This window comes from Cupriavidus basilensis OR16 (assembly GCF_000243095.1).
GTDB lineage: Bacteria > Pseudomonadota > Gammaproteobacteria > Burkholderiales > Burkholderiaceae > Cupriavidus > Cupriavidus basilensis_D.
The window spans coordinates 1-56,499 of the sequence record NZ_AHJE01000032.1 but is presented as its reverse complement, the minus strand read 5'-3'; the positions used below and the strand labels follow the sequence as shown (position 1 = coordinate 56,499).

Below are 56,499 nucleotides of genomic sequence, written 5' to 3'. Positions count from 1 at the left end.
CTGAAGGAAGGCGCCATCGTCAACGGTATCGTCAAGAACATCACGGACTACGGCGCATTCGTGGACCTGGGTGGCATCGACGGCCTGCTGCACATCACCGACCTGGCATGGCGTCGTGTGCGTCACCCGAGCGAAGTGCTGTCGGTTGGCCAGGAAATCACCGCCAAGATCCTCAAGTTCGACCAAGAGAAGAACCGCGTCTCGCTGGGCGTGAAGCAGCTGGGCGAAGATCCGTGGGTCGGCATCTCGCGTCGTTACCCGCAAAGCACCCGCCTGTTCGGCAAGGTGACCAACCTGACCGACTACGGCGCGTTCGTTGAAATCGAAGCCGGTATCGAAGGCCTGGTCCACGTTTCCGAAATGGACTGGACCAACAAGAACGTGGCCCCGTCGAAGGTTGTCCAGCTGGGCGACGAAGTCGAAGTCATGGTTCTGGATATCGACGAAGACAAGCGTCGTATCAGCCTGGGCATGAAGCAGTGCAAGGCCAATCCGTGGGACGATTTCAGCCGTAACCACAAGAAGGGCGACAAGCTGGGCGGCCAGATCAAGTCGATCACCGACTTCGGCGTGTTCATCGGCCTGCCCGGTGGCATCGACGGCCTGGTGCACCTGTCCGACCTGTCCTGGCAAGAAACCGGCGAAGAAGCCGTGCGCAAGTACAAGAAGGGCGACGAAGTGGAAGCCGTGGTTCTGGGCATCGACGTCGACAAGGAACGCATCTCGCTGGGTATCAAGCAGCTGTCGGGCGACCCGTTCAACAACTTCATCTCGGCTAACGACAAGGGTTCCCTGGTCAACGGCACGATCAAGACTGTTGATGCCAAGGGCGCTGTCGTGCAACTGGCTGATGACGTCGAAGGCTACCTGCGCGCTTCCGAAATCTCGGCTGACCGTGTGGAAGATGCTCGCAACGTGCTGAAGGAAGGCGAACAAATCACCGCCCTGGTGGTGAACGTCGACCGCAAGTCGCGCAACATCAACCTGTCGATCAAGGCCAAGGACAACGTCGAGCAGCAAGAAGCCATGCAAAAGTTCGCTGCCGACACCGGCACGGCTGGCACGACCAACCTGGGCGCGCTGCTGAAGGCCAAGCTCGGCCAGGACAACCAGTAAGCATTGGTTCTTACGCCTGCTAGCGGATGCCCATGACCAAGTCCGAGCTTGTCGAAAAACTGGCTGCCCGGTTCCCGCAGCTGTTGCTGCGGGATGCGGACATCTCGGTGAAGACGATCCTCGATGCCATGTCCGAAGCGTTGGCCGATGGCCACCGCATCGAGATTCGCGGATTCGGCAGTTTTGGTCTGAACCGGCGTCCGCCGCGCGTGGGGCGCAACCCCAAGTCCGGCGAACGTGTGTTGGTGCCCGAGAAACGGGTGCCGCACTTCAAGGCGGGCAAGGAGTTGCGTGAACGAGTCGATCGCAGCCCGGCGCTGCCGCAGGCAGGTAGCGGCGGCGGTGCTGGCGCCAATGCCAACGCAAGTCACGTTGGCAACGGCAATGCGAATGGCAGCGTCAGTGGCAATGGCAGTAGCAATGGCCATGGCGCTGCGGCTGGTGCGGGCCATGTGCCCGCGCATGGCCCGGCGAAGCCGGCGGCGGTTGCCGGCAACACCCTGCATGATGATGGCGGGCTGAAACTGGCCCAGTCCTGAACCTGCTGTGTTTGGCTTGTAATGTGCCTGGATAGTCAAAAAAGCGCCCCTTATCGGGGCGCTTTTTCATTGTGCGGGCATACAAGACGTTACCGTTGGCACGAGGCGATTCCGCTACAATGCCGGGAATCCACCGAGGGGCGTCGCCCGCCGGCGCCCGCATCACCGGAGTCCGATCCATCCCATCTGCCGCATGAAGCCCGCATGAAACTTGTCGCCTGGATCATCCGCATCGTCCTGTTCGCGCTGCTGTTCGTGCTGGCGCTGCGCAACACCGCCGACGTCTCGCTGCAGCTCTTCTTCGACGCGGTCTGGCGCGCGCCGCTAATCCTGATCTTGCTGGCGGCTTTTGGGCTGGGCATCCTCGCCGCCCTGGCGGCGCTGGCGCCAGCGCTGATGCGCCAACGCCTGGAGGCGGGCCGGCTGCGGCGCGCCCTGGGCGAAGCGCGCAGCCAATCCGCGGAAAGTGCGCGCGACCCACAGGCCGCGGCAGGATCCGGCATTCCCTACAACGTAGTTGGCCCGAAAGTCTGACTCATGATTTTTGAAACCTGGTGGCTGCTGGCGCTGCCGCTCATTTTCGGCCTCGGCTGGATGGCTGCCCGCTTCGATGCGCGCCAGCTCATGAGCGAGCAGGGTGCGCTGCCACGCTCCTATTTCAAGGGGCTGAATTTCCTGCTCAACGAGCAGCCCGACCAAGCCATCGATGCGTTCATCGAGGTGGTGCGCCTGGATCCCGAGACCACCGAGCTGCACTTTGCGCTTGGCGCCTTGTTCCGCAGGCGGGGTGAAACCGAGCGCGCCATCCGTGTGCACCAGAACCTGGCCAGCCGTCAGGATCTTCCCGATGCCGAGCGCGAGCACGCACTTTATGAGCTGGGCCAGGACTTCCTGCGCGCCGGCCTGCTGGATCGCGCCGAGGAATCGCTGCGCCGCCTGATGTCGGGGCCGTACGCGGCCCCGGCCAAGCACGTGCTTCTGGAGCTCTACGAAGTCGAGAAAGAGTGGAAGAAAGCGATCGATGCGGCGCGCGAGCTGCAGCCGCTGGAGCAGAAGGACTACAGTGTGCAGATCGCGCAGTTCTGCTGCGAACTGGCGCAGGACGCGCTGCAGCGCAAGCAGCCCGACGATGCGATCGGCTGGCTGCGGCAGGCGGTCAAGGAAAACCCCGCCAATGTGCGCGCGCCGATGCTGCTGGGCGACGTCGCCATGGCCGCGGGCGATGCGCAAGGCGCGCTTGGCCACTGGCTCGGCATCGAGAAGCAGGACGCGTCTTACCTGCCGCTGGTGGCGGATCGCGTGGTCAAGGCATACCGCCAGCTTGGCGACGATGGCCGGGCGCTGGAGTGGCTGCGCGGCTTGCTGAAGACGAACCTGGCGGCCGAGTTGCTCGACAGCGCCTATCGTGCCGAGCTCGAACTGCACGGCGCGCACGCCGCGGCCGTGCTGATGCGCGAGCAATTGCGCCGACAGCCGTCGTTGCAGGCCCTGACCAAGTATTTCGAGGCGCAGGCCGCGGAGGTCGCGCAAGCCAGCGTGGCTGTCACGGCCGATGCTGAGCCGGCGAGCGACGCCAACGATGTCGAACATGAGCAGGAGGTCTCGGCGATTCGCGACCTGCTGCAGCACCGTACGCGTAACCTGGCGCGCTATACCTGCCGCGAATGCGGCTTTCGCGCTCGACTGTTCTATTGGCAGTGCCCCGGCTGCAACCGCTGGGAAACCTATGCGCCGCGCCGTTCCGAGGCGCTCGGCTGACGCTGGCGCCGACGCTGATGTTGATGTTGACGCTTTAGCGTCGCGCGCCAACCCCTATCTGGAGTACAAGTTATGAAAGTCACCATTATCGGCAGCGGCTACGTCGGTCTAGTGACCGGGGCCTGCCTGGCCGAACTGGGCAACGATGTGTTTTGCCTGGACGTCGACGAACGCAAGATCGCGCTGCTCAATGCCGGCGGCGTGCCGATCTACGAGCCGGGCTTGAAGGAACTGATCCTGCGCAATCGCGAAGCTGGTCGGCTGACGTTTTCCACCGACGTGGCGGCCAGTGTGGAGCATGCCGACGTGCAGTTCATCGCCGTTGGCACGCCGCCGGACGAAGACGGCTCCGCTGACCTGCAATATGTGCTGGCGGCGGCCCGCAATATCGGCAAGTACATGACGGGCTTCAAGGTGGTGGTGGACAAGTCCACCGTGCCCGTTGGCACCGGCGACCGCGTCGCCGAGGCCATTCGTGAAGAGCTGGCCGCGCGCGGCCTCGAAGACCTGCAGTTCTCGGTGGTCTCGAATCCGGAGTTCCTGAAGGAAGGCGCCGCGGTAGAGGACTTCATGCGTCCCGACCGCATCGTGCTGGGCTGCAATGCCGACGTGGCTGGCCGCCATGCCAAGGCGATCATGCGCCAGCTCTACGCGCCATTCAACCGCAATCACGAGCGCACGTTCTATATGGACGTGCGCTCGGCCGAGTTCACCAAGTACGCCGCCAACTCGATGCTGGCCACGCGCATCTCGTTCATGAACGAGCTTGCGAACCTGGCCGACGAAGTTGGCGCCGACATCGAACTGGTTCGCATGGGCATCGGTTCCGATCCACGCATCGGCTATAGTTTCCTGTACGCAGGTGCAGGCTATGGCGGCTCGTGCTTCCCCAAGGATGTGCAAGCGCTGATGCGTACCGCGAGCGCGCATGGCAAGCCCATGCGCGTGCTGGAAGCCGTGGAAGCGGTCAACGACGCGCAAAAGCAGGTGCTGGCCGACAAGGTCGTGCGCCGCTTTGGCGAGGATCTCACCGGCCGCACCTTTGCGATCTGGGGCCTGGCGTTCAAGCCCAATACCGACGACATGCGCGAAGCGCCGTCGCGGGTGCTGGCGCAAGCGCTGGTGTCGCGCGGTGCCTCGCTGCGCGTGCATGATCCGATCTCGATGCCTGAGGCCAAGCATGCGCTGGCCATCGATCTCGCGGCTATCGACGGCGGCTTTGCGCGCGTGCATTTCAGTGACGCGCAGATGGATACGCTCGACGGCGCCGATGCCTTGGTCATCGTCACCGAATGGAAGGTGTTCCGCAGCCCGGATTTCAACCAGATCAAGCGCCGCCTGAAGGCACCCGTTATCTTCGACGGGCGCAATCTGTACGAGCCCGAGGCCATGCAGGACGCGGGCACCGACATGATGCTCGACCGCTATTGGTTCGGCGATGTCGAGCGCATCTCTCCCGAGGCGCCGGTGCCGGTGGTGCAGATCAAGCGCAGCGACGAACGCCTCGGCGGCGCCGCCAACGTGGCGCGCAATGCCGCCGCGCTGGGCGCCCAGGTGGGCATGCTGGGCGTGGTCGGCGACGACGAGCCCGGCCGCACGCTGGAGACCCTGCTCAGCGCCAGCCACGTGCAGCCCTACCTGCATCGCGACCCCAGCGTCAACACCACCATCAAGCTGCGCGTGGTGGCGCACCAGCAGCAGCTGCTGCGGGTGGATTTCGAGAATGCGCCCGGGCATGAAGTGCTGGCTGCGGTGCAGGATCGTTTCCTGGCCCTGGTCAAGGAATACAAGGTCCTGGTGCTCTCCGACTACGGCAAGGGCGGCCTGGCCCATGTGGGCCGCATGGTCGAGGCGGGCCGCGCCGCGGGTTGCCTGGTGCTGGTCGACCCCAAGGGCGACGATTACTCACGCTACCGCGGTGCCACGCTGATCACCCCCAACCGTGCCGAAATGCGGCACGTGGTGGGCGCCTGGAAGACCGAGTCCGATCTCACCATCCGGGCCCAGAACCTGCGGCGCGAGCTGCATCTCGAAGCGCTGCTGCTGACGCGCTCGGAAGAGGGCATGACGCTCTATACCGAAGCCGAGGTGCTGCATGTGTCGGCGCAGGCGCGCGAAGTCTACGACGTGTCTGGCGCGGGCGACACCGTGATCGCCACGCTGGCGACCATGCTGGGCGCAGGCGTGCCGCTCAAGGAAGCCGTGCAGCACGCCAATCGCGCTGGCAGCATCGTGGTGGGCAAGCTTGGCACCGCGGTGGTCACCTATCCTGAATTGTTCGGCACGCCGGCGTAATGGCCGCGCTGCCTCCTGGCTCGTCTGAGCCCACACGACCATGACCATCATCGTTACCGGCGCTGCCGGCTTTATCGGCAGCAACCTCGTCAAGGGCCTGAACGAACGCGGCGAGGACAATGTCGTCGCCGTCGACAACCTGACGCGCGCCGACAAGTTCCACAACCTCGTCGACTGCGAGATCCGCGACTACCTCGACAAGGGCGAGTTTCTCGAGCGCTTCAAGCGCGGCGAGTTCGGCAAGGTACGCGCGGTGTTCCATGAGGGCGCCTGCTCCGACACCATGGAGACCGACGGCCGCTACATGATGGAGAACAACTTCCGCTACACCCAGGCGCTGATGGATGCCTGCCTGGAGCAGGGCACGCAGTTCCTCTACGCCTCGTCGGCGGCCACCTATGGCGCCTCGCAGGTGTTCAAGGAAGAGCGCGAGTACGAGAAGCCGCTGAACGTCTATGGCTACTCCAAGTTCCTGTTCGACCAGGTGGTGCGGCGCACGCTGCCGTCCGCGCTGTCGCAGATCGTGGGCTTTCGCTACTTCAACGTCTATGGCCCGCGCGAAGCGCACAAGGGCCGCATGGCCTCGGTGGCGTTCCACAATTTCAACCAGTTCCGCGCCGACGGCACGGTAAAGCTGTTTGGCGAGTATGGCGGTTATGCGCCGGGTGGCCACACCCGCGACTTCGTTTCGGTGGAAGACGTGGTGAAGGTCAACCTGTTCTTCCTGGAGCATCCGGACAAGTCTGGCATCTTCAACCTCGGCACCGGCCGCGCGCAACCATTCAACGACATCGCCGCGACAGTGGTCAACACGCTGCGCGAGGCCGAGGGCCGGCCCCATCTGACGCTTGACGAGATGGTGCAGGAGGGGCTGGTGGAGTACATCAAGTTCCCCGACGCGCTGCGCGGCAAGTACCAGTGCTACACCCAGTCCGATGTCTCGCGCTTGCGGGGCGCCGGGTACAAGGAAGCGTTCTACACGGTGGAAGAAGGCGTGTCGCGCTACTGCCGCTGGCTGCTGCAGAACAAGGGCTGAAGTCGCAAAAAACACGCGCGTGAAACCGCTTTTCGCCTGCTTTGCGCGTGACAAGGAAACACCTCGGTAGCGTTGAGGTGAACTTTTGTTGCGAGGCGCGGCAAGCCGGTCGCGCGCTCCTATCCTGCGTGTTGCTTCGTCCAGCCAGGGCGAAGCCACCTTCATCAACGGATAGGAGAATTTCCCATGTTCAAGCCAACTTTGACGCGTGCGTCCAGGCAGGTCCTGCTGGCGGCTGCTGTCTGGTTCTCGCTGTCGGGCGCCGCGTTCGCGGCGGTCGACGTGAATACCGCCGATGAGGCCGCGCTGGTTTCGCTCAAGGGCATCGGGCCTGCCACGGCCAACACCATCGTGACCGAGCGCAGCCGGGGCGGTCCTTTCAGGGACGCCGCGGATCTCGCCGATCGGGTCAAGGGCCTGGGGCAGAAATCGGTCGTGCGTTTGCAGGAGGCCGGCATGACCATCGGCGCTGGCGGCGCTGCCGCACCCAAGGCCGCGGTCACCGCCCCCAAGGCTGCAGTGGCCGCCGCGGCCCCGGCCAGGAAGGACGGCAAGGCGGAGACGCCACCCGCCAAGGCTGTTCGTTAAGGCCGCCGCGGGCGTGCTGCGCGACGCCCGCATCATCGCTATCTGATCGTCCAAGCCCCGGCTGAGCCCGGGGCTTTTTGCAACCCGTGCACCAGCACGATGATCCCGCGCTGGTATGGCTCGTGCTTGGTCCTGTGCGGCTTCGCACGAATGCGGCCGCGCGGTATCATGCGGACGCCGTTGCGGCCCGAGCCGGCTGCGTGGCCAACAAAATCCAAAATCGAGCCGGACCTGCCCGCATACGGGATGGCCAGGCCAAAGAAAGGGAGCTGGACAATGGGAAATAACGAGGACGCGGGATTCCTGCCCAAGTGGCGGCTAAAGACGCACGGCGTGATTGCGCCGGATGAACGCCTGCCCGCCGGCCAGACCCTGCTGGCAGGGATCCAGCACGTGGTAGCGATGTTCGGCTCGACCGCGATCGCGCCGATCCTGATGGGCTTCAATCCCAATATCGCCATCCTGTTTTCCGGCATCGGCACGCTGATCTTCTTCCTGTGCGTGCGTGGCAGGGTGCCGAGCTACCTGGGCTCCAGCTTTGCCTTCATCGCGGTGGTGATCGCGGCGACTGGTTACGCCGGCAGCGGCCCCAACCCGAATATCCCGGTGGCGCTCGGCGGCATCATCGCCGCGGGCGTGCTGTACCTGCTCATCGGCCTCGTGGTGCAGTCGGTCGGCTATCGCTGGGTGGAGCGCCTGATGCCGCCCGTGGTGACGGGCGCCATCGTGGCGGCCATCGGCCTGAACCTTGCGCCGGTGGCGGTCAAGGCCGTGAGCGGCGCCGCGCTGGACACCTGGGTGGGACTGGCCACGGTGCTGGCCGTGGGCGTGGTGGCTGTCCATGCGCCGGGCATGCTGCGCCGGCTGCCAGTGCTGGTGGGCGGGCTGTTCGGCTACGTGCTGTACTACGTCTGCACCAACGGGCTGGGCCTGGGCAAAGGCATCGACTTCTCCGGCGTGGCGGCGGCCGCGTGGTTCGGCCTGCCGGTCTTCTCCACGCCGGTGTTCCAGGCCAGCGCCATGCTGCTGATCGCGCCGGTGGCCATCGTTCTGGTGGCGGAAAACCTTGGGCATATCAAGGCCATCAGCGTGATGACCGGCCGCAATCTCGATCCGTATATCGGCCGCGCCTTCATCGGCGACGGTATTGCCACCATTATCTCCGCCGGCGGCGGCGGCACGGGCGTGACCACTTACGCCGAGAACATGGGCGTGATGGCGGTGACCAAGATCTACTCCACGCTGATCTTCGTGGTGGCGGCGGTGGTGGCGCTGGTGCTGGGTTTCTCGCCCAAGTTCGGTGCGCTGATCCTGACCATCCCGGGCCCGGTGATCGGCGGCTTGACCATTGTCGTGTTCGGTTTGATCGCGGCTACCGCCGGGCGTATCTGGGTGCAGAACAAGGTCGATTTCTCCAGTTCGCGCAACCTGATCACGGTTGGCGCTACGTTGACCGTGGCGGCTGGCGACCTGACCCTCAAGCTCGGCGGCATGACGCTTGGCGGCATCGGTACCGCGACGTTTGGCGCGATCCTGCTGTACCACCTGCTGGGAAGCCGCAAGGCCGAGGTCGAAGCGGACGCCTGACACGCTGTGGCGCTGGCGGGCATTCGAGCGCGGGAGCGCTCGCCATGTCGGCAGCGCGGGCTTTGCGGCTGGATTACAATGACCGCCGACATTGGAATCCCGCTCACCATGGCCTACAAGACGATTGAAGACACCATCGGCAATACGCCGCTGGTGCAACTGCAGCGCATCCCCGGCGGCGCCGGCACGCCGCGCGGCAACGTAATCCTCGGCAAGCTCGAGGGCAACAACCCGGCGGGCTCGGTCAAGGACCGGCCGGCGGTTTCGATGATTGCCCGCGCCGAGTCGCGCGGGCGCATCAAGCCGGGCGACACGCTGATCGAGGCTACCTCTGGCAATACCGGCATCGCGCTGGCCATGGCCGCCGCCATCCGCGGCTACAAGATGGTGCTGATCATGCCGGAAGACTTGAGCATGGAGCGCCGCCAGAGCATGGCCGCCTACGGCGCGGAGATCATCCTGACGCCGGTCAAGGGCGGCATGGAGTACGCGCGGGACCTCGCCGACTCCATGGAGCGCGATGGCCGCGGCGTGATCCTGGACCAGTTCGCCAACCCGGACAATCCGCTGGCTCACTACGAGACCACCGGTCCGGAGATCTGGCGCGATACCGAAGGGCGCATTACGCATTTCATCTCCGCCATGGGCACCACGGGCACCATCACCGGTGTCTCGCGCTACCTCAAGGAGCAGAACGCGGGGATTCAGGTCGTGGGGGCGCAGCCGGCCGAAGGCTCCCGCATTCCCGGCATCCGCAAGTGGCCCGAGGCGTACATGCCGAAGATCTACGACCCGAAATTCATCGACCGCACCGAGCCGGTCAGCCAGGGGGATGCCGAGCACATGGCACGCCGCATGGCGCGCGAGGAAGGGATTTTCTGCGGCATCTCGGCTGCCGGCGCGCTGTGCGTGGCGCTGCGTATCGCCGAGGAAGTGGAGAACGCCACCATCGTGTTCGTGGTGTGCGATCGCGGTGATCGCTATCTTTCGACCGGGGTGTTCCCGGCCTGATGCCGCGTTGCGCCCCGCATTGAAAAAGCCCCGCGAACTTTTTGCGGGGCTTTTTGCATTTGGCCGCGGGTACCGGCTCAGCCCATCGCTGCCTTGACCGCTTCGCCCAGCTGGTACACGGCCAGCGCGTAGAAGAAGCTGCGGTTGTAGCGTGTCAGCACATAGAAGTTGCGCAGGCCGAGCATGTAGTCGGTGGTCTCGCCCGGCGTGGGCAGGTCCACCACCAGCACGCCGGTTTCGCCCTCGCTCGCCAGGTTGATTGGCTCGTCCACGCGCAGGCCGGCCTTGAGCAGCTGGTTGAGCGTGCGGGTGGGCCATGGCTCGCCATCGGCCGCGGCGGCGGCGATACCGCGGCTGCCCTCGTCAGTGGCAATGCGCCAGGCCACCGGGCGGCCCGGTTCCCAGCCGTGCAACTGCAAGAAGCGCGCGACGCTGCCGATTGCGTCGGTGGCGCTGCCGCGCAGGTCGATGTGGCCATCGCCGTCATAGTCGATGGCGTATTCGCGCAGGCTGGTGGGCATGAACTGCGGGATGCCCACGGCGCCCGCGAAGGAGCCCAGCACCGAGAACACATCGGTGTTGGTGTCGCGGCACCACAGCAGGTAGTCGGCCAACTGGTTGCGGAACAGCGCGGTGCGCGCTTCGCGGTTGGGCACGTCGGGATAATCGAAGGCCAGCGTGGAGAGCGAGTCGATCACGCGGAAGGTGCCCATGTCGCGGCCATAGATGGTCTCGACGCCGATGATGCCGACAATCACCGAGGCCGGCACGCCGAACTCGGCTTCCGCGCGGCGCAGCGTTTCGCGATTCTGCTGCCAGAAGCGCACCCCCGCGTTGATGCGGATCGGCTCGATAAAGCGCGAGCGGTAAGTGCGCCAGCTTTTGCGTCCGGGCGTGGCGGGCGGCATGATCAGGCGCACCACCGTGGACGAATACACGGCCTGGCCGAACCAGCCTTCCAGCGTCTGACGGGCAAAGCCGTGGCGCGCCACCATCTCGTCGATAAAGGCGCGGCTCTTGGGGTTGTCACGGTAGCGGCCCGGCTCGATTTCTTCTTCGCGCACGCTCACGCGGCGCTTGCCGGCGGCAAGCAGGGCGGGGGAGACGCCGCACAAGCTCAATGCGGCAGCGGAAAGTGCGGCGCCCAGAAGCGGGCGGCGCAGGGAGCGCTGGGAGTCGGTCATGGTGTCCTTTGCAAGTCGCTGCGAGTATAGCGGATGGTGCCTGCGCGGCACCTCGCTGGGTGGCTGGCGCGGCATGTGCTAACGTAACGAATGGAGACCACGATTAAAGCAATAAGACATGCCCACAGGCTATTACACGCATCCCGAGTTCCTGCTGCATGAAATGGGGCATTTCCATCCGGAGTGCCCCGAGCGCCTGCAGGCCATTGAGGATCACCTGATCTCGCACGGCATGGACGGCCTGCTTGACCGGCGCCAGGCGAGCGCCGCCACCGCCGAGCAGATCGGGCGCGTGCATCTCGCGCAGTACATCGACTCGCTGGCCGCTGCCAGCCCTGCCAGCGGCTACCACCCGATCGATCCCGATACCCTGATGAACCCGCACACGCTCGCCGCCGCCGTCCATGCGGCTGGCGCCGCGGTGGCCGCCACCGATGCGGTGATGGCGGGCGAGATGGAGAACGCGTTTTGCTGCGTACGCCCGCCGGGCCACCATGCGGAGCCAGACCGGGCCATGGGTTTCTGCTTCTACAACAATGTGGCCATTGCCGCGCGCCATGCGCTGGCCGTGCTCGCCCATGCGAAAGGACGCATCGTCAGTTGCCTGGAAGGCGGCTATAACCTGAGCGCGCTGAGCCGCAGCGTGTATGCGCACCTCAAGGTGCTGCTCGAACGATAGGAGGCCCTGGCATGGCTGAGACCGATAACCGCGCCGTGACCCCGCTGGTGAGCGAAAGCCTCGACGCCCCGGGCGTGCTGCGCTTGACGATGAACCGCCCGGAAGCGTTCAACGCGCTGTCAGAGGACCTGCTGGATGCGCTGTCCGCGGCGTTTGCCCGCGCCGGCGCCGATGCCTCGGTCCGCGTGGTGGTGCTGGCCGCGGCTGGCCGTGCGTTCTGCGCGGGACATGACCTGCGCGAGATGCGCGCCAGCCCGTCGCACGACTACTACCGCCGCCTGTTCGAGCGCTGCACCCGCATGATGATGGCAATGCAGAAGATGCCGCAGCCGGTGATCGCGCGCGTGCAGGGCATTGCCACGGCGGCCGGCTGCCAACTGGTGGCGATGTGCGACCTGGCGGTGGCCGCCGATGTGGCCCGCTTTGCGGTATCTGGCGTCAACCTTGGCCTGTTCTGCGCCACGCCGGGCGTGGCGCTGTCGCGCAACCTGTCGCGCAAGCACGCCATGGAGATGCTGCTGACCGGCGACATGATCGACGCGCTGCAAGCCCGCGACCGCGGGCTGGTCAACCGCGTGGTGCCCGCCGATGCCCTCGATGCCGAGGTCGCGCGGCTGGCGGCCAGCATTTGCGCCAAGCCGGCTGCCGCCGTGGCCGCCGGCAAGGGCCTGTTCTACCGCCAGTTGGAGATGGGCATCGAGGCGGCCTACCAACTCGCCGGGCAGACCATGGCCTGCAACATGATGGATCCGGCGGCGCTGGAGGGCGTCCAGGCCTTTATCGACAAGCGTCCGCCGTCCTGGCGTGATGCATAAGATGCTTTTTTGTGGTCTTTATGCCGTGAGCATATAAAGACATCGGCAAAAAGTCGTTTCTGGTATGAAGCGGATCGCTTAAAATGCGCGCTTCGCCCAAAAAAATAAAATGCGGCAACAGCGCTAGAGAGACGTTCTCGCCTGTTGCCGTTTTCTTTTCACATGATCGAACTGCAAGGTCTTTCGCAACGCTTTCCCGGAGGGTCGGGGGAAGTGCATGCGCTGCGGGACGTCAACCTGTCGATTGCGTCAGGTGAGGTCTTCGGCATCATCGGCCGCAGCGGCGCCGGCAAGAGCACGCTGGTACGCGCCATCAACCTGCTTAACCGCCCCAGCGCCGGACGCGTGATCGTGGCCGGCCAGGAGCTGACCGCGCTCGACAGCGGCGCGCTGCGCCGGGCACGCCGCGACATCGGCATGATCTTCCAGCATTTCAACCTGCTCTCGTCGCGCACCGTCTATGACAATGTGGCGCTGCCGCTGGAGCTGGCCGGCAAATCCCGCAGCGAGATCTCCGATACGGTGCTGCCGCTGCTGGAGCTGGTCGGCCTGACGGCGCTCAAGGATCGCTATCCCGCCCAGATCAGCGGCGGGCAGAAGCAGCGTGTGGGGCGGGCAGAAGCAGCGTGTGGGGATTGCACGTGCGCTGGCCAGCAAGCCCAAGGTGCTGCTATCGGACGAGGCCACCTCCGCCCTCGATCCGGAGACCACCCGCTCCATCCTGGAACTGCTCAAGCAGATCAATCGCGAGCTGGGCCTGACCATCGTCATGATCACGCACCAGATGGAAGTGATCAAACAGGTCTGCGACCGCGTGGCCGTGCTGGAAGCTGGCCAGGTGGTGGAAACCGGCCGGGTGATCGACGTGTTCCTGCGCCCCAAGCATGAAGTCACGCGCGCCATGATCGGCGACGTGATCGCGCAGGAACTGCCGCCCAGCGTGCTCAAGCGCGTGGAAAGCCGCCTTGGCAATGGGCGCGACCATGTCTACCGCTTGGCCTTCACCGGCGCGGGTGTGGACCAGCGGGTGTGGACCAGCCGGTGCTGGCCCAGGCGATTCGCCGCTACGGGCTGGACTTCAACATCCTGCACGGGCATATCGACGAGATCCAGGGCCAGGCCTTTGGTTCGCTGGCCATCATGGCCACGGGCGCGCTGGCCGATGTGAAGGCGGCCATGGAGTATCTGCAACAAGAAGGCGTGGTGGTGGAGGAGATCGAGCATGTGGTCTGAAATGTTTGACCTGTTCCTGACCTCGTTCAACGAGACGCTGCTGATGGTGAGCATCTCGGGCGTGGTCGGCGCGGCGTTCGGCGTGCCGCTGGGCGTGCTGCTGCACCTGACCAACCGCGGCGGCGTGCTGTCGCATCCGCTGTTCAACCGCACCATCGGGGTGGTGGTCAACGCCGTGCGCTCGATCCCCTTCATCATCCTGCTGGTGGTGGTGATCCCGTTCACGCGCTTTATCGTCGGTTCATCGATCGGCACGACCGCGGCGGTGGTGCCGCTGACCATCGCCGCGATTCCGTTTATCGCGCGCCTGGTGGAAAGCGCGCTGCGCGAGGTCGACAAGGGCCTGGTCGAGGCCGCCCAGTCGATGGGCGCAAGCACCGGCCAGATCGTGATGAAGGTGCTGCTGCCCGAGGCCATGCCCGGCATCGTGGCCGGCCTGACCATCACTTTTGTTAGCCTGGTGGGCTACTCGGCGATGGCCGGCGCCATCGGCGGCGGCGGCCTGGGCGACCTGGGCATCCGCTACGGCTACCAGCGCTACATCACCGAGGTGATGGTGGCGGTGGTGCTGATCCTGATCGTTTTCGTGCAAGCGGTGCAAAGCTTCGGCGACTGGCTGGTGCGGCGCATCAGCCACAAGTAACAGGTCGGCCCGGCGACCCGCCCGGCTATCCGCAAGACATAGAGCCATCGAGAAAAAGGAAGTCAACATGCAACGTCGTAACTTGCTGCAATGGATTGTCGGCGCCGCCCTGGGCGCCACCCTGGCCACTGGCGCCATGGCGCAGGAAAAGCCGATCAAGATCGGCGTCACCGGCGGCCCGCACGCCCAGATCATGGAGCAGGTGAAGAAGGTCGCGGCCAAGGACGGCCTGAATATCCAGCTGGTGGAGTTCAGCGACTACGTCCAGCCGAACGCCGCGCTGGCCGCTGGCGACCTGGACGCCAACAGCTACCAGCACCTGCCGTACCTGGAAGCGCAGATCAAGGACCGTGGCTACAAGTTCACCCACATCGCCTTCACCGTGACGTTCCCGATGGGCGTGTACTCCAAGAAGATCAAGTCGCTCGACCAGATCAAGGACGGCGCGCGCGTTGGCGTGCCGAACGACCCCACCAACGGTGGCCGCGGCCTGCTGCTGCTGCAAAGCAAGGGCCTGATCAAGCTGCGCCCGGACGCCGGCCTGAAGGCAACGCCGCTGGACATCGTGTCCAACCCGAAAAAGATCCGCATCGTCGAACTGGACGCCGCGCAATTGCCGCGTTCGCTGGATGACCTCGACGCCGCTGCCATCAATGGCAACTACGCTGAGTCCGCCGGCCTGTCGCCCAGCAAGGACGCGATTGCCACGGAAGGCCCCAAGGGTCCCTATGCCAACCTGATCGCCATCCGCGAAGCCGACAAGAACAAGCCCTGGGTGGCCAAGCTGATCAAGGCCTATCATTCGCCGGAGATCAAGCAGTACGTCCAGAGCACCTTCAAGGATTCGGTGATTACCGCCTGGTAAGTTTGAAAAATCCCTCAAAAAGCCGTGTATCGCAGGGCATCCTGCGGCACAATGCGGCGAGGGTTTCACATTGCCGGGCTATGCCCGGCAATTCTTTACCGATAAAATAGTACGACCGTTCGAAAAATAAGAGTGCCACCCACGCGGTGGTTATAATGGCGGGCGAACCAAATTTCTGACTATCGACTATCAGTGGAGTGAGCGCATGAAAGTACTCGTCGCAGTCAAGCGCGTGGTGGATTACAACGTCAAGGTCCGGGTGAAGTCGGACGGCACGGGCGTGGATCTGGCTAACGTCAAGATGAGCATGAACCCGTTTGACGAAATCGCCGTGGAAGAAGCGGTGCGCCTGCGGGAAGCCGGGGTGGTCACCGAGGTGATCGCCGTGTCCTGCGGCGTGACCCAGTGCCAGGAAACCCTGCGTACGGCGATGGCCATCGGTGCCGACCGCGGCATCCTGGTGGAATCGAACGAAGACCTGCAGCCGCTGGCCGTGGCCAAGCTGCTCAAGGCCCTGGTCGACAAGGAACAGCCGCAACTGGTGATCCTGGGCAAGCAAGCCATCGACGACGACTCCAACCAGACCGGCCAGATGCTGGCTGCGCTGGCGGGCCTGCCGCAAGCTACCTTCGCCTCGAAGGTGGTGGTGGCCGATGGCCGCGCATCGGTGACGCGTGAAGTGGATGGTGGTCTGGAGACCCTGTCGCTCAAGCTGCCGGCGGTGGTGACCACCGACCTGCGCCTGAACGAGCCGCGTTATGTCACGCTGCCGAACATCATGAAGGCCAAGAAGAAGCCGCTCGACATCGTCAAGCCGGAAGATCTCGGCGTGGATGTGGCGCCGCGTCTGAAGACCGTCAAGGTCGTTGAGCCGCCCAAGCGTAGCGCGGGTGTGATGGTGCCGGACGTTGCGACGCTGGTGCAGAAGCTGAAGAACGAAGCCAAGGTCATCTGAGCGCGCCAGGAGATAAAACATGACTGCACTCGTCATTGCTGAACACGACAACCAATCCATCAAGGCCGCCACGCTGAACACCGTGACGGCAGCCGCCCAGTGCGGCGGTGATGTCCACGTGCTGGTGGCCGGCGCCAATGCCGCCGCTGCCGCTGCCGCCGCTGCGAAGATCGCCGGCGTGTCCAAGGTGCTGCTGGCCGATGCGCCGCAGTTCGCCGACGGCCTGGCCGAAAACGTGGCGGAGCAAGTGCTGGCCATCGCCAGCGACTACAGCCACATCCTGGCGCCCGCATCGGCCTACGGCAAGAACATCCTGCCGCGCGTCGCGGCCAAGCTGGACGTAGCCCAGCTGTCGGACATCACCAAGGTCGACAGCCCGGACACGTTCGAGCGCCCGATCTACGCCGGCAACGCGATCTCGATCGTGCAATCGTCGGACAAGGTCAAGGTCATCACCGTGCGCGGCACCGGCTTTGATGCCGCTGCAAACGAAGGTGGCTCGGCGTCCGTGGAAAACCTGCCGGCCGTGGCCGACGCTGGCATCTCGCAATTCGTTTCGCGCGAAGTGACCAAGAGCGACCGCCCCGAGCTGACCGCCGCCAAGATCATCGTGTCCGGTGGCCGTGGCGTGGGTTCGGGCGAGAACTACACCAAGGTGCTGACGCCGCTGGCCGACAAGCTGAACGCTGCGATGGGCGCGTCCCGCGCTGCCGTGGATGCCGGCTTCGTGCCCAACGACTATCAGGTCGGCCAGACCGGCAAGATCGTCGCGCCGCAGCTGTACATCGCCGTCGGCATTTCCGGCGCGATCCAGCATCTGGCCGGCATGAAGGACTCCAAGGTGATCGTGGCGATCAACAAGGACGCTGAAGCGCCGATCTTCTCGGTGGCCGACTACGGCCTGGTTGGTGATCTGAACACCGTCGTGCCCGAACTGGTGGCGGCGCTGGGCTGATCCCCGCGGCCCGGCACGGCGTTTGACGCGCCGGGCTCGATCAGGAAGTACTAGCCGTTCCGGGCCCGCCCGAGAACGGCTTTTTTATACATATCCGGAGACTTCGATGACCTACCGTGCCCCGCTCAAGGACATGTTGTTCGTGATGAACGAGCTGGCTGATCTTGACGCAGTCAGCAAGCTGCCCGGGTTCGAGGACGCCACGCCGGAGACGGCGCAGGCGGTGCTCGACGAGGCGGCCAAATTCAACGAACAAGTGGTGGCGCCGCTCAACCGCATCGGCGACACCGACCCCAGCAGCTGGAAGGACGGCGTGGTCACCACCACGCCTGGTTTCAAGGACGCGTTCCGCCAGTTTGGTGAAGGTGGCTGGCAGGGCGTGCTGCATCCGCAGGAGTTCGGCGGCCAGGGCTTGCCCAAGCTGATCGCCACGGCCTGCAACGAGATGCTGAACACGGCAAACCTGTCGTTCGCGCTGTGCCCGCTGCTGACCGACGGCGCCATCGAAGCCCTGCTGACCGCGGGCAGCGACGCGCAGAAGGCCGCCTTCCTGCCCAAGCTGATCTCTGGCGAATGGACCGGCACCATGAACCTGACCGAGCCGCAGGCCGGCTAGGGTATCTCGCTGTTCATCGTGCCCAAGTTCCTGGTCAATGAAGATGGCTCGCTGGGCGCGCGCAACGACGCGCACTGCGTGTCGATCGAGCACAAGCTGGGCATCAAGGCCAGCCCCACCGCCGTGCTGCAGTTCGGCGATCATGGCGGCGCCATCGGCACGCTGGTCGGCGAGGAAAACCGCGGCCTGGAATACATGTTCATCATGATGAACTCGGCACGCTTCTCGGTCGGCATGCAAGGCATCGCCGTATCGGAGCGGGCCTACCAGCAGGCCGTGAATTTTGCCCGCGAGCGTGTGCAGAGCCGTCCGGTCGATGGCTCCGCCCGCGAGGCGGTGACCATCATTCATCACCCGGACGTCAAGCGCATGCTGATGACCATGCGCTCGCTGATCGAAGTCGCGCGCGCGGTAGCGTATGTGGCCGCGGCTGCGTGCGACACGGCGCACCAGCATGCCGACGACGCGGTGCGCAAGCAAAGCGAGGCGTTCTACGAGTTCATGGTGCCTGTCGTCAAGGGCTGGAGCACCGAGCTGTCGATCGATGTGACCAGCCTGGGCGTGCAGGTGCACGGCGGCATGGGCTTCATCGAGGAGACCGGTGCGGCCCAGCATTATCGCGATGCCCGCATCTTGCCGATCTACGAGGGCACGACCGCGATCCAGGCGAACGATCTCGTTGGCCGCAAGACGGTGCGTGACGGCGGCGCGGTGGCCCGTGGAATCTGCGCGCAGATCGCGGGGACCGAGGCGGCGCTGGGCCAGCATGGTGGTGCGGCATTCACCGCGGTGCAGGCACAACTGGCCAAGGGGCGCGCGGCACTGGAGGCGGCGGTGGCGTTCGTCGTGGCCAATGCCAAGTCGGACCCGAATGCCGTGTTTGCCGGCAGCGTGCCTTACCTGAAGCTCTGCGGCATCGTGTTCTCGGGATGGCAGCTGGGCCGTGCGATGCTGGCGGCGGATGCGAAGCGTGGCGAGGATCCGTCCTTCCATGACGCCAAGATCTCGACGGCGCATTTCTTCGCGGAGCACATCCTGTCGCAGGCATCGGGTTTGCGCGATGCCATCGTGGCGGGCGCGGCCCCGGTCAATGCGTTGAGCGAAGCGCAGTTCTGAGACTTTCCGGTCACAGGCAGTAAAAAAGGCGACCCGCGGGTCGCCTTTTTTACTGCCTCGAAACCGATGCGCGGATCAGGCCGCGGCGTGGCGCGGCGCGGCGTGCGTCCTCGCGGGCTTGAGATAGCGGGCCACCGAAAGGTCGTCGGCGCGGATCGCCGGCGAGGTGCCGGACACCAGGTCCGACAGCAGCTTGCCCGAGCCGCAGGCCATGGTCCAGCCCAGCGTGCCGTGACCGGTATTGAGCCATAGGCCCTTGAGCGGCGTAGGGCCAACGATGGGCGTGCCGTCCGGCGTCATCGGGCGCAGGCCGGTCCAGAAGCTGGCGCGGCTGACATCGCCGGCGCCCGGGAACAGGTCCGTGACCACGTGTTCCAGCGTGCGGCGCTTGGCCGGGTCGAGCGAGCGGTCGTAGCCGACGATCTGCGCCATGCCGCCCACACGGATGCGATCGTCGAAGCGCGTGATCGCCACCTTGAAGGTTTCGTCGAGCACGGTGGAGACGGGGCTGCGGTCCGCGTCGGTCAGCGGCACGGTGAGCGAGAAACCCTTGAGCGGGTAGACCGGCAGGTTCGACAGGCCCGGCAGGACGTTCTTCACGAACGGCGTCGACCAGCTGCCCAGCGCCACCACGACCAGGTCAGCCATGACGGGCTCGCCGCCAACCATGGCGCCGGTAACGGCGTCGCCCTTGGTCAGCAATCCATCGATGGAGCGGTTGTATCGGAACTGCACGCCAAGGCCTTCGGCCATGGCGGCGAGTTGTCGGGTGAACAGCTGGCAGTCGCCGGTTTCATCGTTGGGCAGCCGCAGGCCGCCGGTCAGCTTATGGCTGACGGCGGCCAGGGCCGGTTCGCTGGCGGCGAGTTCCTCGCGCGATAGCAACTGGTAGGGCACGCCGGCTTGTTCCAGCACGGCAATGTCCTTGGCGGCGCCGTCGAGCTGCTCGGCGGTGCGGAAGAGTTGCAGCGTGCCTTGCTGGCGGCCTTCGTAGGCGATGCCGGTATCGGCGCGCAGGGCGACGATGCAGTCGCGGCTGTACTCGGCCAGCCGCACCATGCGTTCCTTGTTGACGGCATAGCGCTCGGCGCTGCAGTTCATCAGCATCTGCCACATCCATTGCAGCTGGAACAGCGTGCCGTCCGGCTTGATGGATAGCGGGGCGTGTTCCTGGAACATCCACTTGATGGCTTTGAGCGGCACACCGGGCGCGGCCCATGGCGACGCATAGCCCGGGGAAATCTGGCCGGCATTGGCGAAACTGGTCCCAAGCGCGGGCGCGGCCTCGCGGTCGACCACGGTGACCTCATGGCCGGCACGGGCCAGGTACCAGGCGCTGGTAACGCCAATTACGCCACTGCCAAGAACGAGAACGCGCATAGTCGGGGGGGCCGCAACCAGGAAATAGAGTGGATAAAGTATTTACATCTATACTATTTAAATATGTGCAGTCATAGTTATCGTAATTTTTATGGAAACAGGAATAACTAATGAGAACAAGCCGTCAGCCCGTGCGTAGCCTGGACCGGCTGGATAGAAAGATCCTGGCCTTGCTCCAGGCGGACGGCCGCATGTCGATGAAGGAGCTGGCGGAAGCGGTTGGCCTGACCATCACGCCCTGTATCGAGCGGGTCAAGCGCATGGAGCGCGACGGCGTCATCATGGGCTACTACGCGCGGCTGAATCCCGCGCTGCTCGGTAGCGGCCTGCTGGTGTTTGTCGAGATCTCGCTGGGCAACAAATCCGGCAATATGTTCGAGCAGTTCCGGCGCGAGGTGTCGCGCATCCCCGAGGTGCTGGAGTGCCATCTGGTCTCGGGCGATTTCGACTACCTGATCAAGGCGCGCATCCGCGAGATCGGCGAGTATCGCCGCCTGCTGGGCGACATCCTGCTGCAGTTGCCGGGCGCCGCGCAGTCCAAGAGCTACGTCGTGATGGAGGAGATCAAGGAAACGCTGGCGATCGCGGTCGACGAGAAAGCCCCGCACGCCTGAAGCCGCTCTGTCCCGCGCATCCGGCCTAGAACAGCGACATCTGCGGCGCGGCGCTCGCCCGGGAGAAATGCTCGGTGGTGAGGGGGTGGCGCTCGGCGTTGAGCCCAAAGCGCTGGCAGGCCAGCTTGAAGCGCTTGCGCAGCAGTTCGGCAAAGATGCCGGTGCCGGTCATGCGCGTGCCGAACCGCGAGTCGTAGGCCTGGCCCCCGCGCATTTGCGCGACCAGGCTTTCGACGTGCCGGGCGCGCAGCGGATGGTAGGTGGCCAGCCACTCCGAGAACAGTTGCTCCACCTCGCGCGGCAGGCGCAGCAGGATATACGCCGCGGTTTTCGCGCCGGCCCTGGCACCGGCTTCAAGGATGGATTCCATCTCCGGATCGGTCAGGCTCGGAATGACCGGCGCCACCATCACCCCCACCGGAATGCCGGCCTCGCTCAGGGAAGCGATGGCGGCCAGGCGGCGCGCCGGCGCGCTCGCGCGGGGCTCCAGCGTGCGGGCGATCTCATTCTTGAGCGACGTCACCGACATATGCACCCGGACCAGGTTCTTGGCCGCCATGCGCTGCAGGATGTCGATGTCGCGCGTGACCACGCCCGATTTGGTCGTGATGGCCACCGGGTGGTTGAAACGCTCCAGCACTTCCAGTATGCCGCGCGTGATCTTGAGGTCGCGCTCGATGGGCTGGTAAGGATCCGTATTGGCTCCCAGCGCGATTACCGTCGGTACGTAGTTGCGGTGAGCCAGTTCGGCCTCGAGCAGGGCGGCGGCGTTGTCTTTTGCGTACAGGCGGGTTTCGAAGTCGAGGCCTGGCGAAAGCCCCAGATAGGCATGGCTGGGGCGGGCATAGCAATAGATGCAGCCATGCTCGCATCCGCGGTACGGGTTGATGGACGCGTCGAACGGCAGGTCTGGCGACTGGTTGCGCGAGACGATGCGTTTGGCCTTTTCCGTGAAGACAATGGTCTGGATCTGGGGTGTCTCTGGCTCATCGAAGGCTTGGGACTCGTCGGCGACCCGCTCGCGGGTCCAGGCGTCGAACCGGCTGACGTCGTTCGAGCGCGCCGCCCGGCCTTTCAGCGGGCTGGAAGAGGGTGGTCGGGTCGGCACGTTGGCGGTCCTGCGGCTACGGTTGATACTGTATATTTATACAGTACTTCGCGCGGGCAGCCAAGCGGAGTTTTTTACGGGGCGAGGGGCGTGGCCTCGGGGTTATCCCAATAGGGCGGGGAACCGAAGCGCGCGGCAAAGAAATCGATAAACGCGTGCGTTTTCGCGGGCACCTGGCGACGGCTGGGGTAGACCGCCCAGATCGACACGGCCGGCAGCACCGGGTAATCGGGGAGCACGCGGACCAGCGCGCCGCTGCGCAGGTAAGGGCCAACATCCCAGGTCGACTTGAGCGCCAGCCCCATGCCGGCCAGGATCGCATCCCGGATGACTTCGCCGTTGTCCGTGCGCAGGTTGCCGGCGACCACGACCGCTGTCTTGCCCAGCGCCGTCTCGAACTGCCTAGGAGGACTGGTCGCCCAGCAACGATGCAATTGTGGTTGCGACAACCTCTTCCGGGTGCCGGGGCGTGCCGTGCGCGGCGAGATAGCCGGGCGAAGCGCAAACGGCGCGATGGCTCGGGGCCAGCGGGCGCGCCACCAGGGATGAGTCCGGCAACGCCCCCATGCGTAATGCCACGTCGACGCCAGCCTCGACCAGGCTGATCACCTGGTCCGTCAGGCGCAGGTCCAGCGTCAGGCAGGGATAGGCGGCGAGGAAGGCAGGGACCGCAGGCGAAACGTGCTGGCGGCCAAAGGATGCGGGCACCGTGACCCGCAATTGCCCCTGGGGCGCCTGCGCGCCGCGGCCCACCGATTGCGCGGCCTGGCCGGCCGTGTCGAGCAATTGCGCGGCATGCTCGAGGAAGCGCTCACCCTCTCCGGTCAGGGAGATGCGGCGGGTGGTCCGGTGCAGCAGCCGCGTGCCTAGCTGCTGCTCGAGTTGCGCCAGGCGGCTGCTAGCCGAGGAGGTGGACAGCCCGAGATCGCGCGCCGCGGCCGAGAGGTTGCCCAGCGACGCTGCGCGCACGAACACGGCGATGTCCAGCAGGTCGAAATGCATCGGCGCTGGGCGGTGGGTCCGGTGCTTACTGTGACAAGGCGCGCGCGGCTTCGACCTGGGATTCGAAGAAGGTCTGGAAGCTGATTGCCAGGCCCGCCATCAACAGGCCGGTGCCGATCAGCAGTGACAGGATGACCAGGATCACGACCGGCCAGCCCGAGCGGGTTGGCGTGCCATGCGGGTTGAAACGGGCATCCCATTTGTCATCCGGGCGCAGGCCATACACGATGGCCGCCAGGAACGCGCTGATCACCGACGTGCCGCCGGCAATGGCGAAGGTCCAGTTCAGGGCCGGCGAGCCGGCGCCCGTTTGCATCGACATGACGCCGATGACGCCGGCAAAGGCTGCCAGCAGGTGCGCCCACGCAAATTTGTCGCGCAAGCCGCCCAGGTAGAAACGATGCAGGCCCACTGTGCCCAGCAGGAAGGCCAGTGCTACCGTGACCAGTTTGGATTTGCCCTGAAGCGGTTTTGGGGATGCGGTGGCTGAAACTTGGGTGGCGGCAGGCATGGGGCGGCAACTAGGTGGATGGCCGGCAACGGCGGCCGACGCAGAATCATGTGAGTGCCAGCCAGGCTGGCGCCGGCGCTCATTGTACGCCGGCGGAGGATGGCAGGAAGCGATGCCGGTCGGACGATAAGAGTCCGCGAGCGTTCCGCTCGCGGCACATCGTCGAGGTTGGGGGGCAGTGCGGATGGGGGGGGCGCCGTGGGCACGGCAGCCCGCTGGAAAGAAGGGGGGAGACGTGCCTAGCGGCCGCCGTCTCGTCCGCGCGCCTGCCAGCCGGGACCCATGCCGGAGCTGCGCTGCTCACCGTGCCCGTTGTCGCCTTGCATATTGCGATCGGGCTGCCGGCCGCGCGCATCGTCGCGTTCCTGGGGCGGCTGTGGGCGGCCATTCAAGCGGTCATCGGCGCGCGCGCGCGCTTCCATTCGTTCGATCTGGGCCCGCACATGGTCTTGCCGTTCAGCACGTACGCTCGCCATTTCCCATGCGCCCTGGCCAAGCTGGCTGCGCGCATTGCCCATATTCCGGCTTTCGGGCCGGTTATGTTGCCAAAACGCGACCTGTGCATGGCTGACAGCATTGAGGCCGAGCAAGGAAACGGCCAACAGGATGCCAGCCACCGAGTCGCGCAGGAGAGTGCGGGGGAGCATGCGGAATCCCAGAATCCTGTCGCGTGGTGATGTGGATTCATGGTACGCACGCGTCTTCTGCGCGCCTATGCTAAAGCCGTTACCGGTGTAACGGATTGTTTCGCCACTGTCCCTGGAGCCGCGCCGTATCCCGGCCCGGTGCGGCAAGGTTCAGGGCGCGTAGCGGATGCGGTAGACCGCGCCAGCCATGTCATCGCTGACCAGCAGCGAACCGTCCGGGGCAACCTGGACGTCGACGGGCCGGCCCCAGGGTTTGCCAGCCTGCAGCCAGCCCTGCGCGAACACCTCCTGGCGCACTGCCTGGCCGCGCGCGTTCAGCGCCACCCGGACGATGCGGTAGCCGATCCGCTCGGTGCGGTTCCAGCTGCCGTGCTCGGCAATGAAAATACTGTTGCGGTACTCGGCTGGGAATTGCGTGCCGGTGTAGAAGCGCATGCCGAGCGCGGCGACGTGGGCGCCCAGTTTAGCCACCGGCGGCTCGAACTCGGAGCAGGCGCGCTGCTTGCCGAATTCCGGGTCGGCGACGCTGCCGGCGTGGCAGTAAGGGTAGCCGAAGTGCTGGCCGGCCCGGGTTACGCGGTTGAGCTCGTCGTCGGGCACATCGTCGCCCATCATGTCGCGCCCGTTGTCGGTGAACCAGAGCTGGTGAGTGGCCGGGTGCCAGTCGAAGCCCACGGAGTTGCGCACGCCCTTGGCCACCACCTGCAGATCCGAGCCGTCGGGCTTCATCTTCATGATGTTGGCATAGCGATTTTCGTCGGGCGCACAGATATTGCACGGCGCACCCACCGGGACATACAGGTAGCCATCCGGGCCAAACGCGATAAACTTCCAGCCATGATGCGTTTCGGAGGGAAAGCGATCGCTTACCACGATGGGCTTCGGCGGGTTGTCCAGGTGGGCATCGATATCATCGAGCCGGACGATCCGCGAGGTCGAAGGCCGGTGGCGACGGTCCTGACCTTCGGGTCGGGCGCCAGCGGGTTGCGGATTGCATACACCTTGCCTTCGCCGCTGGTGCCGATGAAGAGCGTGCCTCCCGGCGACAGGGTCATGCCACGCGCTTCCGGCACCTGCGCGCTGAGCAAATCGATGCGAAAGCCCGGCGGCAACTGGATCTGCCCCAGCGGCAGGGCGGCAGCGGTTGCCGCGGTGCTCAACCCAGCCACTGCCACGAACGTCGCGAAAGTGCCTGCGAGCAGGGTGCGGAGGCTGCGAATGTGAAGGTGAAAACGCATGGTGAGCACTCCTGTCGGGGTTTTCACCACGATGCCTGTGGCCGGGTGTCGAGTCAATCGCTCTAAGTGTTTGTTTGGCCTCGGAATTTGGTCTATACTCTTGCGTTTCGTGTTCGAACATCAAGTTTTCTGAGGAATCAAACCCATGGTCGTAATCCGTCTGGCTCGCGGTGGCAGCAAGAAGCGCCCCTTCTTCAATATCGTCGCTGCTGACTCGCGTAATCGTCGCGATGGCCGTTTCATCGAGCGTATTGGTTTCTACAACCCCCTGGCTTCGGCAAGCGAAGAAGGCCTGCGTCTGGTGCAAGACCGCCTGACGTACTGGACCGGCGTTGGCGCCCAGCTGTCGCCGACGGTTGCCCGTCTGGTCAAGCAAAACGCCGCCAAGGCTGTAGCCTGATTGTTGTGACGCGCGTTTCGCGACGCGTGGCAAACGACACGTGACAGAACGCAAGCAAGGCGCCCCGGCGCGGCGGCCACTCAATGTGCCGCTCGAGCCCTCGGCCCGGCGCGAGGCCGGTGAGCAGGAAAAGCCCAGTCTCAAGCGAGGCGCAGCCGGGTTGCCGGTTGCGCTGGCGTACACCGATAAGCTGCCGGACGACCTGATCGAGGTCGGTTACATCGGCGCGGCTTATGGGATACGTGGCTGGATCAAGGTCCAGCCACATGCCGACGATGCGAGCGCGCTATTGCATGCGCGCCGCTGGTGGCTGCTCAAACCGCCGCCAACCGGCCTGGTTGGCGCGGCAGACGCCGTCGCCTCCGAGGCTTTGTGCGTGAAGATCGTGCAGTCCCGCGAGCACAGCGGTACCGTAGTGGCCCAGGCGAGCGGTGTGTCCGAGCGCGACCATTCGGAAGCGCTCAAGGGTCGCCGTGTCTGGATTCGTCGCGAGGATTTCCCCGCGCCGGATGAAAACGAATTTTACTGGGTCGATCTGATCGGCTGTGCCGTGTTCAATGAGCAGGGCGAGCTGCTGGGCGAAGTGTCCGGCCTGATCGACAACGGTGCGCACCAGATCCTGCAGGTGGCGCATGCCTTGCCCGATGGCAAGGCCGGTGAGCGCCTGATTCCCTTTGTCGACGCATTCCTGCGCTCGGTCGATATATCGGCCAGGCGCGTGGTGGTGGACTGGGGCATGGATTACTGAGCGGCGGGCAACGCTCAACGCTCGCTTGGCCGGTGCTAGCCGGTGGGCAAGTACAGGGAGAGGCGGATGCAGTTCGACGTAATCACGCTGTTTCCCGAGATGTTCCGCGCGCTGACCGACTGGGGCATTACCAGCCGGGCGGCAAAGCAGCAGCGCTACACGCTGCGCACCTGGAATCCACGCGATTTCACCAGCGACAACTACCGTACCATCGACGATCGCCCTTACGGCGGCGGCCCTGGCATGGTAATGCTGGCCAAGCCGCTGGAAGATGCCATCGGTGCGGCATGTTCGGCACAGCTGGCGGCGCAAGCCGTCACGGAAGGCCAGGGCGAGCCGGTCAAGCCGCATGTGGTGCTGATGTCGCCGCAAGGCGCTCCGCTGACGCACCAAAAGGTGATGTCTCTGGCGCAACGTCCAGGCCTGGTGATGCTGTGTGGCCGCTATGAAGCCATCGACCAGCGGTTGATCGAGCGGCGGGTGGATGAGGAAATCAGCCTCGGCGATTTCGTGCTGTCGGGCGGCGAGTTGCCGGCCATGGCCGTGATCGACGCGGTGGTCAGGCATTTGCCGGGTGTGCTGGGTGATGCCCAGTCCGCGGTTCAAGACAGCTTCGTCAACGGGCTGCTGGACTGTCCGCATTACACGCGGCCGGAAGAATACGAAGGTGTGCGGGTACCCGATATCCTGCTCGGGGGCCATCATGCCGAGATCGAGAAGTGGCGGCGCCAGCAGGCGCTGGCAAATACTGCGAAGAAGCGCCCCGATCTGATCGAGGCAGCGCGCAGTCAAGGGTTGCTGAGCCGGGTCGACGAGAAATTCCTGTCGGCATGGCTGGCGAAAGAAGGGCGGGAGCTCGCTCCTGCCAAGTGAAACCCCATCCTCTGCCGGGGCCCAGGCCATGCCTGGGGCATACAACGTCGGCATGATGGACAAGGAGAAGAAACGATGAACATCATCGAGCTGATCGAGAAAGACGAAATCGCGCGTCTGACCGCGAACAAGACCATCCCCGCATTTGCGCCCGGCGACACCGTGATCGTCAGCGTGAACGTGGTGGAAGGTAGCCGCAAGCGTGTCCAGGCTTATGAAGGCGTCGTGATTGCCAAGCGCAATCGTGGCCTGAATTCGTCCTTCATCGTGCGCAAGATTTCGTCGGGTGAAGGCGTGGAACGTACGTTCCAGCTGTACTCGCCGCTGATCGCAGCGATCGAAGTGAAGCGCCGTGGTGACGTCCGCCGCGCCAAGCTGTACTACCTGCGTCAGCGTTCGGGCAAGTCCGCGCGGATCAAGGAAAAGCTGGCATACAAGTCGGCACCGGCCAAGGCTGCTGCCAAGGCTGCTGCTGCTCAGTAAGCCGCCAGTTGTCTCGATTGGCTTGCCGGTCGAGACTGCGCAAAAAGGGCACCTTCGGGTGCCCTTTTTGCATTTTGGCGCACCGCGTTTGCCGCGTCGCAGCAAAAACGGTTTGGCCGGCTTCTGGCATACTCGTACCGATTATGCGTCCTGCCTTTGATCCCGAATCCCTCCCCATCGTCGCAACCGATTCCAGGCACCCGCCGCTGGCGGATGTGCGCCTGCAGCCGGAATTTATCCGTCACCGGCTCCAGTCGCCACCTGCCTGGGATCCCGAGCTGACCGATGAGTCGCGCGCCTACGACCGCAGCCTGAAGCTGCGCGATGCCGCCGTGCTGGTACCGTTGGTGGAGCGCGAGGATGGGCTGACCGTGCTGCTGACCGAGCGCAACGCCAACCTGAGCGCGCACGCGGGGCAGATCAGTTTCCCGGGTGGGAGGCACGAGGCGTTCGATATCGACCGGACTGCCACGGCGCTGCGTGAGACCGAAGAAGAGGTGGGGCTGGCGCGCGATTACGTGGAAGTGCTGGGTAGCTTGCCCGACTACATCACGGGCACCGGCTTCCATGTGAGCCCGGTGGTGGGCCTGGTCCGCAATGGTTTCACGCTGCGCCCGGATGCGCGCGAGGTCGCCGATGTCTTCGAAGTGCCGCTGGGTTTCCTGATGGACCCGTCGCATCACCAGCAGCGCCTGTTCCGCTGGGTGGACGGCGAGCGGCTGTTCTACGCCATGCCCTTCCCGCGCGAGGATGGCGGCCACCGGTTTATCTGGGGGGCCACTGCCGGCATGCTGCGCAACCTTTATCACTTGCTGGCAGCCTGAGGGCGGCCCCCGCGCTCAGGCTGCGGCCGCCGCATCTTCCCCGATGCAGCGCGGGCAACTCTTGCCCACCACGTAGTGCGGGCTTTGCTGTTCCTCGGCGGTGACCACGGCGCGGCAGGCAAAGCATTGCCTGGGGCCGGCCGGTTCCAGGCTAGGGTTCAGCGCGGTGCGGTAGTCGAAGACGAAGCAGTCGCCCTGATAGTGGCTGCCGCCGACTTCCTCGAAATACTTCAGGATGCCGCCCTCGAGCTGGTAGACGTGCTCGATGCCGGCTTCCTGCATGTGGATGGCGGCTTTCTCGCAGCGAATGCCGCCGGTGCAGAACGACACGATGGTCTTGCCCTCGAACTCCGCCTTGTGCGCGGCAATGGCTGGCGGGAAATCGCTGAACTTGGCGATGTCGTAGTCGACCGCCTGCTCGAACGTGCCGACGGCGACCTCAAAGGCATTGCGTGTATCCAGCATCACCACCGGGCGGCCGGCATCGTCGTGGCCCTGGTCCAGCCAGCGCTTGAGCTCGACCGGCGTCACCGCCGGCGCGCGACCCGCCTCGGGGCGGATCAGCGGCATCTTCATGGTGATGATTTCCTTCTTCTCGCGCACCAGCATGCGCTTGAAGGGCTGGTTTTCCGACAGGCTCTCCTTGGGCTCGATATCGGCAAAGCGCGGGTCGGCGTGCAGCCAGCCGAGGAAGCCGTCGATGGCCTCGCGCACGCCGGCCAGGAACAGGTTGATGCCTTCCGGCGCGAGCAGGATCGTGCCCTTGAGCCCATGCGCTTCACAGCGGGCGCGCATTTCCGGACGCAAGACCGGGATATCGTCGAGCGAGACGAATTTGTAAGCGGAGATATTTACGATCTGCATAGGTGGCGCGCGACGGGCCCGCGCCTTGTGGTCGCGCGGTAACTGCCTGATTGGAAAGGCGAAATTATAGCGCCTTGCGGGCCTCGCGCTGATCTTTTCCGAGCGCCCGGCTCAGTCTTGCCAGCGGGCCAGGGGCGCAAAGAAGGCAGGCGCGGACATGCCGAGCCGGTACAATTACGGCCATGTCTGCACCTCGCTTCGTTCATCTCCGTCTCCATTCCGAATACTCCGTCGTCGACGGCATCGTACGCCTGGACGATGCCGTCAAGGCTGCGGCCACCGATGGCATGGGCGCGCTCGCCCTGACCGACCTGGCCAATGCCTTCGGCCTGATCCGCTTCTACAAGGAAGCACGTGGCGGCGGCGTCAAGCCCGTGGTCGGCGCCGACGTCTGGTTGACCAACGCCGACGATCGCGACAAGCCGACGCGCTTGCTGCTGCTGGTCCAGGACCGGATTGGCTACCTCAATCTCTGCGTGTTGCTGTCGCGCGCGTGGCTTTCCAACCAGTACCGCGGCCGCGCCGAGATCGACCCGGCCTGGTTCGACGAAGCCGGTGAAGAGGGCCAGCCGCTGGCCACCGGCCTGATTGTGCTGTCTGGCGCCATGGGCGGCGACATCGGCATGGCGCTGGCCAATGGTAACGATGCGGCCGCGGCGCAGGCTGCCGCGCATTGGGCAAAGGTGTTCCCGCAGCGCTTCTACATCGAGCTGCAGCGCGCAGGCCTGCCCGGCACCGATGCTTATGTGCAGCAGGCGGTGCAGCTGGCGGCCAGGCTGCGCCTGCCGGTGGTGGCAACCCACCCGGTGCAGTTCATGACGCCCGACGATTTCACCGCGCACGAGGCCCGTACCTGCATCGCCGAAGGCGAGCTGCTGGCCAACCCCCGCCGCGTGCGGCGCTTCACCACCGACCAGTACTTCAAGACCCAGGACGAGATGTGCGCGTTGTTCGCCGACATCCCGTCCGCGCTGGAAAACGCGGTGCAGATCGCACGCCGCTGCAACCTCACGCTGGAGCTGGGCAAGCCGCGCCTGCCGCTGTTTCCGACGCCCGACGGCATGTCGCTCGACGACTACCTCGTGCACCTGGCCAAGGAAGGCCTGGAAAAGCGCATGCCGGTGCTGTTCCCCGACGAAGCCGTGCGCGAGGCCAGGCGCCCCGAGTACTACGCGCGGCTGGAGTTCGAGACCGGCACCATCATCAAGATGGGCTTCCCCGGCTACTTCCTGATCGTGGCGGACTTTATCAACTGGGCCAAGAACAACGGCGTGCCGGTCGGCCCGGGACGGGGCTCCGGTGCCGGTTCGCTGGTGGCCTATGCGCTCGGCATTACCGATCTGGACCCGCTCAAGTACGCGCTGCTGTTCGAACGGTTCCTGAACCCGGAACGGGTTTCGATGCCCGACTTCGACATCGACTTCTGCCAGCAGGGACGTGATCGCGTTATCACGTACGTGAAGGAGAAGTATGGCCACGCCGCGGTATCCCAGATCGCCACCTTCGGCACCATGGCCGCCAAGGCCGCGGTGCGCGACGTGGGCCGCGTGCTGGACCTGGGCTATGGCTTTGTCGATGGCATCGCCAAGCTGATCCCCTTCAAGCCGGGCAAGCTCGTCACCATCGAGGAAGCCAAGAAGGAAGAGCCGCTCTTGACCGAGCGCGAGAAGAACGAAGAAGAAGTGCGCCAGCTGCTGGAGCTGGCCCAGCGCGTGGAAGGCATGACGCGTAACGTCGGCATGCACGCCGGCGGCGTGCTGATCGCCCCGGGCAAGCTGACGGACTTCTGCCCGCTCTACACCCAGGGCGCGCAGAACGACGGCATGAGCGGTGTGGTCAGCCAGTACGACAAGGACGACGTGGAAGCCGCCGGCCTGGTGAAGTTCGACTTCTTGGGCCTGACCACGCTGACCATCCTGGACTGGGCCGAGCGCTATATCCGCAGGCTCGATCCGTCCATGGCGGACTGGAACTGCAGCCACATCCCGCTCGACGACAGCAAGGCATTCGACATCCTCAAGACGGCCAATACGGTCGCTGTGTTCCAGCTGGAAAGCCGCGGCATGCAGGGCATGCTGAAGGACGCCAAGCCTGACCGCTTCGAGGACATCATCGCGCTGGTGGCACTCTACCGCCCGGGCCCGATGGACCTGATCCCCAGCTTCTGCGCCCGTAAGCACGGCCGCGAGAAGGTGGAGTACCCGGACCCGCGCGTCGAGCCGGTGCTCAAGGAGACCTACGGCATCATGGTCTACCAGGAGCAGGTGATGCAGATGGCGCAGATCATCGGCGGGTACTCGCTGGGCGGCGCCGACTTGCTGCGCCGCGCCATGGGCAAGAAGAAGGCCGAGGAAATGGCCCAGCACCGCGAGCTGTTTCGCGAGGGGGCTGCCAAGAACGGCCTGACCGCCGAGAAGGCCGACGACACCTTCGACCTGATGGAAAAGTTCGCGGGCTACGGCTTCAACAAGTCGCACGCAGCCGCTTACGCATTGCTGGCCTACTACACGGCCTGGCTCAAGGCGCACCATCCGGCCGCGTTCATGGCAGCGAATATGTCGCTCGCCATGGACGACACCGACAAGGTCAAGATCCTCTTTGACGATTGCAAGCTCAACAAGCTCCAGGTGTTGCCGCCAGATGTCAACGCCAGTGAATACCGCTTCGCGCCGACCGATGCCAAGACCATCCGCTACGGCCTTGGCGGCATCAAGGGCTCGGGGCAGGGCGCGATCGAGGACATCCTGCGCGCTCGCGAGGAGAAGCCCTTTGCCGACCTGTTCGATTTCTGTGAACGCGTGGATCGCCGCCAGGTCAACCGCCGCACCATCGAGGCACTGATCCGCGCTGGCGCCTTCGACAGCCTGAACGATAATCGCGGCCAGTTGCTGGCCTCGGTGTCGCGCGCCATGGAAGCCGCCGAGCAGAAGGCCGAATCGGCCAACCAGGTGTCGTTGTTCGACCTGATGGCCGACGCCGGCGAATCGCATCGTCCCGAGCTCGTCGATGAGCCGGCCTGGGCGCCCAAGCGGATGCTGCAGGAGGAGAAGCAGGCGCTGGGCTATTACTTCTCCGGCCATTTGTTCGATGCTTATCGCGACGAAGTCGGCCGCTTCCTCAAGGGCACGCTGGCCGGCCTGGAAAAGGAAGTGCAGGGCAATGGCGGCGGCTACGGCCGCGACGTGCGCGGCAAGGTCATCGCTGGTGTCATCACTGGCATGCGCACCCAGATGACGCAGCGCGGCAAGATGCTGATCGTCTTGCTCGACGACGGCACCGGTCAGGTCGAGATGACGGTGTTCAACGAATTGTTCGATGCCAACCGCCATATGTTCCGCGAGGACGAGATGGTGATCGTGCAGGGCAATGCCCGCCATGACACCTTTACCGGCGGCGTGCGTTTCACCGCGGAATCTGTGATGGACCTGGTGGCGGCGCGTGCCAAGTACGCAGAAGCGGTGGGACTGGCCTTCAACGGCAATGCCTCCACCGAGTTGCTGCGCGAGCTGCTCACGCCCTACCTGGCAAACGTGGCCAATACGCCTGGCGTGCCGGTGCGCGTGAGCTACGCCACCACCGGCGCGCGCTGCGAGGCGGAGCTGGGCCGGCAATGGCTGGTAACGCCCTCCGACGACGCCCTGGCAAGTTTCCGCGCGGCGCTGTCAGGCGAGAATGTCCGCATGCTGTACGGCTGACCCGGGCTTGCCGGCAGGGCGGCAACGGCATTGCGCCGCCCTGGCCGGTATTGCTGCCGTCCATCCCGTCTTTCCATGGATTACACAAGCCCCGCATGGCCAAGCAACGCATCCTCTTTCACCTGACCCACTTCCTGCGTGGCGGCATCGAGACCTCGCTGGTGTCGCTGCTGGCCTCGCTGGACCGAGAGCGCTTCGAGATCGGCCTGACGCTGACCTATCCGACCGAGGCGCTGGAGACGCATTTCCGCGCGATGCTGCCGCCGGACGTCAAGATCCATATCCTCGCGCCGGAGGCCTGGCTCTCGCGCTGCCGGCAACTGAAAAAAGCCGGCAAGCTGGGCCCGCTGGGCAAGATCTACGAAGAAGTGCTGTTGCCGCCGCTGCGCAAGCCGCTGGTCAACCGGCGCTTCCGCGGCATCGCGCGGGACTATGACCTGGTCATCGACTACGACATGTCGCTGTCGCGGCTGACCGGCCGCCTGCCGGTGCCGATGATTGGCTACCAGCATTTCAGCGTGGCCCATCTGGAGCACGAGAACCGCCGCAAGCTGCGTAAGCTGCGGCGCCAGTGCCGCGAGCACTATGACCGGATCGTGGTGCTCAACGACAGCATGCTGGCCGACGCGCGGGCGCTGATTCCCGAAGCCGCTGGAAAATTCGTCCGCCTGTACAACGCCACCGACCTGGATCGCATCCGCGCGCTCGGCAAGGCGCCTTTCACGCCGCCCGCCCATCCCTACATCGTATCGGTGGGGCGGCTGGAGGAGAGCCAGAAGGATTTCACCACGCTGCTGCGGGCCTACGCGGCGCTGGTCAGGGGCACGGGCTTGTGCGAGCGGCTGGTGCTGGTGGGCGACGGCGCGTCGCGCGGCCGGCTCGAAGCGCTCACGCGCGAGCTCGGCATCAGCGAGCGCGTCAGCTTTGCCGGTTTCCAGGCCAATCCCTATGCCTGGATCCACCATGCGCGGTTGATGGCGTTCAGCTCCAAGATGGAGGGGCTGCCCAATGTGCTGCTCGAGGGCATGGCGCTGGGCCAGCTGGTGGTGAGCACCGATTGCCCGGTGGGCCCGCGCGAGATCCTGGGCGAGGGCAAGGCCGGCCTGCTGACGCCGGTTGGCGATGCGCCAGCACTGGCGGAGGCGATTCGCCTCGGGCTCGAGGACGCGCCGCTGCGTGCCCGGCTGCTGGCCTATGCGGCGGTCCACATCGAACAGATGGGCTTTGGTCCTACCTCGGCGGCCTTCAGCGCTTGTGTCGATACGCTGTTGGGAGCGCCTCAGGCAGGGGCGGCAGCCCTTACCGTGGCGGCGCCTGCCGCTCGGTCTTCTGCTGCAGGTACCACAGCTTGATGTATTTGTAGTAGCTGGCCTGGCCATTCATCAGCGCCACGCCGAGCCCCTGCGCGCCGTCCAGGAAACCGCGGCGCAGCAGGTAGGTCCGCAGAAACGCCCAGGCGCCATGCAGCACGGCACTGGCGGGCGACGCCGTCTTGCCGCGCGCGAAGCCCTGCTGGGCGCCCAGGCTGGAGTATTTGTCGACCTTTTGCAGCACCTGCGAGAAATCGTCGTAGGTGTAATGCAGCAGCGGCGAATTGAGCCTGCCGACCGGCGCATCGGCCACCACGCGCTCGTGCACGAGATCGTCGGTGAAGCGGGCGCGGCCACGGCGGAACAGCCGTGTGACGTAGTCGGGATACCAGCCGCCGTGACGGATGAAGCGGCCGCAAAAGCGCGACAGGCGAGGTACCTCGTACGCGTCGGACTGGCCCGAAGCGACCGCGGCGAGAATCTCGTCGCGCAGCTCGGGGGTGACCCGTTCGTCCGCGTCGATCGAGAAGATCCAGTCGCCGTCGGCCTTGGATACCGCCAGGTTTTTCTGGGCGCCGAAGCCGGGCCAGTGCTCGGTTTCGAAGACCTCCGCGCCCAGGCTGCGGGCCAGTTCGACCGTGCCGTCCCGGCTACCTGAATCCACTATAATCGCGCGGTCGCACCAGGACACGCTTTCCAGGCACTCCCGGATGTTGTGTGCCTCGTTTTTTGTAATCAGTACGACTGAGATTTTCATAGAACTTGCTTATGGTGATTCGTGCGACCAAACAGGCATGGCTGGCCAACGGGCTGGTCTTTGCTTTCCCCATACTGCTGCTAAGCGTGCCACGCGGCGCGGGCGTTTTCATCGCCGCGGTGGTGCTGGCCGTGCTGCTGGGCTGGCGGGGCATGGGCAAAGCCATGGCGCGCTACCGCAGCCTGCTGGTTCCCCTGGGGCTAGCCATTCTAGCGGTACTCGTGGTGTGCCTGGCGTCCAAGGTGATCTTCGGCTTGCGCTGGAGCGCGGTCGATAACCCGACGCGCGTGCTGCTCGCCTTCCTGACCTGCCTGGCGGTGCTGCGCTTTCGCCCGGACAGCCGCATGCTCTGGTATGGCATCCCGGTGGCATTGGTGTCCTGCTTGCTGATCGTGGTGTATCAGTTGCTGGTGCTGCACATCCCACGGCCCGCGGCCTGGACTCAGCCGATTGCCTTCGCGAGCATGGTTGCCGCGTTTGGCCTGATCGGTTTCGCCCGGCCCGGCCGGCTTCGGCGCGACCACGCGCTGGCCTGGGGGAGCCTGCTGGTGGCAAGTGCGGTGCTGATCCTCAATGGTTCGCGTGGCGCTTGGCTGGCATTGGCTGTGACCACAGTACCGATGCTGGCCGTGCGCTATCGCCAGATCAGGCTGCCGGCATTTCTCGGCATGGTGGCGTTGATGGTGGCGCTTGCCGCTGCGCTCTATGCGTTGCCGGGAAGCCCTGTCGCCACGCGTGTGGATGCGGTCGGACAGGAGATCGCGGGGTTTGAGGCTGGCAACGCCGACTCCTCCACCGGAGCGCGCTTGTTCATGTGGCAACTGGCGGCGAAGGCGTTCGAAGCGCATCCCTGGACGGGGATAGGATTGAGCCGCTTCGGTGATCTCACAGAGGCGCTGCCTGCCTGCCAGGCAGATCACAGCCACCAGTATTGCCTGGAGCATGCCCACAACGACGTGATGGAGGCGCTTTCCACCATGGGCTTGCCTGGCCTGTTGGCAGTCATGTCCATTTTCCTGGTGCCGGCCTGGCTGTTCTTTGGACTCTTGCGCCATAGCCGCCGCCAAGGCGATGAGCGGGGCGAATGCCTCGCGGCCTCCGGCCTGGCCGTCGTCATGGCCAGCCTGATCAGCGGCCTGACCCAGGTGACGATGGCGCACCAGGCCAATATCGTTTTTTATGCCGGCATTATCGGGCTGTTGCTCGGGCTGGCCGCAGTACAAGCAAAGTATCCCCGCGCCGACGGGGTGGAGAAAACGTGAAAGTCCAAGAACAAAACGCGCCCCCGGCACTGGAAGCCGACACCCTGAAGCGAGTCTGGTCCTACCTGCGCCCGGAAATGCGCGTCTTCATCGTCGCCATCATCGCGATGGCGGCTGTGGCGGGCGCCGAAGGGATCATGCCGAAGGTCGTCAATGACCTGCTCGACAACGGTTTCGGCGGCGCCTATGCGGGCAAGCTCTGGCACGTGCCGGCCTTGCTGATCGGCGTGGCACTGGTACGCGGGGTGGCGCAGTTCGCTTCCGGCTACCTGCTCGCCTTGATCTCCAACCGGGTGCTGCTGAAGATGCGCATGCAGATGTTCGAGCGCATGCTGCATGCGCCCGCGCTGTTCTACCATCGCAATACCGCGGCGTCGTTGATCAACGCGGTGATCTTCGAAGTCAACCAGGTCATGCAGATCCTGACCGGTGTGCTGATCACCCTGGTGCGCGATTCGCTCACCGTGCTGGCGCTGCTGGTCTACCTGTTCTATACCAACTGGAGCCTGACGCTGGTGGTGGCGGTGATCCTGCCGGTGATCGGCTTCGTCATGGCCAAGGTCAATCGCCGCCTGCGCCGCCTCAATCGCGATCATCAGGCGCTGACCAATACGGCGGCCTACGTGGTCGAGGAAGCCGCCGGTGGCTACAAGGTGGTCAAGCTGCATGGCGGCGAGGCGTATGAGACGTCGCGCTTCGCGGCCATGGCCGAGCGCCTGCGGGGCTATTCCATGCGCATGGCAGTGGCCGGCGGGCTGAACCAGCCCGTCACGGCATTCCTGGCGGCGCTGGCGTTGTCGGTGATCCTCACCATCGCGATGATCCAGTCGCAGACCAACCACACCACGGTGGGCAGCTTCACCGGCTTCGTGATGGCGATGCTGCTGCTGGTCTCGCCGCTCAAGCACCTGACCGACCTGAACCAGCCGCTGCAGCGCGGCCTGACCGCGGCCGAGATGATCTTTGGCCTGATCGACGAGCCGGTCGAGCCGCAGGACGGCGGACTGCCGCTCGAGCGCGCGCGTGGCGAACTGGTGTTCGAAAAGGTGGGTTTCCGCTACGGCGAGGCCGCCCGCCCGGCATTGGACAACATCAACTTCAACGTCAGCGCCGGTGAAGTCGTGGCGCTGGTGGGGCCGTCGGGCAGCGGCAAGACCACGCTGGTCAATCTGGTGCCGCGCTTCTTCGACCCGACCGAGGGCCGCATCCTGCTGGACGGCAAGCCCATCGATGCGTTCTCGCTGCAGGACCTGCGCCGCCAGATCGCCTTCGTCAGCCAGGACGTGGTGCTATTCAACGACACGGTTGCCGCCAACGTGGCCTATGGCGTCCATCCGGCGACGCAGATCGATATGGCGCGCGTCGAGCGCGCGCTGGCGGCCGCTTACCTGACCGATGTGATCAAGGGCCTGCCGCAAGGGCTTGAGACCAATATCGGTGACAACGGCATGAAACTGTCCGGCGGCCAGCGCCAGCGCATGGCGATCGCGCGCGCGCTCTACAAGGACGCGCCGATCCTGATCCTTGACGAAGCCACCTCGGCGCTCGATTCGGAATCCGAGCGGCAGGTCCAGGCGGCGTTGGAGGCGCTGATGGTCGGCCGGACCACGCTGGTGATCGCGCACCGCCTGTCCACCATCGAGAACGCCGATCGCATCGTGGTGCTCGACCACGGGCGCGTGGCGGAGCATGGCACGCACGCCGAGCTGCTCTCGGCAGAGGGCCTCTACGCCGGGCTGCACAAGATCCAGTTCGCCACCCAGTAAGCCGCGATTCCTGCCGCCCGCGGCAGCCGGCGCGGGCGCTTCATGAGCAGTGCAACGAGGGGCACACCCCCGAAGGAGACCACCATGACCGCATCGCCGTCGCCGCTGAGCCGCTACCCGGTTCCCGCCATCGCGGACCTGCCCGAGGACATCCGGGCCCGCATCCGGCCTCTCCAAGGGCGAGCGCGAGATGATCGTGGTGGCTACATCGGGCGTCAATCAATGCCTTTACTGTGTGGTGGCGCATGGCGCCATCCTGCGCATCTACGAGAAAAAGCCGACGCTGGCCGACCAGGTTGCCGTCAACTACCGCAAGGCCGACATCACGCCGCGCCAGCGCGCCATGCTCGACTTTGCCATCAAGGTCTGCGAGGCCTCGTCCGAGGTTGGCGACGCGGATTTCGCGGCGCTGGCCAAGCATGGGTTCAGCCATGAGGACGCCTGGGACATCGCCGCCATCACGGCCTTCTTCGGCCTGTCCAACCGCATGGCCAACACCATCAACATGCTGCCGAACGAAGAGTTCTACCTGATGGGTCGCGTGCCGAAGGTCAAGTAACGCGCCAGGATTCGCGCGCGGCGCGCGCCTGCCGCATCCGCCTCCTTGTTCCACTTCACTCTGCCCGGCCCGCCGTCTTGAATCCCATCTCGCTTTTCTTCGCCCAGGCCTGCCTGGTGGTCGGCACGCCGTTCATCCTGTGGCGCGGGCTGCGCATCGGCAGCGTCGTGCCGCTGGTGGCCATGCAGATCGTGGGCGGCATCCTGCTTGGGCCGTCCTTGCTTGGCGCGTTGTGGCCGCAAGGCTGGCAGGTCCTGTTCGGGCCGGCGCAGCTATCCGCGCTCACCGGGCTGCAATGGCTGGCGGTGGTGCTGTTTGCCTTTCTCTCTGGCTTGCATATCGGTGGCGCGCAACACGCGCAACAGCGGGGGATGCGGCGCATCGCGACGGCGGCTGCGCTGGGTAGCGTGCTGGTGCCGTTTGCGCTCGGCACCGCAGCCGGTGCCTGGCTGGCCTACGCTGTGCCCGATGCAGTGGGGCACGCGGCATCCGCCTGGCAATTCGCCTTTGCCGTGGGCGTCTCGATGGCCGTGACGGCGCTGCCGGTGCTGGGGGCGATCCTGCGTGAAATGAAGCTGTCCGACTCCGTGCCCGGCCAGCTGGCGGTCGGCTGCGCTGCCTTTAGCGATGCGGCCATTTGGCTGGCGCTGTCGGCCATCCTCGCCAGCGCGGGTCGCTCCTCAACCTATGACTTCCTGCGGCTCGCTTGTCTGGGCCTCGCCTACGTCGGCGCGATGCTGTGGCTGGTGCGCCCGCTGCTGGCGCGCATGCTGCCGCGGATGGCCGCCGTTGATGCGCGCCTGGCGCTGGTCGCGGTGCTGATCTTCGGCTCGGCGCTGATCTCCGAATCGATCGGCCTGCACTATATCCTCGGTGGCTTCCTCGCGGGCGTCGTGCTGCCACGGGATGCGGTCGGCGAGCTCCGGCGGCAACTCGAGCCAGCCACCGTGGTGGTCTTGATGCCGTTCTTTTTCCTGATGACCGGGCTGCGTACGGACATCGCCATCGGTGGTCACGAAACCCTGCTGGTGTTTGGCCTGTGCACCGTGGTCGCGGTGGCCAGCAAGGTGGCGGGGACCGCATTGCCGGCGCGCCTGGCCGGCTTGCCGCGCCGCGAAGCCTGGATGCTGGGCGCGCTGGCGCAGACCAAGGGCCTGATGGAGGTGGTGGTGCTGGGCATCCTGTTCGAGGCCGGGCTGATCGGCATGACGGCCTTCTCCGGCCTGCTGCTGATGGCGTTGGCCACCACCGTGCTGGCCAAGCCGCTGACGCGCGCGGCGGCGCGCTTGTGCGAGCGCTAGAGCCGCGCCATGCGCCACCGGGACAGTCATGCTACCGGATCTGTGCGCAGGCGCCGCTGCGCGGGTCGAACAGTACCGGCCAGGCCTGCTCATAGATGCCAGGGGTGCAATGCTGCTCGCAATGCGCATGCGCCAGCGTGACGCGCCGCGGGTCTTGCCAGACCATCAGCGTGCAGCCGCTGCCATCGATCGCCCGCAGTTCGATATGCGGGGTCTTGCGCACCTGGCGGAACTCGGTGAGATCGAAATGGCAGGAGCCATGCCGGCCTACCCACAGCTTCCAGCTCAGGCTGCGCACATCGTTGCTGGCCACCCGCATATGCGCATCCTCGCGAAAGCCGTCTTCCTCCGTGCGCTGGCAATCGGCTGCGATATCGATGTCGTGCGGGGGAATGGGCGTAGCGCGTTCGCGCGCCTGGGCGGCTGGGCCGGCCGGCGCTTGCGGTGCGCGCGCAGCCGGCGGGGACGGAGGCGGCAATGTCACGGTGCATGCTGTCAACGCCGCGGCAAATAGCCACAGCGGCAAGCGCGTGTTCTTCATGGCTGCTCCTTGCGCCCGGTGCACGCGCAGCAATCGATGCGAGCACCAATACCCATATTTATAGAGGATGGGGCAAGGAAGGCGAAGGGAAAGCGCGCGGCCGCGCACCGCTGCGCTACTTCGGCGCAGCGCCGCTGCCTTCCGCTGTCAGGGGGCCGGCGAGCGCGCGCTGGCGGCGCAGTGCTTCGGTGGTATGGCCCTGTCCGTCGGGGCGCCAGCCCGGCGGCAGGAAGAGGTAGCAGAGCATCGCACTCAGGCTGCGCGCTTGCGCCAGGTCCCGTCCAAGGTCCAGCCACTGCTGGAACTCGACGCGCAGCGGATTGCGCGAGCGCATCGGGGTAACCAGCCCATAGCGGCACGGCACGTCGTCGCGCTCGGCCACGTAGGTGCCGAACCACCTGTCGAAGACAATCAGCACGCCGCCAAAATTGGCATCCAGGTACTCCACGTTGGCGGCATGATGGACCCGGTGCGCGGACGGTGTATTCAGGACATGTTCCAGCCAGCCGAGCCGCGGGATCCAGGTCGCGTGAATCCAGAACTGATAGAGCAGGTTCAGCGACAGCGTGGCCATTACCACCTCGGGCGGAAAGCCCAGCCAGACCAGGGGCGTGAAGAACAATGCGGTGCCGGTGAGCTTGCCGGTCCAGCCAAGGCGGTAAGCCGTCGACAAGGTGAGCTGGTTGGGCGAATGATGGACGGCGTGCGTGGCCCAGAAGAAGCGCACACGGTGCGCCGCGCGGTGGTACCAGTAGTAGCAGAACTCCTGGCCGATGAACAAGGCCACGCCAAGCAGCCAGCTGTCGAGCATGATGGTTTGCAGGCGATGCTCCCAGGCCAGCGCAAACACGGGCGCCGCCAGCGACAACGGCAGGAAGGCCAGGATCTTGCGCCCGGCAAGGTCCACCAGGGACAGCCAAGCCTCGTGCCAGTCGAACGTGCCGGGTTTGCGCCAGTGCAGCACCAGCGCTTCCACCAGGGACGCGCCGACCACCACCGGCAAGGCATAGAGCTGAAGGATTTCCAGACGGGTCATGACCGCTCCCGGAGCATGAAGGGGTAGGATGCGGACGATTATATGAGCTAATATCAGGTTTGCTTACTCGCGTTCCGGAGTCCCCGCCATGACCTTGCAAACCCTTGAAGACAATGGCCCGAAGCGGCGCCGGCCGACGCAAGCGCGGTCCCTGGAGAAGCTGGAACTCATATTTGAGTCGACCATCCGTCTCCTGGACCAGGAGGGGCTGGAGGGTTTGAGCACCAACCGGATCGCCGAGGTGGCCGGCATCAGCATCGGCACGCTCTACCAGTATTTCTCGAACAAGCAGGAAGTGATGGAGGCGCTGGGCCGCAGGGAGATCGAGAGCGTGATGGGGCGCCTGGGGCTGTTGCTCAGCACGCCCGGCACGCCCGACCCCAACATGCGCGCAAGGCTACTGGTGCGTGCATTGCTCAGTGCATTTGGCGGCCGTCACCGCGTGCGCAAGATCTTGCTGGAGGTGGCACTGGCCTCAGGCACCACACAGGCGCTGGAAGGCTCAGCGGCGCAGGTCGCGCATTGGCTAGGTTCAGGCCACGTCGTCGACTTCGAGAACCGCGCGCTGGTCATGCGGCCGGTGGCCGCCTTCGTCATGACGCAGGCGGTGATGGGCGTGATGCGCAGCGCGCTGGCAACCAATGAAGCCCTGCTGGCCGATCCCGAGCTGGAGGACAACCTGGTGCGCTTGATCCGGGGGTTCCTGAATGAGGGTGCCGCGCGGCATCAGGCGGCCGCGGGGGGCGCCTGATGCCGTTTGTGACTTACATCAGGATGATGTCGTACTGCTCCTGGTGGAACGTCGATTCCACCTGCAGCGAGATCGGCTTGCCGATGAAGTCGCCAAGCATGGCCAGATGCTGGCTCTCCTCTTCCAGGAACAAATCGATCACGTGCTGCGAGCCGAGGATGCGGAACTCGCGCGGGTTGAACTGGCGCGACTCGCGCATGATCTCGCGCAGGATGTCGTAACAGACCGTGCGTGGCGTCTTGACCTGGCCCTTGCCCGTGCACACGGGGCACTGTTCGCACAGCACGTGCGCGAGAGACTCGCGCGTGCGCTTGCGGGTCATCTCCACCAGCCCGAGCTGCGAGAAGCTGTTGACGGTGATGCGGGTGCGGTCGCGCGACAGCGCACGCTTGAGCTCCGAGAGCACCTGGTCGCGGTGCTCGGTGTTCTCCATATCGATGAAGTCGATGATGATGATGCCGCCCAGGTTGCGCAGCCGCAGCTGGCGCGCGATGGTGTGCGCCGCCTCCAGGTTGGTCTTGAAGATCGTGTCGTCGAAGTTGCGCGCGCCGACGTAGCCGCCGGTGTTGACGTCGATGGTGGTCATGGCCTCCGTCTGGTCGATCATCAGGTAGCCGCCGGACTTCAGGTCGACCCGGCGCGACAACGCTTTCTCGATCTCGGCGTCGATATTGAAGAGGTCGAAGACGGGGCGCTCGCCGGTGTAATGCGACAGGCGTGGCAGCACCGCGGGGGTGTACTCCTGCGCGAACTCGACCAGCTTCTGGAAGTTCTCGCGCGAATCCACCTGGATCACGTTGGTGGCGTCGTTGACGAAGTCGCGCAGCACGCGCTGGGCCAGGTTGAGGTCCTGGTAGAGCAGGCTTGGCGCGGGCAGCGTGGTGGCGTTCTGGCGGATCGAAGCCCAGATCTTGCGCAGGTAGGCAATGTCATTGCCGAGCTCTTCATTGCTGGACTCCTCGGCGATGGTGCGCACGATGAAGCCGCCGCGCTCATCCGCCGGCACCAGCCCCTGCACGCGGGCACGCAGGGCTTCGCGGTCAACCTCGCCCTCGATGCGCTGGGAGATGCCGATATGCGGGTCCTGCGGCAGGTAGACCAGGGTGCGCCCGGCGATGCTGACCTGGGTGGACAGGCGCGCGCCCTTGGTGCCGATCGGGTCCTTGATGACCTGGACCATCAGGGCCTGGCCTTCATAGAGGGTTTTCTCGATGGCAAGCGGTGCGGTATTGGCGCTCTTGTCCGGGTCGCGCGGGTGCCAGATGTCGGCGACGTGGAGGAAGGCGGCGCGCTCCAGCCCGATATCGATGAAGGCGGACTGCATGCCGGGCAGCACGCGCACGACCTTGCCGAGGTAGATGTTGCCGACGAGTCCGCGTGACAGCGTGCGCTCGACGTGGAGTTCCTGCACGGCGGCCTGCTGCACGATGGCCACGCGTGTTTCCTGCGGTGTGATGTTGACGAGGATGTCTTCAGTCATAGTGGATGAAACTCGTCGCCGGCTGACCGGCCAGATGGTTGTCCGCACTGTGCTTCCATGCGTTCCGTGTACGCTGCCGTGGCCTGGGCAGCAGCAGCTCGGTGCGGTAGCGAATGGGCGGCGGCGGGGTTCTCAGAACCGCAGATGGGCCTGTCTGAGCAGCGAAGCCGTCTCGAACAGGGGCAAACCCATGATACCCGAATAGCTGCCGTCGATTCGCTCGACGAACTCGGCGGCGCGGCCCTGGATGCCGTAGGCACCAGCCTTGCCGGCCGGCTCGCCGCTGGCGACGTAGGCGGCAATCTCGCTGGCGGTCATGGTGCGAAAGCTCACCTCGGAAACCGACAGCGCGTGGCGCTGGCCGAGCGCGGAAACCACGGTTACCGCCGTCAGCACGCGGTGGGCGCGCCCGGACAGCGCCGCCAGCATGCGGGCGGCATCGGCGTCATCGGCAGGCTTGCCGAGGATCTCGCCGCCCAGGCAGACGGTGGTGTCCGAGGTCAGGATGGGGGCGTCAGGCAGCGCGCGCCGCTCGCGCCGGCGCAGCGCGGCTTCAGCCTTGAGCGCGCAAACGCGCTGCACGTAGTCGTCCGGGCTCTCACCCGGCAAGCCCACTTCCAGCGCCTCGGCGTCTTCATCGTCGTCGGCCAGCAGCAGTTCGTAGGCGACGCCAAGCTGGGTTAGCAGCTCGCGCCGGCGCGGGCTCTGGGAGGCGAGATAGAGAAAGGTATGGGTCACGGTGTGGCAGTCGGGAGGGATCCGGGGATAGGGCTGCACAATGCGGCTGGGGCATGGCTGCAGCGCATGCGCCGCTTCGGTCGCATTGTACCCGCGGGTTTGCCCGGTGCGTGACGCGGGCGCGGCTGGTGTCAGGCGCGGTGGTAAGGATGATTCTGGGTGACCGACCAGGCGCGGTAGAGCTGCTCGGCCAACAGCACGCGCACCATGCCGTGCGGCATGGTCAGGCTGGACAGGCGCAGCAGGGTTTGCGCGCGGGCTTTCAGGGCGGGATCGAGGCCGTCGGCGCCGCCGATCAGGAAGGCGACCGTCGCCGCCTTCTCGTTGCCAGTCGCCCAGCTGGGCGGCAAGCTGCACCGTGGTGAGGTCGCGCCCGCGCTCGTCCAGAGCCACGATGCGGCATTGCTTGGGCAGCGCCGCCTCGATACGGGCCGCCTCGCGTTGCATCACGGTCGTGGCGTTATTGCTCGACGAGCGCGTCTCGGGCTTGATCTCGCGCAGCTCGATGCGCAGCTCGGGCGGCATGCGCTTCGCGTACTCCGCGAATCCGGTTTCAATCCAGCCGGGCATCTTGTGGCCAACGGCCACGATCAGCAACTGCATGGCGGGAAGCGGACCGGTCCGGCTCAGGCCGAGCGGGTGGTGCGCTTGCGCGCGGCCGGAGCCTTGGTGGCCGCCGTCTTGGCCGGAGCCTTGGTGGCGGTCTTGGTCGCGGCCGTCTTGGTGGCGGTCTTGCGTGCCACGCCGGTGCCCGCTGCGGTCTTGCGCGGCGCGGCCGTCTTGGCCGGTGCCTTGCGCGCCGGTGCCGAGCCCAGCGCACTGGTCAGGCGTTTCTGCACGGTCGGGGCGCGGTTGGTGGCGATGGCGTCCGGGTCGGTATCTTCATGGCCAAGCGGCGGCGAAGGCTCTTTCATGCCTTCCGGCAGACGGGCCAGCGCCGGGCGCAGGCCGGTGGCGCGGCGCGCGGTGCGCACGACCGGCGCGTCGTCTTCATCTTCGCCGTCGATCGGCTCGCTGGCCTTGGCCAGGCCCTTCTTGGCCGTGGACAGCTTCAGGCGTACCGGCTTGTCACCCCAGAGTTCTTCCAGGTTGTAGTACATGCGCAGCTGCGGCTGCATGATGTGGACGACGGCGTCGCCGCAGTCGACCAGCACCCATTCGCCCGTTTCCAGCCCTTCCACCGCAACGATATGGCCGCCGGCTTCCTTGACGGTATCGCGGACCGAGGCGGCCAGCGCCTTGGTCTGGCGGTTCGAGCTCCCGCTGGCGATCACCACCCGGTCGAACAGCTCGGTCAGGTGGGTGGTGTCGTACACCTTGATGTCCTGCGCTTTGACATCTTCGAGGCCGTCGACGATGGCGCGTTGCAGTTTGCGAATATCCATGGTGCTTTTTTCAGTTCAGCTGAGATCGGTTTGGGGGCGGGCCGGGATGGGCAGATCCGACTGCGTCGGCCGATACAGGCCGCGGCTCGCGATGTAGTGTGCCACGCCGGACGGCAGCTGGTCATCTGCCGGTTGTCCGGCAGCCAGGCGTTGGCGTAGGGCGGTGGAGGAGAGGTCGACGGCTAGCGTCTGGTCGATCCACATGCGGCCGGAGGGCATGGATTGTATCAGGTCGGTGGACGCACGCCGTTGCGCGAGCTCCTGGCGCACCGGGCCGTCCAGTTCGGCGAGGTCGAAACCGGGCCGCGTCGCCACGCAAAGATGGACGTGCGCGAACAATGCTTGCCAGCCATGCCAGGTGTGCAGGCGCAGCAACTGGTCGGCGCCCATGAGCCACGCCAGCGAGGCGTTGGGGCCATAGTGCTCGCGCAGTTCATGCACGGTATCCACGGTGTAGCTGGGGCCGGCGCGATCGACTTCCATGCGGCTGGCATGGACCAGCGCGCGGGTGTCGGACAACGCCTGCGCGGCGAGTTCGGTCATGGCGAGGCGGTCGGCGGCAGGGGTGACGTCGTCGCCTTTTTGCCACGATTGGCCGGTCGGGATCCAGACCAGTTCGTCGAGTTCGAGATGTTCGATGCACAGCCTGGCGAGCGCCACGTGGCCGATATGGGGTGGATCGAAGGTGCCGCCGAGAATGCCGAGGCGGTAGGGGCGTTCTCCGTTGGCCGGGTCTGCTGCGTCTGCCGCGCTGGCGGTGAGCGATCGTGCGATGTCGTGTGCCATGGGGTTGCCGTCAGGCCCACTCGCGCACTGGCAGGAAGTCCGTGTACAGCGCGGCCTCCGCGCTGCCCGGCTCGGGCTGCCAGTCGTAGCGCCAGCTGGCCAGCGGCGGCATCGACATCAGGATCGACTCGCTGCGTCCGCCCGATTGCAGCCCGAAGTGGGTGCCGCGGTCGAACACCAGGTTGAACTCGACATAGCGGCCACGCCGGTAGGCCTGGAACTCTCGCTCGCGCTCGCCGTAGGCGGTGTCCTTGCGCGCCTGCAGGATCGGCAGGTAGGCGTCGAGGAAGGCGTCGCCTACCGATTGCATCATGGCAAAGCTGCGCTCGAAGCCCAGCGCGGAGAAATCATCGAAGAAGATGCCGCCAATGCCGCGCGCTTCGCCGCGGTGCTTGAGGAAGAAATACTCGTCGCACCATTGCTTGAAGCGCGCCGCCGCCGAACCACCAGACCGGCTCGGCGCCGTCCTTGACGGCCATCAGGCAGCGCACGTTCATATGCACGGTCGGCACAAAGGGATTGCGTGGGTGGAACACCAGCGACACGCCCATTGCCTCGAAGCCCCGCCCGGCCAGGAAAACGCCTTGCCGTCGATGGCGGCGACAGCGTCGGTGATACGGTCTTGCAGACCGAGCAGATAGGCACGGACTGCCTGGGAATCGATCATGGTATGCGGGCGGGTGAGCCGGAGCGGTGACGGCCGGGCAGGTCAGTCAAACCTGCCCGGCCGTCATAGCGATGTCATGATTGTACTGGCTGAGGCAACGCTTGGCCGGATTCGACCCATTTAGCCTATCAGCCCGTAAAGGGTGGAGAAGGGCGGAGAAGGGCGGGGAAATCGTAGCGTGCGGCCCATGGCGAGCGCCGCAGGGCCCGTCAGGGGCCGCGCAGTAGATTTATCGTCCTTTATCGCTTGATGGCGCGATGGCCAATATCGGTGCGGTACTGCATGCCATCGAAGTGGATCTTCTCGGCCGCGCCATATGCCGCGCGCTGCGCCGCCTTGACGGTATCAGCCAGCCCCACCACGCACAGCACGCGCCCGCCGGTGGTCAGCAGGGTGCCATCGGTGAGCGTGGTGCCGGCGTGGAAGGTCACGCTGTCGTCAGTCTCGGGCGGGATGCCGGTAATGGCATCGCCCTTGCGCGGCGCATCGGGATAGCCAAAGGCAGCCATCACCACGCCCAGCGCGGTGCGGCGGTCCCAGTCCAGTTCGATCTCGTCGAGCTTGCCGGTGACTGCGTGCTCCATCACGTCGACCAGGTCGGTCTTCAGGCGCGCCAGGATCGGCTGGGTTTCCGGGTCGCCCATGCGGCAGTTGAACTCCAGCGTCTTCAGGTTGCTCTCGCTGTCGATCATCAGGCCGGCGTAGAGGAAGCCGGTGTAGGTGATGCCGTCTTTTTCCATGCCGCGCACGGTCGGCAAGATGATCTCGCGCAGCGCGCGGGCATGCAGCGCGGGCGTGACCACCGGGGCCGGCGAGTAGGCGCCCATGCCACCGGTATTGGGGCCGGCATCGTGATCGAGCAGGCGCTTGTGGTCCTGGCTGGTGGCGAGAGCCAGGACATTCTTGCCGTCCACCAGCACGATGAAGCTGGCCTCTTCGCCCTCGAGGAATTCCTCGATCACCACGCGCGCGCCGGCGTCGCCGAGGCGGTTGTCGGCCAGCATCATGTCGACCGCGGCGTGCGCTTCTTCCAGCGTGGCGGCAACCACCACGCCCTTGCCGGCTGCCAGGCCGTCGGCCTTGATCACGATCGGCGCGCCTTGCGCGTCGATATACGCGTGCGCCGCGGCGGCGTCGTTGAAGGTCTGGTAGGCAGCGGTCGGGATGCCATGGCGCTGCATGAAGGCCTTGGCGAAGTCCTTGGAGGATTCCAGCTGGGCCGCCGCTTGCGTCGGGCCGAAGATGCGCAGGCCCTTGGCACGGAAGACATCGACGATGCCGGCCGCCAGCGGCGCCTCGGGGCCGACTACCGTGAAGCTTACGCCTTCGCGCTCGGCGAAGGCGGCGAGCACTTCCGGATCGGTCAGGGGGACGTTCTGCAGCCGCTTGTCGAGCGCGGTGCCGCCGTTGCCCGGCGCCACGTACACCACCTGCACCTTGGGCGACTGGGCCAATTTCCAGGCCATCGCGTGTTCACGACCACCCGAGCCGACAACCAATACTTTCATGATCTACTGCCAGAAAAAATGACGCATGCGAAATGCGAAAAGCGGCAGCCATGGCTCATCGAACCGCGCTGCCGCCGTGAGGCGAGGTCTTGCCCGATCCCCGCCTTACTCCTCGATCACCGCGTTGGTGAAGACTTCCTGCACGTCGTCCAGGTTTTCCAGGGCGTCGAGCAGCTTTTGCATCTTGACGGCGTCGTCGCCGGTGAAGCTGACTTCGTTCTGCGGCTTCATGGTGACGTCGGCCATCTCGGCCTTGAAGCCCGCAGCTTCCAGCGCGGCCTTGACCGTGCTGAAATCGTTGGGCGGGCACAGCACTTCGATCGAGCCGTCGTCGTTGGTGACGACGTCGTCGGCGCCGGCTTCCAGCGCGGATTCCATCAGCTTGTCTTCGGGCGTGCCGGGGGCAAACAAGAACTGGCCGCAATGCGTGAACATGAACGCCACCGAGCCTTCCGCGCCCATGTTGCCGCCATTCTTGGAGAAGGCATGGCGCACTTCGGCCACGGTACGGGTACGGTTGTCGGTCAGGCAGTCGACGATGATCGCCGCGCCGGCCAGGCCATAGCCCTCGTAGCGGATTTCTTCGTAGTTGACGCCTTCCAGGCCACCCACGCCGCGCTGGATGGCGCGCTGGATGTTGTCCTTGGGCATGTTCGCATCCATTGCCTTGTCCATGGACAGGCGCAGGCGCGGGTTGGAGTCGGGATCAGCGCCGCCGAGCTTCGCGGCGACGGTGATTTCCTTGATCAGGCGGGTCCAGACCTTGCCGCGCTTGGAGTCAGCCGCGGCCTTCTTGTGTTTGATATTGGCCCATTTTGAGTGACCGGCCATGATTCTCTCCGAAGCGGAAAATGTTTGACGCGCGTGCCTTGGCGCTGCGCGCCGGCTGTGCCGGGCGGGCAACGCTTGCCCGCCGGCGGCGCGCCGGGTGGTTTATGTGTCTGTGAGCCGGCTTGGGGGCTGGCTATAATCAGCCGGGGACGGTCGCGGCGAAACCGCCGTGCGGCTTGCCAACCAGAGAAACCATGGCCGAACCCATCATCATCGCCAAGAACGCCGAGCTTGAACTTGCCTTGCTGCCCGAGATGGGCAACCGCCACGGCCTGATCACCGGCGCCACCGGCACTGGCAAGACCGTGACCCTGCAGAGCCTCGCCCAGGGCTTTTCCCGGTTGGGCGTGCCGGTCTTCATGGCCGACGTCAAAGGTGATTTGACCGGCATTTCCCAGCCAGGCAAGCTCTCCGACAAGCTCAAGGCGCGTCTGGCCGAACTCGGCCTGCCCGAGCCGGTGTGGGGCGCCTGCCCCACCACCCTATGGGATGTGTTCGGGCAAAAGGGCCATCCCGTGCGCGCCACGGTCTCGCACATGGGGCCGTTGCTGCTTTCGCGCATGCTGGAGCTCAACGACACCCAGCAGGGCGTGCTCAACCTGGTCTTTCGCATCGCCGACACCAGCGGCCTGCTGCTGCTCGACGCCAAGGACCTGCGCGCCATGCTGCAATACGTGGGCGACAATGCCGGGCAGTTCACCACCGAATACGGCAATATCTCGGCGGCCTCGATCGGCGCGATCCAGCGCGGGCTGATGGCGCTGGAGTCGCAGGGCGCCGATGTGTTCTTCGGCGAGCCCATGCTCAACCTGGATGACTTCATCCAGACCGAGAACGGGCAGGGCGTGGTGAACATCCTGGCTGCCGACAAGCTGCTGAATTCGCCCAAGCTCTACGCCACCTTCCTGCTCTGGCTGCTGTCGGAGCTGTTCGAGAAGTTGCCGGAAGCGGGCGATCTTGACAAGCCCAAGCTGGTGTTCTTCTTCGACGAGGCGCACCTGCTGTTCAACGACGCGCCCAAGGCCCTGCTCGACAAGATCGAGCAGGTGGTGCGGCTGATCCGCTCCAAGGGCGTCGGCGTGTATTTCGTCACGCAGAACCCCGTCGATATTCCCGATACCGTGCTGGGCCAGCTCGGCAACCGCGTGCAGCACGCGCTGCGCGCTTTCACGCCACGCGACCAGAAGGCGGTCAAGGTGGCGGCCACCACCATGCGGGCCAAGCCAGGGCTGGACCTGGAGAAGGCCATCGGGGAGCTTGGCGTGGGCGAGGCGCTGGTGTCGCTGCTGGACGCCAAGGGCATCCCCGGCATCACCGAGCGCGCCTGGGTGCTGGCGCCCGGCAGCCGGATCGGCCCGATCACCGACGACGAGCGCAAGCAGTTGCTGGCCAGCTCGCTGGTGGCCGGCACCTATGAGCAGACCATCGATCGCGAGTCGGCTTACGAGAAGCTCAAGGGCCGTGCCACCGCGCCTGCGTCTTCTCCCACCGCCCCCGGCAGCGGCGCACCCGCGCCCTTGCCCACGGCAGGCCAGCCGGAGGCGCCCCGCGCAGGGCGGCGGCTGGCTGGACCAGGCGGGCGAGATCTTCGGCGGGCTGACCAAGGGCACCGGCAAGACCGGGCGCGGCGACTCCATCCTGGAGTCGATGGCCAAATCGGCCGCGCGCACGGTGGGCTCGCAGGTTGGGCGCGAGCTGATTCGTGGCGTGCTGGGCAGCTTGCTGGGTTCGGGCAAGAAGAAGTAGGGTGGGGCGTTGCGCGCCATGGCGCTAGCGGCCCCTGGCGCAGCGCGCCGCCGGCGAGGTCCAGCGCGATCTGCAACGCCGGGCGCATAGCGAGCCACGTGTAACGCCAGCGGGCGGGCCTTGCGTATTAGCTGTATTAGCGGCGTTGCGCCGCTGCCTCGTCTTCCCGCATCTTGCGCAGGAACAGCCGGGTGAAGAACCAGCCCATGCCGATGATGAAGGCAATGACGGCCAGGCTCATCAGCCCGGTGGGGGTCGAAAACAGAATCTTCAAGGCTGCCATGTGGGTCTCCCAGGTCAGGCGAGGCACACCGGACGGCGTGCCGTTGCCGATAGTCTAGGGAGCGCCGCGGCCGGCGGGATTGAGGCCGGTCAAGCCGGGCGCAGACAGTGCCCGGCCTGGCAGGAAAACTCAGTTCTTGGTGCCGAACAGCCGGTCGCCCGCGTCGCCCAGGCCGGGGATGATGTAGGCGTGCTCGTCCAGGTGGCTGTCCAGCGAAGCCACGAACAGCTTCACGCCCGGATGTGCCTTCTGGAACACCTCCACGCCTTCCGGCGCTGCCACCAGCGCCACAAACGTAATCGCTTCGTCCTTGACACCGCGGCGCTTGAGCACATCCACCGCATGCGCGGCGGAGTAGCCGGTGGCGACCATCGGGTCGCACAGGATAAAGCTGCGGTCTTCCACGTCGGGCAGGCGCACCAGGTATTCCACCGGGCGGTGCTGGTCGTCGCGGTAGACGCCGATATGGCCGATGCGAGCCGAGGGAATCAGCTCGACCAGGCCATCGCTCATGCCCACGCCGGCGCGCAGCACCGGCACGATGGTGAGTTTCTTGCCGGCGATCACCGGCGCGTCCAGCTCCACCAGCGGCGTTTCGATGCGGCGCGTGGTCAGTGGCAGGTCGCGTGTGATTTCATAGCCCATCAGCAGCGTGATCTCCCGCAGCAATTCGCGGAACGTGCGCGTGGAAGTGTCCTTGTCGCGCATATGGGAGAGCTTGTGCTGGATCAGCGGGTGATCGAGGATGTACAGCTTGGGGAAACGTGGATCTTGCTTCATGGCGGGTAGTCGGCTGGAGTGGGCGCGAGGGCCCGTTGCAGCCGGATTGTAATGGATGCGGTGCCGCGCGCCTCCGGCGATCCGCCCGCCGCCAGCGCGCAGCACCGCATGCGCTCAATCCATCGAGATACTGGCGCTCTTGGCAACCTTGCCGAATTTCTCGTACTCGGACAGCGTCAGCGACTGCAGGTCCCCAGCGCTCGAGCCCTTGGGGTTGAAGCCCGCCTGCACCAGTTTGTCCTTCACGTCCGCGTTGCCCAGCGCCTCGACGAAGGCGGCATTGAGCGCCTGCACCACCGGCGCGGGCAGCCCGGCCGGGCCGTACACGCCGAACCACGGCTCGATGGCGTAGCCCGCCAGGCCGGCCTCGGCCAGCGTTGGCACGTTCGGCAGCGCTGGCGAGCGGCTCTTGCCGGCCACGGCCAGCGCGCGCAGCTTGCCGCCCTGGATGTGCGGCAGCGAGGCGGGCAGGTTGTCGAACATCACCTGCACGTGGCCGCCGAGCATGTCGTTGATGGCCGGGCTGCTGCCTTTGTATGGCACATGGGTCAGGCCCGTTTGTGTCATCTGCGAGAACATCGCGCCCGCCAGGTGCATGGACGTGCCGGTACCGGCGGTGGCGTAGGTCAGGCCGGGATGCGCCTTGGCGTAGCTGACCAGTTCGGCCACATTCTTCACTGGCACGCTGTTGCTGACTTCCAGCACGATGGTCGAGGTGCCCAGCAGGCTCACCGCGGTGAAATCCTTGCGCGGGTCAAACGGCACGTGCTTGTAGATATGCGGGTTCAACGCATTGGTCGAGATGGCGCCGAAGCCAATGGTGTAACCGTCGGGCGCGGCCTTGGCGACCGCCTCCATGCCAATATTGCCGCCCGCGCCGGGGCGGTTCTCCACCACCACGGGCTGGCCGAGTTTTTCCGCCACCTTCTGGCCGACCGTGCGCGCCACCAGGTCGGTGGTGCCGCCCGCTGCGTAAGGCACGATGAAGCGGATCGGCTTGACGGGATAGTCGGCCGCGCTGGCAACGGAAGGCAGCCAGCCGCTGGCGAGCACGGCAACCGCGGCGGCGGCCATCATGAGCGGGCGGGCGCCATGCCGGCCGGCGGTTTGCATGTCGACTGAAGCGGGAATGCGCGAGGCAAGATCTGCGAGGGGTACTGCCGTCATGGATGCTCCTGGTTTTTCTTATGCGGCGCGCATGGGCGGCGCCGAACCGGCGAGCTTACGGCAGTTTGAGAACGGTTGCCAGGGCTGCGCTCAAGGCAGACTGGCGGGCCCACGCAAAAGCGTGGCGGCTAGATATTCTGCCCGCGCTCGGCCGCCGGCAGCGCCGGGCGCCCGAGCAGGTCGCGCACGCGCCGGGTATTGCGCTCGAACAACCAGTAGACGGCAAAGGCATAGGCATAGCAGCCCAGCAGGATCAGCGCGGCCAGGCCCAGGCTGCCGACGCCGACAGGCAGGCGGACCTTGACCAGTGCCGCGGCGATGAGCAGGGTCAGCGGGAAATGCGTCAGGTAGAGCGAGTACGAGAACCCGGACGCCACCGTGGCCAGGCGCGACAAGCCGGCGTGGCCGATGCGGATACGGGTCGACAGCACGGCCAGCAACAGCACGAAGAAGCCCAATGCGACGGCGGCATCGGCGTACGGCTTGTGCTTGGTGAGCGCAATGGCGGCCAGGAACACCAGCAGTGCTGGCAGCACCAGCCACTTGCGCCGCGCGATCGTTGCCATCCGCGCGAGCCGTGTTTCCAGGGCTTGCGCCAGCACGCCCAGCAGCCAGAACAAAAACCCCTCGACCAGGCCGTGGAACAGGCCCATGGTGACCAGCGCCGCCAATACGCACAGCAACGCCAGCGGCGTGCGGCGCAGGTGCCAGGCGCCGTATAGCGCAGGGAACCAGAGGTAGTACCAGAATTCGTTGGCCAGGCTCCACAGCGGCCCGTTGGAGCCATAGGTCTGGCAGGCAAGGGTTTGCAGGAAGGCTGCGTTGCAAACCAATCCCGCAACACCGAGGTTCTGCGAGACGTCGATCTGCTGGACCGCGTTGCCCTCGGTGCCCTGATAGAACGGCCCCCACGCCAGGTGGACCCCGGCACTGTCCCAGAACAGGCCGAGCAGCAGCGCGGGCAGCAGTACGATCCATAGCCGCGTCATGCGGTCGGCCAGGTAACCGCGCCAGGACCAGTCGCCACGCGTCATCTTGCGGCGCACGGTGCCGCCGCCACCAGGTAGCCCGAGAGCAGGAAGAACACGATCACGCATTCGTGGCCGATGCTGCAAAGCGCATAGAACAACTGCAGCGCCACGCCGGCCGCGCCGCCATGCGGGCCGCTCGCGCCATAGTCGACGATGACCAGCGCCCGGATATGGCCAAGGCAAACCAGGCCAGCGGCCAGCGCCCGGATCAGGTCCAGTACATCGTATTGCTTGCTTCGGTCCGTGCCATCCACGACCAGTCTCCCGGGGCCGGCTCGCCAGGGCTGCGCACGGCAAAAGGCGGCACGCAGCGCGGGACTCTCCTGGGCAGAGCTTAGCCGGGCGGCTACGGCGTGAAGGTGCGCCGTCCCACATAGCGAAAGCCACGGCACGCAAAGCCGCAAGGCAGCGGTGGGTGCGTTGCATGATGGGCCTGAAAGGGAAGGCCGAGGCACGTCGCCCAACACCTGTGCGCGGCACAATGGGCATCGGATGCAGTTGCCTCTTTTCGAATACAATGGCTCGCGTCCCTGGCGCACCATGCCTGCCGCCGAGCCGGCATCGCAGCGCGCCGGCCTGGCCGTGGCCGCCATCGGCGCCATTCTCTTTTCCGGCAAGGCAATCGTCGCCAAGCTGATGTACCGCTACCAGGTCGATGCGGTCATGGTCATCAGCCTGCGCATGCTGTTTGCCGTGCCGCTGTTCATGGCGATTGGCTGGTGGCAGTCGCGGCGCCTGCCTGCGCTGTGCTGGGCCGATCGCGGCCGCATCGTGTTTCTTGGCATCATTGGCTACTACCTCTCCAGCTTTCTCGACTTCCTCGGCCTGCAATACATCACGGCCGGGCTCGAGCGGCTGATCCTGTTCCTGACGCCATCCTTCGTGCTGCTGGCCAGCGCCGTGCTGTTCAAGCGGCGTATCAGCCTGCGGCAGTGGCTGTCCCTGGCGCTGGCCTATATAGGCATCGTGCTGGTTTTCGCGCATGATCTTGACGTGAGCGGAGGCCAGGTGTGGCTCGGTGCCGCGCTGGTGCTCGCCAGCGCACTGACCTACGGCATCTACCTGATCGCATCCGGTGAATTGGTGCAGCGCATCGGTTCGCTGCGGCTGGTGGCCTATGCGATGTGCGTTTCCACCGCGTGCTGCGTGGTGCAATATCTGGTATTGCGCCGCCCGCTGGCGCGCTGTTGCAGCCGGCGCCGGTGATGTGGCTTTCGCTGGTCAATGCGGTGTTTTGCACAGTGCTGCCGGTGTCGCTGACGATGGTGGCGGTAGCGCGCATCGGCGCGCCGATGGCGTCGCAGGCGGGTATGCTCGGACCGGTCTCCACCCTGTTCCTGGGCTTCTGGCTGCTGGGCGAGCCGATCACCGGCGTGCAGCTCGCCGGCAGCGCGCTGGTGATGGGCGGGATATATTTGCTGGTCGGCGCGCAAGGT

Annotated in this window: 49 protein-coding genes and 8 pseudogenes (1 of these 57 only partly in view); 32 read left to right on the top strand and 25 right to left on the bottom strand. The window is 65.6% G+C overall.

Annotated elements, in window-relative coordinates; translation table 11 throughout:
* From rpsA to cysM, 9 genes are all read left to right on the top strand, one after another.
* On the top strand, positions 1–1,116 hold the 3' portion of the coding sequence (gene rpsA, locus OR16_RS12955; protein ID WP_006158411.1) for a 30S ribosomal protein S1. It extends 579 nt beyond the left edge of the window; 1,116 of the gene's 1,695 nt are visible here — the last part of the coding sequence; the start codon falls outside the window, past its left edge; its stop codon occupies positions 1,114–1,116.
* Between the two features lie 32 nt (positions 1,117–1,148).
* Positions 1,149–1,655: an integration host factor subunit beta gene (locus OR16_RS12950; protein WP_006158410.1), complete on the top strand. Its 507-nt coding sequence runs from the start codon at positions 1,149–1,151 to the stop codon at positions 1,653–1,655.
* 204 nt (positions 1,656–1,859) lie between these two features.
* On the top strand, positions 1,860–2,189 hold the full coding sequence (locus OR16_RS12945; protein ID WP_006158409.1) for a lipopolysaccharide assembly protein LapA domain-containing protein: 330 nt from the start codon (positions 1,860–1,862) through the stop codon (positions 2,187–2,189).
* Between the two features lie 3 nt (positions 2,190–2,192).
* On the top strand, positions 2,193–3,413 hold the full coding sequence (gene lapB / locus OR16_RS12940) for a lipopolysaccharide assembly protein LapB (RefSeq protein WP_006158408.1): 1,221 nt from the start codon (positions 2,193–2,195) through the stop codon (positions 3,411–3,413).
* 72 nt (positions 3,414–3,485) lie between these two features.
* Positions 3,486–5,708 (top strand): D-glycero-beta-D-manno-heptose-7-phosphate kinase, encoded by a 2,223-nt coding sequence (gene rfaE1, locus OR16_RS48220; protein ID WP_006158407.1) that lies wholly within the window; start codon positions 3,486–3,488, stop codon positions 5,706–5,708.
* 40 nt (positions 5,709–5,748) lie between these two features.
* Positions 5,749–6,744 carry an ADP-glyceromanno-heptose 6-epimerase gene (rfaD, locus tag OR16_RS12930; protein WP_006158406.1) on the top strand — a complete coding sequence of 332 codons (996 nt, stop codon included), beginning with the start codon at positions 5,749–5,751 and terminating at the stop codon, positions 6,742–6,744.
* A gap of 186 nt (positions 6,745–6,930) precedes the next feature.
* A complete protein-coding gene (locus OR16_RS12925; protein WP_006158405.1) occupies positions 6,931–7,332 on the top strand; it encodes a ComEA family DNA-binding protein in 402 nt (133 codons plus the stop codon).
* Between the two features lie 276 nt (positions 7,333–7,608).
* On the top strand, positions 7,609–8,919 hold the full coding sequence (locus OR16_RS12920; protein ID WP_006158404.1) for a solute carrier family 23 protein: 1,311 nt from the start codon (positions 7,609–7,611) through the stop codon (positions 8,917–8,919).
* A gap of 108 nt (positions 8,920–9,027) precedes the next feature.
* Entirely contained in the window at positions 9,028–9,930 is a 903-nt protein-coding gene (cysM, locus tag OR16_RS12915; protein WP_006158403.1) for a cysteine synthase CysM, read from the top strand.
* A gap of 77 nt (positions 9,931–10,007) precedes the next feature.
* Here cysM and mltB read toward each other — a convergent pair whose 3' ends face one another.
* Complete coding sequence (gene mltB, locus OR16_RS12910) at positions 10,008–11,114, bottom strand: lytic murein transglycosylase B (protein WP_006158402.1); 1,107 nt, start codon at positions 11,112–11,114, stop codon at positions 10,008–10,010.
* A gap of 118 nt (positions 11,115–11,232) precedes the next feature.
* On the opposite strand from mltB, the gene OR16_RS12905 reads away from it, so the two are divergent.
* The 8 genes and pseudogenes from OR16_RS12905 (at position 11,233) to OR16_RS12870 (ending at position 18,991) form a co-directional block, all read left to right on the top strand.
* Complete coding sequence (locus OR16_RS12905) at positions 11,233–11,793, top strand: histone deacetylase (protein WP_006158401.1); 561 nt, start codon at positions 11,233–11,235, stop codon at positions 11,791–11,793.
* Positions 11,794–11,804: 11 nt separating this feature from the next.
* A complete protein-coding gene (locus OR16_RS12900; protein WP_006158400.1) occupies positions 11,805–12,608 on the top strand; it encodes an enoyl-CoA hydratase in 804 nt (267 codons plus the stop codon).
* A gap of 162 nt (positions 12,609–12,770) precedes the next feature.
* A pseudogene (locus OR16_RS12895) lies at positions 12,771–13,841 on the top strand (methionine ABC transporter ATP-binding protein).
* Entirely contained in the window at positions 13,831–14,484 is a 654-nt protein-coding gene (locus OR16_RS12890) for a methionine ABC transporter permease (RefSeq protein WP_006158399.1), read from the top strand. The pseudogene OR16_RS12895 and the gene OR16_RS12890 overlap by 11 nt, the downstream one beginning before the upstream one ends.
* A gap of 67 nt (positions 14,485–14,551) precedes the next feature.
* Positions 14,552–15,349, top strand: a complete 798-nt coding sequence (locus tag OR16_RS12885; protein ID WP_006158398.1) for a MetQ/NlpA family ABC transporter substrate-binding protein — start codon at positions 14,552–14,554, stop codon at positions 15,347–15,349.
* A gap of 205 nt (positions 15,350–15,554) precedes the next feature.
* On the top strand, positions 15,555–16,304 hold the full coding sequence (locus tag OR16_RS12880) for an electron transfer flavoprotein subunit beta/FixA family protein (protein ID WP_006158397.1): 750 nt from the start codon (positions 15,555–15,557) through the stop codon (positions 16,302–16,304).
* A 19-nt stretch (positions 16,305–16,323) separates the two neighbouring features.
* Positions 16,324–17,259, top strand: coding sequence for an electron transfer flavoprotein subunit alpha/FixB family protein (locus OR16_RS12875; protein WP_006158396.1), 936 nt, complete (start codon positions 16,324–16,326; stop codon positions 17,257–17,259).
* A gap of 106 nt (positions 17,260–17,365) precedes the next feature.
* Positions 17,366–18,991, top strand: a pseudogene (locus OR16_RS12870) (acyl-CoA dehydrogenase).
* Between the two features lie 75 nt (positions 18,992–19,066).
* Here the strand turns inward: OR16_RS12870 and OR16_RS12865 are convergent.
* Positions 19,067–20,371 (bottom strand): D-amino acid dehydrogenase, encoded by a 1,305-nt coding sequence (locus tag OR16_RS12865; RefSeq protein WP_006158395.1) that lies wholly within the window; start codon positions 20,369–20,371, stop codon positions 19,067–19,069.
* A 110-nt stretch (positions 20,372–20,481) separates the two neighbouring features.
* Here OR16_RS12865 and OR16_RS12860 point away from each other — a divergent pair, with 110 nt between their 5' ends.
* Positions 20,482–20,985 carry an Lrp/AsnC ligand binding domain-containing protein gene (locus OR16_RS12860; protein WP_006158394.1) on the top strand — a complete coding sequence of 168 codons (504 nt, stop codon included), beginning with the start codon at positions 20,482–20,484 and terminating at the stop codon, positions 20,983–20,985.
* Between the two features lie 25 nt (positions 20,986–21,010).
* On the opposite strand, the gene OR16_RS12855 is transcribed toward OR16_RS12860, so the two are convergent.
* The 6 genes and pseudogenes from OR16_RS12855 to OR16_RS12835 form a co-directional block, all read right to left on the bottom strand.
* Positions 21,011–22,093, bottom strand: a complete 1,083-nt coding sequence (locus OR16_RS12855; RefSeq protein WP_006158393.1) for a PA0069 family radical SAM protein — start codon at positions 22,091–22,093, stop codon at positions 21,011–21,013.
* Between the two features lie 74 nt (positions 22,094–22,167).
* A complete protein-coding gene (locus tag OR16_RS47705) occupies positions 22,168–22,527 on the bottom strand; it encodes a LysR substrate-binding domain-containing protein (protein ID WP_337459835.1) in 360 nt (119 codons plus the stop codon).
* Positions 22,496–23,095: a LysR family transcriptional regulator gene (locus tag OR16_RS47700; RefSeq protein WP_337459834.1), complete on the bottom strand. Its 600-nt coding sequence runs from the start codon at positions 23,093–23,095 to the stop codon at positions 22,496–22,498. Before OR16_RS47700 ends, OR16_RS47705 begins: the two co-directional genes overlap by 32 nt.
* A gap of 25 nt (positions 23,096–23,120) precedes the next feature.
* Positions 23,121–23,606 (bottom strand): TM2 domain-containing protein, encoded by a 486-nt coding sequence (locus OR16_RS12845; RefSeq protein WP_006158392.1) that lies wholly within the window; start codon positions 23,604–23,606, stop codon positions 23,121–23,123.
* A gap of 239 nt (positions 23,607–23,845) precedes the next feature.
* Positions 23,846–24,253 (bottom strand): hypothetical protein, encoded by a 408-nt coding sequence (locus tag OR16_RS48215; protein ID WP_006158391.1) that lies wholly within the window; start codon positions 24,251–24,253, stop codon positions 23,846–23,848.
* 150 nt (positions 24,254–24,403) lie between these two features.
* Positions 24,404–25,491: pseudogene (locus OR16_RS12835) on the bottom strand (PQQ-dependent sugar dehydrogenase).
* Between the two features lie 145 nt (positions 25,492–25,636).
* Here OR16_RS12835 and rpsP point away from each other — a divergent pair.
* The 5 genes from rpsP to OR16_RS12810 all read left to right on the top strand — a co-directional run bounded on the left by rpsP (position 25,637) and on the right by OR16_RS12810 (position 28,819).
* The gene (gene rpsP / locus OR16_RS12830) at positions 25,637–25,891 is read left to right on the top strand and encodes a 30S ribosomal protein S16 (RefSeq protein ID WP_006158390.1); all 255 of its coding nucleotides are present in this window, start codon (positions 25,637–25,639) and stop codon (positions 25,889–25,891) included.
* Between the two features lie 160 nt (positions 25,892–26,051).
* Positions 26,052–26,639 carry a ribosome maturation factor RimM gene (gene rimM / locus OR16_RS12825; RefSeq protein WP_237717041.1) on the top strand — a complete coding sequence of 196 codons (588 nt, stop codon included), beginning with the start codon at positions 26,052–26,054 and terminating at the stop codon, positions 26,637–26,639.
* Positions 26,640–26,705: 66 nt separating this feature from the next.
* Positions 26,706–27,512 carry a tRNA (guanosine(37)-N1)-methyltransferase TrmD gene (gene trmD / locus OR16_RS12820; protein ID WP_006158388.1) on the top strand — a complete coding sequence of 269 codons (807 nt, stop codon included), beginning with the start codon at positions 26,706–26,708 and terminating at the stop codon, positions 27,510–27,512.
* Positions 27,513–27,587: 75 nt separating this feature from the next.
* Positions 27,588–27,995, top strand: coding sequence for a 50S ribosomal protein L19 (rplS, locus tag OR16_RS12815; protein ID WP_006158387.1), 408 nt, complete (start codon positions 27,588–27,590; stop codon positions 27,993–27,995).
* A 143-nt stretch (positions 27,996–28,138) separates the two neighbouring features.
* Complete coding sequence (locus tag OR16_RS12810) at positions 28,139–28,819, top strand: NUDIX hydrolase (RefSeq protein ID WP_006158386.1); 681 nt, start codon at positions 28,139–28,141, stop codon at positions 28,817–28,819.
* A 15-nt stretch (positions 28,820–28,834) separates the two neighbouring features.
* Here OR16_RS12810 and OR16_RS12805 read toward each other — a convergent pair whose 3' ends face one another.
* A complete protein-coding gene (locus OR16_RS12805; protein WP_006158385.1) occupies positions 28,835–29,683 on the bottom strand; it encodes a sulfurtransferase in 849 nt (282 codons plus the stop codon).
* A gap of 182 nt (positions 29,684–29,865) precedes the next feature.
* Between OR16_RS12805 and dnaE the strand changes: the two genes are divergently transcribed.
* Together dnaE and OR16_RS12795 are read left to right on the top strand one after the other, a co-directional pair.
* Positions 29,866–33,378, top strand: a complete 3,513-nt coding sequence (dnaE, locus tag OR16_RS12800; RefSeq protein WP_006158384.1) for a DNA polymerase III subunit alpha — start codon at positions 29,866–29,868, stop codon at positions 33,376–33,378.
* A 95-nt stretch (positions 33,379–33,473) separates the two neighbouring features.
* A complete protein-coding gene (locus tag OR16_RS12795; RefSeq protein ID WP_006158383.1) occupies positions 33,474–34,730 on the top strand; it encodes a glycosyltransferase in 1,257 nt (418 codons plus the stop codon).
* On the opposite strand, the gene OR16_RS12790 is transcribed toward OR16_RS12795, so the two are convergent.
* Positions 34,678–35,445: a glycosyltransferase family 2 protein gene (locus OR16_RS12790; RefSeq protein WP_043419560.1), complete on the bottom strand. Its 768-nt coding sequence runs from the start codon at positions 35,443–35,445 to the stop codon at positions 34,678–34,680. The two genes, OR16_RS12795 and OR16_RS12790, sit on opposite strands and share 53 nt — an antisense overlap.
* An 11-nt stretch (positions 35,446–35,456) precedes the next feature.
* Between OR16_RS12790 and OR16_RS12785 the strand changes: the two genes are divergently transcribed.
* The 4 genes and pseudogenes from OR16_RS12785 (at position 35,457) to OR16_RS12770 (ending at position 40,333) form a co-directional block, all read left to right on the top strand.
* The gene (locus tag OR16_RS12785) at positions 35,457–36,707 is read left to right on the top strand and encodes an O-antigen ligase family protein (RefSeq protein ID WP_006158381.1); all 1,251 of its coding nucleotides are present in this window, start codon (positions 35,457–35,459) and stop codon (positions 36,705–36,707) included.
* Positions 36,704–38,473: a lipid A export permease/ATP-binding protein MsbA gene (gene msbA / locus OR16_RS12780; RefSeq protein ID WP_006158380.1), complete on the top strand. Its 1,770-nt coding sequence runs from the start codon at positions 36,704–36,706 to the stop codon at positions 38,471–38,473. The genes OR16_RS12785 and msbA overlap by 4 nt, the downstream gene beginning before the upstream one ends.
* Before the next feature lie 84 nt (positions 38,474–38,557).
* Positions 38,558–39,032: pseudogene (locus OR16_RS12775) on the top strand (peroxidase-related enzyme).
* 77 nt (positions 39,033–39,109) lie between these two features.
* Positions 39,110–40,333, top strand: a complete 1,224-nt coding sequence (locus OR16_RS12770) for a cation:proton antiporter (RefSeq protein ID WP_006158378.1) — start codon at positions 39,110–39,112, stop codon at positions 40,331–40,333.
* Positions 40,334–40,364: 31 nt separating this feature from the next.
* Here the strand turns inward: OR16_RS12770 and OR16_RS12765 are convergent, their stop codons facing one another.
* Together OR16_RS12765 and OR16_RS12760 are read right to left on the bottom strand one after the other, a co-directional pair.
* A complete protein-coding gene (locus tag OR16_RS12765) occupies positions 40,365–40,874 on the bottom strand; it encodes a hypothetical protein (protein ID WP_006158377.1) in 510 nt (169 codons plus the stop codon).
* Positions 40,875–40,989: 115 nt separating this feature from the next.
* Entirely contained in the window at positions 40,990–41,910 is a 921-nt protein-coding gene (locus tag OR16_RS12760) for a sterol desaturase family protein (RefSeq protein ID WP_006158376.1), read from the bottom strand.
* 88 nt (positions 41,911–41,998) lie between these two features.
* Between OR16_RS12760 and OR16_RS39660 the strand changes: the two genes are divergently transcribed.
* Positions 41,999–42,661 carry a TetR/AcrR family transcriptional regulator gene (locus OR16_RS39660; RefSeq protein ID WP_006158375.1) on the top strand — a complete coding sequence of 221 codons (663 nt, stop codon included), beginning with the start codon at positions 41,999–42,001 and terminating at the stop codon, positions 42,659–42,661.
* 13 nt (positions 42,662–42,674) lie between these two features.
* On the opposite strand, the gene rng is transcribed toward OR16_RS39660, so the two are convergent.
* From rng to OR16_RS12715, 8 genes and pseudogenes are all read right to left on the bottom strand, one after another.
* Positions 42,675–44,141: a ribonuclease G gene (rng, locus tag OR16_RS12750; protein ID WP_006158374.1), complete on the bottom strand. Its 1,467-nt coding sequence runs from the start codon at positions 44,139–44,141 to the stop codon at positions 42,675–42,677.
* A gap of 132 nt (positions 44,142–44,273) precedes the next feature.
* Entirely contained in the window at positions 44,274–44,879 is a 606-nt protein-coding gene (locus OR16_RS12745; protein WP_006158373.1) for a Maf family protein, read from the bottom strand.
* 131 nt (positions 44,880–45,010) lie between these two features.
* A pseudogene (rlmH, locus tag OR16_RS12740) lies at positions 45,011–45,482 on the bottom strand (23S rRNA (pseudouridine(1915)-N(3))-methyltransferase RlmH).
* 23 nt (positions 45,483–45,505) lie between these two features.
* Positions 45,506–46,264 (bottom strand): ribosome silencing factor, encoded by a 759-nt coding sequence (gene rsfS, locus OR16_RS12735; protein WP_006158371.1) that lies wholly within the window; start codon positions 46,262–46,264, stop codon positions 45,506–45,508.
* Between the two features lie 15 nt (positions 46,265–46,279).
* The gene (locus tag OR16_RS12730; protein ID WP_006158370.1) at positions 46,280–47,050 is read right to left on the bottom strand and encodes a nicotinate-nucleotide adenylyltransferase; all 771 of its coding nucleotides are present in this window, start codon (positions 47,048–47,050) and stop codon (positions 46,280–46,282) included.
* 10 nt (positions 47,051–47,060) lie between these two features.
* Positions 47,061–47,763, bottom strand: a pseudogene (gene hemF / locus OR16_RS12725) (oxygen-dependent coproporphyrinogen-III oxidase).
* Between the two features lie 193 nt (positions 47,764–47,956).
* Positions 47,957–49,225 carry a phosphoribosylamine--glycine ligase gene (gene purD, locus OR16_RS12720; RefSeq protein ID WP_006158369.1) on the bottom strand — a complete coding sequence of 423 codons (1,269 nt, stop codon included), beginning with the start codon at positions 49,223–49,225 and terminating at the stop codon, positions 47,957–47,959.
* A 105-nt stretch (positions 49,226–49,330) separates the two neighbouring features.
* Positions 49,331–50,056 carry a YebC/PmpR family DNA-binding transcriptional regulator gene (locus tag OR16_RS12715; protein WP_006158368.1) on the bottom strand — a complete coding sequence of 242 codons (726 nt, stop codon included), beginning with the start codon at positions 50,054–50,056 and terminating at the stop codon, positions 49,331–49,333.
* Positions 50,057–50,250: 194 nt separating this feature from the next.
* Here OR16_RS12715 and OR16_RS12710 point away from each other — a divergent pair.
* Positions 50,251–51,802, top strand: a pseudogene (locus OR16_RS12710) (helicase HerA-like C-terminal domain-containing protein).
* A 136-nt stretch (positions 51,803–51,938) separates the two neighbouring features.
* Here OR16_RS12710 and OR16_RS41210 read toward each other — a convergent pair.
* The 5 genes from OR16_RS41210 to OR16_RS44030 all read right to left on the bottom strand — a co-directional run bounded on the left by OR16_RS41210 (position 51,939) and on the right by OR16_RS44030 (position 55,317).
* A complete protein-coding gene (locus tag OR16_RS41210; RefSeq protein WP_006158366.1) occupies positions 51,939–52,085 on the bottom strand; it encodes a DUF3149 domain-containing protein in 147 nt (48 codons plus the stop codon).
* A 129-nt stretch (positions 52,086–52,214) separates the two neighbouring features.
* Complete coding sequence (upp, locus tag OR16_RS12705) at positions 52,215–52,865, bottom strand: uracil phosphoribosyltransferase (protein ID WP_006158365.1); 651 nt, start codon at positions 52,863–52,865, stop codon at positions 52,215–52,217.
* Between the two features lie 114 nt (positions 52,866–52,979).
* Positions 52,980–53,939: a Bug family tripartite tricarboxylate transporter substrate binding protein gene (locus OR16_RS12700; RefSeq protein WP_100227881.1), complete on the bottom strand. Its 960-nt coding sequence runs from the start codon at positions 53,937–53,939 to the stop codon at positions 52,980–52,982.
* A gap of 221 nt (positions 53,940–54,160) precedes the next feature.
* Entirely contained in the window at positions 54,161–55,078 is a 918-nt protein-coding gene (locus tag OR16_RS12695) for an acyltransferase family protein (protein ID WP_050982955.1), read from the bottom strand.
* Positions 55,063–55,317 carry a hypothetical protein gene (locus OR16_RS44030; protein ID WP_050982954.1) on the bottom strand — a complete coding sequence of 85 codons (255 nt, stop codon included), beginning with the start codon at positions 55,315–55,317 and terminating at the stop codon, positions 55,063–55,065. Before OR16_RS44030 ends, OR16_RS12695 begins: the two co-directional genes overlap by 16 nt.
* Positions 55,318–55,603: 286 nt before the next feature.
* Here OR16_RS44030 and OR16_RS12690 point away from each other — a divergent pair.
* A pseudogene (locus OR16_RS12690) lies at positions 55,604–56,499 on the top strand (DMT family transporter); the annotation flags it as partial.

Excerpts from the sequence above, each read along its gene's own strand:
- OR16_RS12950 (WP_006158410.1), top strand. The coding sequence starts at position 1,149 with ATGACCAAGTCCGAGCTTGTCGAAAAACTGGCTGCCCGGTTCCCGCAG.
- OR16_RS12945 (WP_006158409.1), top strand. The coding sequence starts at position 1,860 with ATGAAACTTGTCGCCTGGATCATCCGCATCGTCCTGTTCGCGCTGCTG.
- lapB (WP_006158408.1), top strand. The coding sequence starts at position 2,193 with ATGATTTTTGAAACCTGGTGGCTGCTGGCGCTGCCGCTCATTTTCGGC.
- rfaE1 (WP_006158407.1), top strand. The coding sequence starts at position 3,486 with ATGAAAGTCACCATTATCGGCAGCGGCTACGTCGGTCTAGTGACCGGG.
- rfaD (WP_006158406.1), top strand. The coding sequence starts at position 5,749 with ATGACCATCATCGTTACCGGCGCTGCCGGCTTTATCGGCAGCAACCTC.
- OR16_RS12925 (WP_006158405.1), top strand. The coding sequence starts at position 6,931 with ATGTTCAAGCCAACTTTGACGCGTGCGTCCAGGCAGGTCCTGCTGGCG.
- OR16_RS12920 (WP_006158404.1), top strand. The coding sequence starts at position 7,609 with ATGGGAAATAACGAGGACGCGGGATTCCTGCCCAAGTGGCGGCTAAAG.
- cysM (WP_006158403.1), top strand. The coding sequence starts at position 9,028 with ATGGCCTACAAGACGATTGAAGACACCATCGGCAATACGCCGCTGGTG.
- mltB (WP_006158402.1), bottom strand. The coding sequence starts at position 11,114 with ATGACCGACTCCCAGCGCTCCCTGCGCCGCCCGCTTCTGGGCGCCGCA.
- OR16_RS12905 (WP_006158401.1), top strand. The coding sequence starts at position 11,233 with ATGCCCACAGGCTATTACACGCATCCCGAGTTCCTGCTGCATGAAATG.
- OR16_RS12900 (WP_006158400.1), top strand. The coding sequence starts at position 11,805 with ATGGCTGAGACCGATAACCGCGCCGTGACCCCGCTGGTGAGCGAAAGC.
- OR16_RS12890 (WP_006158399.1), top strand. The coding sequence starts at position 13,831 with ATGTGGTCTGAAATGTTTGACCTGTTCCTGACCTCGTTCAACGAGACG.
- OR16_RS12885 (WP_006158398.1), top strand. The coding sequence starts at position 14,552 with ATGCAACGTCGTAACTTGCTGCAATGGATTGTCGGCGCCGCCCTGGGC.
- OR16_RS12880 (WP_006158397.1), top strand. The coding sequence starts at position 15,555 with ATGAAAGTACTCGTCGCAGTCAAGCGCGTGGTGGATTACAACGTCAAG.
- OR16_RS12875 (WP_006158396.1), top strand. The coding sequence starts at position 16,324 with ATGACTGCACTCGTCATTGCTGAACACGACAACCAATCCATCAAGGCC.
- OR16_RS12865 (WP_006158395.1), bottom strand. The coding sequence starts at position 20,371 with ATGCGCGTTCTCGTTCTTGGCAGTGGCGTAATTGGCGTTACCAGCGCC.
- OR16_RS12860 (WP_006158394.1), top strand. The coding sequence starts at position 20,482 with ATGAGAACAAGCCGTCAGCCCGTGCGTAGCCTGGACCGGCTGGATAGA.
- OR16_RS47700 (WP_337459834.1), bottom strand. The coding sequence starts at position 23,095 with ATGCATTTCGACCTGCTGGACATCGCCGTGTTCGTGCGCGCAGCGTCG.
- OR16_RS12845 (WP_006158392.1), bottom strand. The coding sequence starts at position 23,606 with ATGCCTGCCGCCACCCAAGTTTCAGCCACCGCATCCCCAAAACCGCTT.
- OR16_RS48215 (WP_006158391.1), bottom strand. The coding sequence starts at position 24,253 with ATGCTCCCCCGCACTCTCCTGCGCGACTCGGTGGCTGGCATCCTGTTG.
- rpsP (WP_006158390.1), top strand. The coding sequence starts at position 25,637 with ATGGTCGTAATCCGTCTGGCTCGCGGTGGCAGCAAGAAGCGCCCCTTC.
- trmD (WP_006158388.1), top strand. The coding sequence starts at position 26,706 with ATGCAGTTCGACGTAATCACGCTGTTTCCCGAGATGTTCCGCGCGCTG.
- rplS (WP_006158387.1), top strand. The coding sequence starts at position 27,588 with ATGAACATCATCGAGCTGATCGAGAAAGACGAAATCGCGCGTCTGACC.
- OR16_RS12810 (WP_006158386.1), top strand. The coding sequence starts at position 28,139 with ATGCGTCCTGCCTTTGATCCCGAATCCCTCCCCATCGTCGCAACCGAT.
- OR16_RS12805 (WP_006158385.1), bottom strand. The coding sequence starts at position 29,683 with ATGCAGATCGTAAATATCTCCGCTTACAAATTCGTCTCGCTCGACGAT.
- dnaE (WP_006158384.1), top strand. The coding sequence starts at position 29,866 with ATGTCTGCACCTCGCTTCGTTCATCTCCGTCTCCATTCCGAATACTCC.
- OR16_RS12795 (WP_006158383.1), top strand. The coding sequence starts at position 33,474 with ATGGCCAAGCAACGCATCCTCTTTCACCTGACCCACTTCCTGCGTGGC.
- OR16_RS12790 (WP_043419560.1), bottom strand. The coding sequence starts at position 35,445 with ATGAAAATCTCAGTCGTACTGATTACAAAAAACGAGGCACACAACATC.
- OR16_RS12785 (WP_006158381.1), top strand. The coding sequence starts at position 35,457 with ATGGTGATTCGTGCGACCAAACAGGCATGGCTGGCCAACGGGCTGGTC.
- OR16_RS12765 (WP_006158377.1), bottom strand. The coding sequence starts at position 40,874 with ATGAAGAACACGCGCTTGCCGCTGTGGCTATTTGCCGCGGCGTTGACA.
- OR16_RS12760 (WP_006158376.1), bottom strand. The coding sequence starts at position 41,910 with ATGACCCGTCTGGAAATCCTTCAGCTCTATGCCTTGCCGGTGGTGGTC.
- OR16_RS39660 (WP_006158375.1), top strand. The coding sequence starts at position 41,999 with ATGACCTTGCAAACCCTTGAAGACAATGGCCCGAAGCGGCGCCGGCCG.
- rng (WP_006158374.1), bottom strand. The coding sequence starts at position 44,141 with ATGACTGAAGACATCCTCGTCAACATCACACCGCAGGAAACACGCGTG.
- rsfS (WP_006158371.1), bottom strand. The coding sequence starts at position 46,264 with ATGGATATTCGCAAACTGCAACGCGCCATCGTCGACGGCCTCGAAGAT.
- OR16_RS12730 (WP_006158370.1), bottom strand. The coding sequence starts at position 47,050 with ATGGCACACGACATCGCACGATCGCTCACCGCCAGCGCGGCAGACGCA.
- purD (WP_006158369.1), bottom strand. The coding sequence starts at position 49,225 with ATGAAAGTATTGGTTGTCGGCTCGGGTGGTCGTGAACACGCGATGGCC.
- OR16_RS12715 (WP_006158368.1), bottom strand. The coding sequence starts at position 50,056 with ATGGCCGGTCACTCAAAATGGGCCAATATCAAACACAAGAAGGCCGCG.
- OR16_RS41210 (WP_006158366.1), bottom strand. The coding sequence starts at position 52,085 with ATGGCAGCCTTGAAGATTCTGTTTTCGACCCCCACCGGGCTGATGAGC.
- upp (WP_006158365.1), bottom strand. The coding sequence starts at position 52,865 with ATGAAGCAAGATCCACGTTTCCCCAAGCTGTACATCCTCGATCACCCG.
- OR16_RS12700 (WP_100227881.1), bottom strand. The coding sequence starts at position 53,939 with ATGGCCGCCGCCGCGGTTGCCGTGCTCGCCAGCGGCTGGCTGCCTTCC.